The following is a 57,671-nucleotide window of genomic DNA, read 5'->3' on the forward strand; positions in this document are numbered from 1 at the left end:
GGCCAGAGGCAGACGTGCACTTTGTCTGTCACGATGGGGATGTGATTGACCGCATGTTGCAACAAACGCTTGAAACGGGTGAGCGAGTCAATCATGATGTGCGTATTACCGCGTTATGTCCCACTTTGCACGGGAGCGAGCCGATGGCGCAATTTGATCTGACACTCTCTATCAAAAAGTGTTCCTGATGAGTCAGTGGCGGAAAATTCTGAATTTCCGCCACGCCGTTGCTAAGAGTTTAACTTTTTCTCATTGATGATTTTTTGGATACGCGGGTTGAGATCCTTTCCATGGCGTGTTTCATATTCTTCTCTTTGTAAGTCGTTGAGGTTTTTCACCGAATGACTAGGAAGGGCATATTCAACCAGCTCTGTTTTAAGATCGCCTCGTTCTTCAAGGCGTTTTGCCTCAAGATAATACTTCTTAAATAAAGCATCGAGTTTGTTTTCAGCGACTCGGCTTAAGTCATAAAGTTTGTTTTGAATTAGCCATTTTTCTAATTTATTTTCTGGCTTTCTGGATAAAACACGTAGGCGGCTATCTAACAGCTCTTCACTGGTTAAGGCATCACGTAATACCCAAAGCTCTCCCATTTGAGGTGGCCAACTGTTACCCAGTTGGATGCGCTCGTGGCAATGTTTTAAGACTCGATTTAAGCCATTTGGGTCGATTGATTCTGCAAAGACAATGAATTTCCCAGTGGGCAAACTGCCATATTGGTATTCCCATTGCGTTTCATAAACACTTAGAAAAGAGCCAAATACATGCAGGCACCAGTCTGAAGGCTCGTTGTTACTCTCTTCGGTGATGGCATGGTCAAAACGTTGGCTTTTTTCCTCGCTGAATGAGCTGCTGCCTGAATCGCTCAGATGGGCTAAGCTTTGGTTTATACCCATTTGCCGAAGTTTGGTTTCTATCTCCTGAATGTTCTGAGGTTTTCGTTTGCTGTCTTTCATTGAGTTTCTCATTTATTAGCCAATATTGAAGTTTGTTTTCAAGCCGAGCAATGGTTAACAGTTCACTGGCTTTGGATTTATGCCAAAGTACAAACTTTTTCCATACTAAAACATGTTCGCTCACTAGGCCCGAAAACTTAAAAGCACGCTCTGCCCACATCGGGATCTCGGTCTCATCTAGATCGTGTGTGGAAATCGTATTTCCTAGAGGCGGCTGATTTAAAGTCTGATTCCTAGTTTGCAAAGCTTGCATTGGCAAGTTAGGGAATTGAGTCTGTGGTGCAGGTGCAGGTGCAGGTGCAGGTGCAGGTGCAGGTGCAGGTGCAGGTGCAGGTGCAGGTGCAGATTGGTCTGCTTGTACCGAACTTAGCAGAACTTTGAAGATATGTAACTCCGCACCTTGCCGATACTCAACTTTAAGTTTTTCAACAAGGTGTTGCTGCGACAAGGAGCGAAGGCATTCCGCAAGACCAAAGGTCGATAAACAGCACAGCGGGCCCATTTCTTCAAGATTGATGGTGACATAGCCAGTAGAATCCGAATTGTCAGCGAGCATAAGTAGGACAAGTTTTTCTGCTGGGCTCGCAGTGATGATTTGCCAAGCTAAATGTGTGTTTTTTGAGCTCACTTTGATAGTTCTCTACTTCAAACGAATTTGCCCGCTATTGTAAGCCAGCTGTGTGCTTTATTGTAGCGTAAGAATATTTTGTGGCGACAAAGTGCCAGAAAACGGCTGATCGGCTCTTGTATGTCATCAGAAGGACAAGCTTAGCACTGTTGGGAATGAAATGGGCAAGCAGAGTTCGATTTGTTACTCAATGGGTTCGATTTTCTCGATGGCAACGATTTTTGAGCGATTCATGATGATTTTCCAGCGGTAGTAAACGGGCTCTCCTTGTTGGCTACTTTCTTTGATGATCAAGTTGAACAGATGGCGTTTCTCTATCGATTCGCGACTGACTTGTCCTTCGTTAAGGCGATAAATACGATTGGTGCCTTTATCCATCAAGCGAGTAAATGGCCTTAAGCTGATGCTCAAGGTTTCCCGAGTCTGCTCATAGCCGCTGAGAAACTTCGATGTGCTCATCTCTGTTTGTGCATGATAATGCAAAATCTGCTCTTCGCGCTGCACAACGCGCTTCTTGCGAATGGCTTGAATTCTGTCAGGCAGTTTGGCAAAAACGGTGTAGTCAAACCACTCGAGCTTTTGTCCAACTTGCTTGCCCGTGGTCGGGTCGATGTATTGACGACGCCATTTCGGTTTGCCTTTACGGATCCAGCGCCACATCATATCGCGCAGATCGTCTTTGAAGATCTCCCTCAGAGCATAAATGACTGACATGGCGACAATAAAGGAAGCCGAAATTTCGCCAAGATAATCGCGCGCAGTAATAACCGTGGTGGTGACGAATACCATCACTAATCCGGTCGCGATACCTTTGATCATGCGTTTAATATTATTGCCTAGCGAGATGGTTTTCTCTGTCAATATAATCGGGTGTTCGATTAAGCGTCGCAGTAAACGCATCTTGTTGGTCATGCGGGTGGTGTCTTCCACCACATTGGGTGAGTTGTACTTGTTCAGTTTGCGGTGCGCTTGCTCTTTTTCGCATAAGGTGATCAAACGCTGTTTAATCGTGGAGTAATCCCCTTCACGTGGTAGATGTGCAACCAAAGATAAAAACTTCTGTTCGGTGTACCAAGAGAGATAATTATCGATATTCACGTAATAGCGTTTTAGCACTTCTTCATAGGGAATCGAACGACGCAGGCGCTTGAGAATATCAATCGACAGTTCGATGACTTGGTCAACTTGATCTTCAGTGACGCTGTCACCTGATCTGTCGTTGAGTTTAGACACCGCTTTATCGAGCGCCACAACGTACTGATAGGCAAACAGACTTAAGCTGACACGATATTGCGTGTTCGATAACCGCCCCCGTTTCGCAAGGCGGCTATGAACGAGAGGCAGCAGGATCTCATCACTGAAATAAGAACGCGTTTGCCCCATCGAGGTGTAGTAGAACTCTGATTCGGATAGTACTTCAGGCGTTAGGCCCAGTTCACCCGGAACGAAGAGATAGAGGTCAAGATCCAGCTTTTTACTCGCGCCCATGATGTGGCTGATTTTTAAGGTGATGGAATCTTGCTTATCTACAGAAATCAACGAAAAACCCTTTGTGGAAAATTAATTGTATCGAGACTTGCGCAAGAATAGCAGAGATAACGTATAATCTCTGCAAATTTGCCGTGAGATGTATTCAATGATTAAAGTTGGTCAAATTAACAACTTAGAAGTAATAAAACGCACCGAATTTGGTGTTTTCCTCGATGGGGATGAGTATGGCAGCGTGATGTTGCCAAATCGACATGCGCCGCAAGAGTGCCAAGTTGGCGACAAACTGGATGTGTTTCTCTATTTTGATTCTGATAATCACCTTGCTGCGACTACGGAGACGCCAATTGCTCAGGTGGGCGAGTGGGGCTTGATGAGAGTGGAAGGCGTGAATAGCACTGGCGCTTTTGTCAATTGGGGCATCAAAGAGAAGGATCTGCTGGTTCCTTACAGTGAACAGCGTGGCCGCCTAAGCGCGGGGCAAAGCATCTTGGTGTATGTCTATTCAGACAAAGCGTCTGGCCGCATTGTTGGTACGACGAAATTCAACAAGTTACTGGACAAAACACCTGCCAATTATTCACAAAACCAAGAAGTTGAGCTGATCATTGCAGAGCACAGCCAACTGGGGTACAAGGCGATTGTTAATGGTGCCCATTGGGGCATGATTTTCCCATCGGATGTGTTTGGAAAGCTGTTCATTGGCAAAAAGCTCAAAGGTTTTGTAAAAAGCATTCGTGAAGATGGCAAGATTGATCTCGCTTTGCAAAAAGTGGGCGTGGCCAAAATGGATGATTTGTCAGAGAAAGTGGTGCAACTGCTACAAAAGAAAGACGGTTTTTTGGCCTTGAACGACAAATCTTCCCCGGAAGAGATCTTCGCTGCGTTTCGTACCAGCAAGGGGACGTTTAAGAAAACCATTGGCGGCTTGTATAAGAGTGGCGTTATTACGATCGAGCCCGATGGCATTCGTTTAGTGAAATAAGTCACAAAAAAAGGCCCAAAAAGTTCCATTTTTGGGCCCAGGGGAAATGGCTCTCAGGGAGCCTGCGCTAAACACAGAGGTCCTTGGCTGGATACTGACATGAAGGGAATGTCATTTCACAAGAACACTGCATTAATTAAAAGTGTAGTACAGGGTGTGCATGCTGCTAGCCAAATTGACGACAAAAGGCTGATTCTGGAATCAGCCTAAAAACATCAATGATAAAAGTCAGAATAAGTTGCCATCGCGGACCAGTTCGCGCGGCAAGCCATTTTTAATTCGATTTGAAACCCATTTACCTAGGCCGATCACCGCATCGCTATATCGAACAATCACTTCTCCTTTCCCACTGTGATTTTCAGGGTAGATATCTCGCCCCATAAACCACTCTCGTGCCTGCTCTGTGTTGAGATCGAACACTGATTTTTCACTGCCTGTCGCTAATGAGGTAGCGACTTGATGTTGCCAGCGGAAGCCGTGTTTGTGGGTTTCGGCCAATTTTATCCCCATCCGAGAAAAGCGTAGTTCGCCCAGCATCGGTTCAAGCGCATCAGGAAACAACCAAACATCTCGCTCACGTAGCCAGATAGTGCTATCTGAGGGAAGAGCGATGCCGAGATCGTCGCTGAGCGCCTTTTCTATCGTCGCGTGTTCTTTTTTGCTCGCCTTGGTAAATGGAAACTTGCCTAGCTTTTTATGCACGGATGGCGCTTCGACACTATGATGTTTACGAATTCTGGCGACGAAAAAACCCTCACTGTCATAAACCTGTGGGAAGACATGCAGAAAGCCTTCTTCGGTCAGTGCTTTCTCGGCACCGTCGAAAAGAGAGCTCAGGCTTTCAAACTCGACTGCGGCGCCAAAGGTGTTTTTCAGATGATGACAAACTTGTTGATTTTCTTCTGTGCTGAGGGTGCAGGTTGAGTAAACCATCACGCCACCGGGTTTTAGTGCTTGAAAGGCACTCTCGATTAAATCGCGCTGTGTCGCTGCGATTTCTACCACCGAGGCTTGTGACCAGTTCTTCATTGCATCTTCATCTTTACGCACTGTACCTTCACCAGAGCAAGGCGCATCCAGCAGCACGGCATCAAAGCTTTCTGGTAGCCATCCGCCAAACACGCGACCATCAAAGTTGCTCAACGCGGCATTTCGCACTCCGCAGCGTTCAATGTTGGCGTGTAGCACTTTTACGCGACTGGCGGAATATTCATTGGCGACCAAAATACCTTGGTTGTTCATCAGTGCCGCCATTTGAGTGGTTTTAGAACCTGGCGCGGCGGCCGTGTCGAGGACACTGGCGTAGTTTTCCTGATGCATAAACAGTGCGCTGACTGGCAACATAGAGCTTGCTTCTTGTATGTAGAACAGGCCAGCCATGTGTTCCGCGCTGTTGCCAAGAGGAACATCACTCTCGTCGGCGATAATCCAGAATCCGCTTTCACACCAAGGTATAGGAGCGAGTTGCCAACCTTTTTCTTTGGCGCGCTGTAAAAAAGCGTCGACTGAAATTTTTAAAGTATTAACGCGAATGCTTTTACGCAATGGCTGCTGACAGTAAGCGATAAAGTCCGCCATGTTTAAGCCAGTAGGAAGGATGGATTTGATTTTTTCCAGAAACGTGTCTGGAAGGTAGACGTTAGAATGCACAGTGATGGTCCAAGGGCTAAATTTGCTTGGCATGATAAACGAATTAGTTCAGCGACAAAATAAGAAAAATGCAGCCATTTGGCTGCATTTGAAAGAGATTAAGACTCAAGTTATTCAGGTTTAGGTATCGGCGTTCGCCAATTGAGCCAATCCTCTTCCGGTTTGTCATTGAGGAAAAATGACTGACCACTTTTGGCTGGGGGCGCGAGCTGCTTTTGTTGTGGGGTGGCAAATGCGATACCACCACGCACGACGCTGTCTAAGGTTCCTGCCTTGATGCTGGCCCCTGACAAGCCAATAGACACATCGACTCCGGATGCATTCCAGAAGACGCTGTTTTGTCGCACCAAATACGCGTATTGCGCGTCAATTTTGATGGTGGAAATCACGCGATCCGCAAACTCTCCAAGTTCAACGGAGGCCACTTGGCCGATTTCCATCTGGCGGTAAAGGATTGGCGTGCCAACTTTTATAGAGCCGCGTTGTTCACTTTGTACGGTGAAAACGACTCCGCGAGAATTGGGGGCATCGCTTTCTAGGTTGAAACGGTGTTGGCCTTGACCATGGCCTGGCAGGACATGGATATATTTCGCCAGAAGCGCATCAAAATTATCTATGCCACTAATACCTAAAGAGGGTTGTGCTAGCCAGAAATGACTGCCTTGAACGGCAATATGACTGACATACTCAGGGTAGATGCGCGCTGAGGCGCTCACCGTGCCGCTTTTAAAATCGGGCACGACAAGAGTAATTTCACCCACTTTGACTCCTTGGTACTGAATGGGCATGCCTTTGCTGACGGTTTGTTGACCATTAGTGGTGAGCGAAATGATACGGCCGAATGTACGAGCTTCATTTTGATTTGGGTAGAGTTTCCACTTCTCGGCAATTTTGTTTTCTATGCCGGGAATGGAATCAAAAGCGATCCCGCCTTGGATTAAGGTTTTTAAGGGAGAGGCTTTGATTGCAACACCAGCAAGGCTGGCTTCGATTTCTACTCCAGAGCGATTCCAAAATACGGTTTGGTCGGTAATCAAATGTTTGTAGCGATTTTCAATGCTGACCTCGACCGTCACACCGCCTTCAGCAAGCTGAAAGTCAGAGACGCTTCCGACGGGAAGATTGCGATAGAGCAGGGGGCTACCTTTGGAAATCGGCGGCAATTCAGCGGAAAACAGCGTTAGAGTTTGAGAACCACTCTGATTGTACTTTGCCAGTTCGGCCAGCGAGCGGCTTTGATACAATTGATACGAAGGGCTAATTCTCTCCTTGCCCTCGCTCACAAAGCTTATCGATCCAGTTAAAAGCTGTTTTGCGGGTGGAACGGAAATATTCAAGCCTGACTCGGTCAGTTCTGCACTGGCACTTCCAGTGACAAAAAAGCGGTTTTGCGAGCGAATCAAATGGGCATATTGGTTGTCAATCAGTACGTCAAAGTAAACTTCATGCGGCTTACGCCCTAAGCCTTCGTCAAGAAGCCCAACTTTGATCACCGAGCCGACAACAATCCCTTTGTAGAGCAGATTCGCCCCGACATCTAAGCCAAACGAGTTGTCTGATAACAGCCGGATGGCAATCGACTTAGCTTGCTCTTGATTGTATTCGGTTTTACGAATGGCATTGAAACGGCGAGTTCGTTCTCCATCGCCGGGTATCAAAGTGAGAAAATTGCCGCGCACTAAGTTACCAATATTTTCAACACCTGAGAGCGAGACTTTTGCCTCTTCAAGGATAAACTTACTGCCACTGTTGAGCAGATCATTGAACGCGGGTTGAATCGCCGCGGATGCGACAATCACTTCGCGCCCTTCTGAAAGCGATAGGTCGGTGATTTGTCCGACTTCAATTCCGCGATACATAATTGGCGCACCGTTTGGACTCACATTATGGTCGTCCGGTAACGTAATGGTGACAGAAATGCCTCGCCCAGCGGTTTTCAGATCTCGGTAAAGACGAAATTCGCTATTCTCCTCCACGGGTTCACCATCGTCGGGGGAATCGACCGCAATCGCACCGCCGAGCAGAGCGGTCATATTTTCCAAGCGCACATCCACACCTTCAAAACCGATACTCGCTCCAATACCACTAACGTTCCAAAAACGGCTTTGGTCGTTAATGATATGTCGATACTCATCGTTAATGCTGGCGTGGATGGTAACCGACTTGCCATCTTCATCTAGTTGATAGCTGTACACTTCACCAATTGGTATCTTTTTATAGAAAATCTTTGAACCGATTGAGACGCCACCCAGATCTTTGGCTTTGAGTTTCAGAGTTAGCCCTTGATTGGCCAAAAGGTCGGTTGGCGCTTTCTCTAACGCGTGAAAAACAGTTTCTGCTTCGCTGGATTCACCTGGTTGGATCGCAATGTAGTTGCCGGAGACCAAAGCATCCAACCCAGAAATGCCGGAAAGGCTTGCGGTGGGTTTAACCAACCAAAAACGGGTGTTTTGATTGAGCAGTTTGGTCGCTTCTGGATAGATGTCCGCATCGACGTAGATATTCGAAAGATCTTCAGCAAGATTAATATCTCGCACCATGCCGACTTCGAGGCCTTGATAACGAATCGTGGTGCGACCTGCAATGAGTCCTTGTGCATCGGAGAAATAGATCTGCACACGTTGACCAGCATCATGAATCGCTTTGGTAACGAGCCAGCCAGCTAATAACATGGTCAGAATTGGTAGAATCCACAGGGGAGAAATCCCGCGGTTTTTACGCACGTCAGGGGTGTAAGAATTTTGTGAACTAGTAGGTGTGTTCATGCACAGACTCATCTTTTTTTGCTTGCGAGTAATCGTCCCAAATCAGACGAGGGTCGATACTCTCTGCGGCCAACATGGTAAAAACGACCACTAAACCAAACGCGACCGCACCATATCCGGGGGTAAAATCTAAAATCCGACCTCGATCCACTAAGGTCATCATAATTGAGATAACAAACAGGTCCAATACTGACCATTTTCCAATCCACTTCACCACAAAGTAAATGATCATTCGCTGTCGATGATACACAGATCGCTTAATGTGAATGCAAATCAGGATATAAGCCAAGCCGAGAATCTTGGCCACGGGCACAACAATACTGGCGATGAATATGATGGCAGCAATGCCATGCATGCCATTTTTAATCAGCGAGGCGACACCGGAGAAAATGGTGTCTTGCAATCTTTGCCCGTTGGTGATCAGAATCGAAATCGGGATCAAGTTTGCAGGAAAAATAGCAATCGTTGCGGCAATTAAAAATGCCCAAGTCTTTTGCAAAGAATAAGGTTTCCGATGATGCAGCGGACTGTCACAACGAATACAGCGCTCGGCTTCGGGTTGAGACATATGACAGCTGTGACAGTGGACGTGCTTTTCCTCTAATTGGTAATGGTGCTCAGCATGCCAAGTTTCCCAATAACGCCGCACACTGACGCGGGTGATGAGTAGCACGCTAAAAAGCTGTAGTAGTAACAGCCCAATAAGCCCCGGACCAACAAAAATATCCGAATAGTCTTGCAGCTTAAAGCAGGAGACGGCGATGCTGACGAGAAAAACATCCAGCATCATCCAATGCTTTAATGTTTGTACGGTAGTAAGCGAATATTTGAGCAGATGAAACCAGCCTCGTTTTAGGGCAAGATGCGCAAGTACCACAGCATTGCACACCAGAAATGGGGCAAGAGAACTACAAAAGAAAATTAAAAGTGACAGCGCAACGTATCCTTCACCCATCAGCGCCCACACTCCAGAGGGGAGCGTGGCAGGGATCATCACACCGAAAAGACGGATACTAATAAAGTCAAAAAAGTGTGAAGGAATAAACAGCATCAAGCAGGTGATGGCAATCGCCAAATTACCCGAGAGGCTCGGTCGACCACCGCGGTAAAGCTGCGTGCCACAGCGAGGGCAATAGGCGCTTTTGCCGGAAGCAACCGAAATCACATCGACAGGCAGCTCACACCCCTGACATAGGCGTACTTGCGTAATTTCCGTGCGATGCTGAGCTGCCGAGTCTGGAGATTGAGAGGTCATAGTGACCTCTCAGTGTGGGAAGATAAACGCGTCAATAAAAAAGTATCAGGCGTGAGATTGCACACTGCCGTAGAGTGTTTGATATAACCCGTCTTGTTCAACCAGCTCCAAATGGGTGCCTGATTGCGTAACCTGTCCATCTTCCAAAACATAGATGATATCCGCTTGTTTCACTGCTGATAGCCGGTGGGCAACAATCAGTGTGGTACGTCCTCTAAGAAATTCATTCAACGCTTTATGCAGCGCAGCTTCCGTTGCGGTATCGAGCGCAGAGGTCGCCTCATCCAGAATAACAAACTTAGGATTGCTCAGCACCATGCGAGCAATGGCTAGGCGCTGGCGCTGGCCGCCGGACAATCGAATACCGTTGCGTCCAACTTGCGTTTCAAGTCCATCAGTAAGCTGGGCGATGACATCTTGCAGCTGAGCAACTTCGAGCGCATGCCACAGTGCATTCTCTTCGTATGTACCACCTAAGGTGAGATTATGCCGTAAGCTGTCATTAAATAGTATAGGTTGTTGTAAAACAACAGCTATCTGATCGCGGATAATCTCAAATCCAATGTCGTCAGTGGTTTCTCCGTTGTACAGAATCCGACCACTACTGGCTTGATAGACCCCGATCAAAAGTTGGATCAAGGTTGATTTTCCACCACCACTTGCGCCGACTAAAGCCACTTTTTTTCCAGCGGGAATAGTTAAAGACAGATTGTTGAGCACCTGATTATCGCTATTGTAAGCAAAATTTACCTGCTCTACTTTTACTTCCACTTCGCCTTCGTTTAAGAAAGGATTTACTTTCGAAATCGGCCTATGTTCTTCTTCCAGTTCAAGGAGAGCGTTGATACGGGTAAGTGCAGCCTTGGCGCTATACCAAGAAAACTGAATGCTGAGCAATTCCTGAACAGGGGTCAACATAAACCACAGATAGCCAAACACGGCAAAAATCTGGCCAATGGTTAAATCACTAAACAGCACCATTAACATTGCGACGGCGCGAAAGAGTTCGAAACCGATCAAAAATAGCAGGAAGGAGACACGTCCAGCGGCTTCCGACTGCCAAGCATACTTGTCGGCATTGATGCGCACCTGATCGGCTTGCTGTTTCAACTCTTGCAAAAATTCACGTTCTTTGTTGGCCGCCCGTAACTGGTAAATGCCATCGAGAGTTTCCACCAAGCGGCTTTGGAACTGTTCGAACGCTTGGTTCTCATGCCGCTTAAGATGCTTGACCTTGCCTCCAAGCTTGCGGGAGAAATAGATAACAATCGGATTTACCAGCAAAATAAACAGCCCTAGTCGCCACTCCAGCCAGAGTAAGACGACCGCCGTGCCGATGACCGTTAGCAGGCTGATGACAAATTTTGCCAGCGTGCTGCCGATGAACTGATCAATGGTTTCGATGTCAGTGATCAAATGAGCATTGATTCCGCCGCTGCCCCTTGTCTCGTACTGTCGAATGCTGATCCGTCCAAGCTTGTCGATCATTTTGGCCCGCATCAGGTAGGTGATGGTTTTCGAAACCAGAGTAAATTGACGACTTTGGAGGATGTTGAACGCTTGGCTCAATGCCCGCATCAACACCACCAAAAACAGGGTAAAGAAGATATAGCCAATCGGAGTTTGCCAAGCTTGAGGTAACACCCCATTCATCAATTCCAAACCTTTACCAGGTTGGTTCATGAGTACTTCATCGACCATTAACGGCATCAAAAGAGGGATAGGAACGCTAAGCAAAGTGGCGATCACAGCAATGAAATTGGCAAACAGAAGCTTTGACTTATGTTTTTTTACTTGTGTTATCAACCAGGAACGGCTAATAGTGTCAGTTGAGGAAATCATTATAATGAGAATAAATCCTATTTATGTTTGAGCGCGCATTCTAGCCGTTCTCGATGGGAATCCCAAGTAAATTCAGAAACACCCGCATCGCGTAATCATGCTGTGCGTTTGCAGTAAAATCGGAAGTTGATATGACTATTGAACAATACCAAACCTTGACTAAGCAAGCTGTGGCCTTGATCGAATCAGAACACGATTTGATCGCCAACCTTTCAAATATCAGTGCGTTACTTTCTATGGAGCTTGAAGACCTTAACTGGGTTGGTTTTTATCTCTATAAAGAAGACCAACTGGTTCTAGGGCCGTTCCAAGGCAAACCAGCTTGTGTACGTATTCCTATGGGTAAAGGTGTTTGTGGCACAGCTGCGGCAACCAACACCGTGCAGCGTGTCCATGATGTGCACCAGTTTGAAGGGCACATTGCGTGTGATGCAGCGAGCAATTCGGAGATCGTACTGCCATTTTCTATTAATGGCACGGTGGCTGGCGTTCTTGATATTGATAGCCCAAGTGTGGGCCGATTCAGCGAAACAGATGAAGCTGGGCTCACATTTTTTATGGCGGAAGTAGAAAAGCTGCTTAATTCCCACGCGAACAAAGCATAAATTCGGTAACGAGAGTGGTTTTTCGTTCGCAGGTCACTATAATACGAGGATATTTTTATCTTAATGCTCGCGGACAGGCCGCTCTAACCAGGACAACTCATGACTGAAAAGTTAAAAAACAGCAAAGAAGTTATTGCATATATTGCTGAATGTTTCCCTAATTGCTTTACTCTAGAAGGTGAAGCAAAGCCACTTAAAATCGGTATTTTTCAAGATCTTGCAGATCGTCTGAGCGACGATGAGAAAGTGAGCAAAACTCAGCTTCGTGCAGCGTTAAGACAGTACACTTCATCTTGGCGCTATTTACATGGCGTTAAAGCGGGCGCAACACGTGTTGACCTTGATGGTAATGCATGTGGTGTGCTGGAAGAAGAACATGTAGAACACGCAAAAGCCACTCTGGCAGAAAGCAAAGCGAAAGTTCAAGCTCGTCGCAAAGAACAAGCGCAAAAAGCTCGTGAAGAAAGCAAGGCTGATAAGCCTAAGGCAAAAAAAGCACCACAACAACGTCGTGCCAACAAGCCACAAGCTCAGAAACCAGCAGAAAAGCCGGTAGAGACACGTGCGCTGAATGCAGATGAATATATTGTCGGTAAGTTAGTAAACGTCAATATGGGCAAGGGCAACATGGCTGCGACAATCGTAGAAATCAACAAGGATGATGTGCGTGTTCAACTAGCTAACGGCCTACAAATGGTTGTCAAAGCGGAGCACTTGCGCGCATAAAGGAGACACTCCTACGCATGAAATGCCGTTCAAAATTGACCCTGATCGCTGCTGGCCTCTGGCTGGCAGCATCAGCTCAGGCTCTTGAAGCCAAATTATCCATCAAAGATCTTCCTGTTCTTGCTCCTGAAATTCAGCATGAAACCGCGAGCAAGCGAGTGACTTCCCGATTCACGCGCTCTCACTATAAACATTTCAACCTGAACGATGACTTCTCTAAAGCGATTTTTACCCGCTATGTTGAGTTGCTCGATTACAACAAGAACATTTTCACTCAAGCCGATATTGATGCCTTCTCCACTTGGTCAACGCAGCTTGATGATCAGCTTAAAGCTGGCGAAAATCAGATAGCCTTTGACGTCTACAACTTGTCAATGAAAAAGCGTTTTGAGCGTTTTTCTTTTGCACTCAAGCTGTTAGACAAGGAAATCACATTTGATAACGATGACTTTATTGAACTGGATCGAGCGAAGTCTGCTTGGCCAAAAGATAAAGCGGAACTCGATGAACTTTGGCGAAAACGCGTTAAATACGATGCGCTTAACCTGAAATTAACCGGTAAAGAGTGGCCAGAGATCAAAGACGTTTTGGAAAAACGTTACAACAACGCGATGAAACGCATCACGCAGACGCGTAACGAAGACGTTTTCCAGTTGTACATGAATGCGTTTGCTCGTGAAGTCGATCCGCACACCAGTTATTTGTCACCGCGTAACGCAGAACAATTCCAATCGGAAATGAATCTGTCACTGGAAGGGATCGGTGCCGTGCTGCAAATGACCGACGATTATACGGTCATCCGTTCACTCGTCGCTGGTGGTCCCGCTTCAAAGAGTAAACAGCTTGGCGAAGGTGACCGAATCATAGGTGTTGGCCAAGATGGCGAAGAGATTGTCGATATCATTGGCTGGCGTCTCGATGACGTTGTGCAGTTGATCAAAGGTCCGAAAGGAACGAAAGTGAATCTGCACGTTTTGCCTGATGGTAACGATGCAAAGAGTTACGTGGTCACAATTGTTCGAGATAAGATTCGCCTGGAAGACAGAGCGGTAAAAGCGAAGACAATTGAAAAAGACGGCAAAAAAATCGGTGTTCTGGAAGTGCCGAGTTTTTATGTTGGTCTGTCTAAAGATACCGACAAGCTGTTAACTGACCTTAAGTCTCAAGGCGTCGACGGCATCATTGTTGATTTGCGAAATAACGGTGGTGGAGCGCTTACAGAGGCGACGGCATTGACGGGTCTTTTCATTGAGAAAGGCCCAGTAGTGCAAGTTCGTGACAGCTACGGCCGAGTGAAAGTTAATGCGGATACCGACGGAGAAATCAGCTACGCTGGCCCAATGACGGTGCTGGTCAATCGCTACAGTGCATCCGCATCGGAAATTTTTGCTGCTGCGCTGCAAGATTACGGTAGAGCCATTATTCTGGGTGAAAACTCGTTTGGCAAAGGGACGGTACAACAACATCGCTCTTTGAATCATATTTATGATTTGTTCGACAAAGAGCTCGGCTATGTTCAGTATACGATCCAAAAGTTCTATCGTATCGACGGCGGGAGTACGCAAAATAAAGGGGTTGTGCCAGATATCGCCTATCCAACCGCGGTTGACCCTGAAGAGACAGGAGAGAGCGTTGAAGATAATGCATTGCCTTGGGATAGCATTGAGAAAGCAGACTATGCCGTGTTACAGCGTAATGCTGAGTTGGTCAACGCATTAAAGTTAAAGCACGACGCGAGAGTTGCCAACCAGCTTGAGTTTAAATTCATCGCTGAAGATATTGCCACGTACAAAGCGGAAAAAAATGACAATAAGTTGTCCTTAAACGAAAAAGTACGTAAGCAAGAATCTGAAAGTGCTGAAAAAACTCGACTTGATCGCATTAATCAGCGTCAGCTTCTCGAAGGGAAAAAGCCTTTTGACAATCTTGATGATGTACCAAAAGACTACGAATATCCCGATGCCTACTTAGATGAATCGGTCTCGATTATGGTCGACATGCTTAAGATGGCGAAATCTTAAACCTTCAAGCGAGCCTAACTAGGCTCGCTTCTTCATGATTCCATGTGTAAAAACCTTCCTGAATTAGAGCTATTTCATCTTGATAAATGCACCATTAAGCGCGCGTTTTGTTATTTTTTATCGCGTAATAATGTGATTTGGATCTAAAAATTTCGCATTATTTTATCTCCAGATCTAAGCTGTAAGAAAAGGTCCGGAGATAAAACGATGAGACATTTCCTACTTTTCCTTGCTGTTATCATGTTTCCTGTCACACAGGCGAATGAAGCGGGCGAAGCCCCTTCTGATTTAACCTATTTTGATACACCACTCTTGCTGGGTGATTGGTATTTGGTCAATCCCGATCCTGAGTCTGGCCGAGAAGATTTCCGAGCGATCAAACTGTCGCTAGGTTCAGATTACCAGTTCCAAATTGACATCCAGAAACGGGACTACAGTGTCGATCATTGGCAAGGGATGTACGCGGCCAACGAAGACACGATTATTCTCGGGCTGAATTCAGGTCAACCTCAAGTGTACCAGTATGAAAGCAACCATCACATGCTCAATCTTAATGGGGTGAGATTTACTAAAGGATTGCCCAATGCACTGGCTGGTATTTGGTCGAGCGCTCATCTTTCCGGTGAAGGGATGATTGCCAATCAAATCAACCGAGTGGATCTGGTGTTGCAACCCGATTTTGTCTTTATGTTTCGCGTTACCTCTGAAGGAGGTAGTGAGTCCGTCACGCAAGGCGTCTATTATACCGAGGGCAATCACTTGGTTTTGTTGTATGAGAACGGTGAGCATAATACGACTTATACGCTGGAAAGAGATAAGCTGACTCTGGCAGAAGAAAGCGGTGAGATGTTAGCGGTGCTGGATCGGGTTCGTTGAATGTGAATTGAACCAAGAGTAAACAGTGCAAAGTGTGGATAAGAGAGGATTTTTATAAAGTTCTCTCTTTTTTTGTTGTGAGACTTGTTTTATTCGTTCGTCAACCGCATCTTACTTGGGTAATTTTTCGGTACCTGCCAGATAATTGAACTCACAGATGCATTAACACGTCGCTTATCGATACAAAGATGAGCATGTCGTACAAGGTAGCAGGTACGTTTTGATTCACTGTACAAGGATTTATAGATATGTCTCAGACCCCACAGGCTAAATATCGCGAAGATTATACGCCACCATCACATTCCATTACCGATATTGATCTGACTTTTGATCTTTACGATAACAACACTCTGGTAACGGCCGTTTCGCAAGTGAAGCAGTTGGGCGAGAGCAATGTCGTTGAATTGGACGGTGAAGCGCTGAAACTTTGTTCTGTCAGTGTTAACGGTGAAGCTTGGTCGGCCTATGAAGTGAAAGAGGCTTCACTGGTTCTATCGCAGCTTCCGACCGAGTTTGAGCTGACTATTGTGACAGAGATTGATCCTGAGGCGAACACCGCCTTGGAAGGTCTATACAAATCAGGCGGCGCATTCTGTACTCAATGTGAAGCCGAAGGTTTCCGTCGCATCACTTACTATCTGGACCGTCCAGATGTGCTGGCTCGTTACACCACCAAAGTCATCGCAGACAAAACAACTTATCCTTACCTGCTGAGTAACGGTAACCGTGTGGCTCAAGGTGAGCTCGAAGGTGGACGTCACTGGGTACAATGGCAAGACCCTCATCCAAAGCCAGCTTATCTATTCGCTCTGGTTGCAGGTGACTTCGATGTGTTGCGTGACATCTATACCACGAAATCAGGCCGCAAAGTTGATCTGGAAATTTTTGTTGACAAAGGCAATCTCGACCGAGCTCCACATGCGATGACGTCGCTCATCAACTCAATGAAGTGGGATGAAGAGCGATTTGACCTAGAGTACGATCTCGATATCTACATGATAGTCGCAGTGGATTTCTTCAACATGGGAGCGATGGAGAACAAAGGTCTCAACATCTTTAACTCGAAGTTTGTTCTGGCTAACTCTCAGACGGCGACAGATAGCGACTATCTTGGTATTGAAGCGGTCATTGGTCATGAGTATTTCCACAACTGGACGGGGAACCGTGTCACTTGCCGTGATTGGTTCCAGTTGAGTTTGAAAGAAGGTTTGACGGTTTTCCGTGATCAAGAATTCTCGTCAGATCTTGGTTCAAGAGCGGTTAATCGTATCCAGAATGTGCGCGTGATCCGCGGACCGCAGTTTGCTGAAGATGCCAGCCCCATGTCACATCCGATCCGTCCGGATAAAGTGATTGAAATGAATAACTTCTACACCCTGACCGTATACGAAAAGGGCAGTGAAGTGATTCGCATGTATCACACATTGCTTGGGGAAGAAGGCTTCCAAAAAGGGATGAAACTTTACTTTGAGCGTCACGATGGCACGGCCGCGACGTGTGAAGACTTCGTTTCAGCGATGGAAGATGCAACGGGTGTTGACCTGACTCAGTTCCGTCTTTGGTATAGCCAGTCTGGTACACCGACCGTGCGGGTGAGCAGCCAATATGATGCCGGAGCGCAGACTTATGCGCTGACGGTTGAGCAGTTCACTGAGCCAACGCAAGACCAAGCAGAAAAGCACGCTCTGCATATCCCATTTGATATTGAGCTGTATGCGGCTGATGGCAGTGTCATTCCGCTTATCGTAGAAGGCAAATCTGTCTCTAACGTGCTCGATGTTAAAGCGGAGAAACAAACCTTTGTGTTTGAAAATGTCTCCGAATGTCCAGTGCCTTCGCTGCTGAGAGAGTTCTCTGCACCAGTGAAACTGGAGTACAACTATTCTGACGAAGAACTGATGTTCCTGATGACACATGCGCGTAACGAGTTCGCTCGTTGGGATGCTAGCCAAATGTTGTTGGCGAAATACATTCGCGCCAACGTGCAACGTGTGCAGCAAGGTGATGAAGTGGAAGTGGCGGCAGAAGTCGTGGATGCATTCCGCGGCGTACTGATCAGTGCTGATCTTGAAGCTGCGTTTATCGCTGAAGTGTTATCGTTGCCGCAGCATAACGAAGTTTCTGGTTGGTATAAGCTCGTTGATGTTGATGCGATTGCAAAAACCTTAGAAGGTATGCGAGCGATCTTCGCTGATCAACTGCAAGAAGAGCTCAGTGCGGTGTATCACAGCTTGAAACAAGCGCAGTACAGTATCGATCATGCTGCGATTGGAAAACGCGCGCTACGTAATATCTGTCTTGGCTATCTAGCGCGAATCACTGGTGGTAATGAGCTGGTTGAAAAGCATTATTACCAAGCAAACAATATGACCGACACCATTGCAGCAATGACCGCAGCCAACAACGCTCAACTGCCTTGTCGTGAAGCTTTGATGCAAGACTACAGTGACAAGTGGAAACACGATGGTCTGGTGATGGATAAGTGGTTCATGATTCAAGGTTGCAACCCCGCTGACAATGCCCTTGAGGTGGTTAAGCAGACAATGCAGCATGAAGCATTTAGCCTGAAAAACCCCAACCGTACTCGCAGTTTGGTGGGCTCTTTCTTGAATCTCAACCCTGTTCATTTCCATGATAAATCGGGTAGCGGCTACCGTTTCGCGGGAGAAATTCTACGCGAGCTCAACAGCACCAACCCGCAGGTTGCGTCTCGACTGATCGACCCGTTGCTGAAATTGGCCAAGTACGATGATGAGCGTAAAGCACTGATGCGTGCTGAGTTAGAATCACTCAAAGTAATGGATAATCTAGCGAAAGATCTGTTTGAAAAAGTGAGCAAAGCGCTAGAAAGTTAAAGGTTAAATCATATGCAGCTGGCCTCGCGTCAGCTGCTTTTTGCAAACGATGAATCAATACTACTTCAGCTTAAATATCAGCTATCAGACCTTCCTCGCTCACTATTCGGGTGCGGCGAGCTCGGTGCAAGTTGTTACAGATAATGGGCTTCGGATACAGCTACCTGCCACGCGCTTTAGGCCGTTTCTTAGCCAATTGGGGCTTAGAGGGCGGTTCCGACTAACAACTGACCAAAATAACAAGTTTATAAAGTTAGAAACTCTGTAACTCCTCCGTTTAACAGCGAGTTAAACAGGAATCTCAATCACATTCTCAAACATTTCACCTGCCAAGTTCGTTAATTCTATTAACTAAATTTCAATAATGCTTTTACAATAAGCACATGCATTACCTATGCTTAGTTATTAGGTCTTTTAAGCCGATTTAATGCTAAGTGTCCCCTACAAAAAAACTATTCTAATGTGGAGTGTGAATATGACCGCGCGTGAAAATGTAGTGCCGGTTCTGCTTGAAAAAGTGTATCAACTGATTCAGGACAAACTCGAGCTATCTCACCAGCCTTTAGTCACTAAATTAGCTCAACACTTATTTAGTAATATGTCCAACGACGATTTGATTCAGCGTAACGAATCGGATCTTTATGGCGCTGTTGTTAGCCTCTGGCATCATATCAATGAGAAAAAACCGGAAGAGATCTCTGTCAGGGTGTTTAACCCAACAGTGAGTCGCCAAGGTTGGCAATCTACCCACACTATTGTTGAAGTCGTTATTCCAGACAGTCCTTTTTTGGTCGATTCCATCAAAATGACCTTGAGTCGTTTAGATCTTTCTTGTCATTTGATGCTCAACAACCCAACGCAAATCACACGTGATAGTAAAGGCGTGGTGACTGAGGTCAATGGTAAAGGCGGCGTGCTTCAGTCACTGTTCCATATCGAAGTGGATCGTCTGAGCAAGAAAGAAGAGATGCAGACGCTAAAGCAAGAACTGCTCGATGTGCTTTCGGACACTCGCTTGGTGGTGAACGCTTGGCAATCAATGGTTGAACGTCTCAAAGAAGTAACAACACAGCTAGAAAAACAGAAATCGGTTATTGCCGTGAACGATGAACGCTTCGATGAAAGCATTGCCTTTCTTCGTTGGTTAGGGGACCACAACTTCACGTTCATGGGTTATAAGGAATATGACCTGAGCAATGTCGATGGCGACAGCGAATTACTGCCAACGGCAGAAAAGGGCCTTGGCCTATTTGCAGACGAGAAACGAGTTCGCGGCGTGAAGCTGTCTGAGCTTTCCGATTCTGCTCGTCTAGAAGCGAAAAAACCTTACGCGCTGATTATTACCAAAGGCAACAAGCCTTCAAGAATTCACCGACCTGCTTACAACGATTATATCGGCATTAAGAAATTTGATGAAAACGGCAAAGTTATTGGTGAACATCGCTTTACTGGGCTTTACACTTCCGCCGTTTACAACCAAGCCGTTTCTTCTATCCCACTGATTCGTGAGAAAGTTGGTCGCATTCTTGAAGCGAGCCGTTACCGTCACGGTTCGTATTCCTACAAAGCACTGCACAATATTCTAGAAAACTACCCGCGTGATGAACTAATCCAAGCAACCGAAGAAGAGCTTCTTGAAGTTGGCATGGGCGTGGTGCAAATGCACGACCGAGATCTTCTGCGTCTTTTCGTGCGTAAAGACCCGTTTGGCCGTTTTTTTAGCGCCATGGTCTACGTGACCAAAGATCGTTACAACACCGAACTTCGTCGTCAGACCCAGCGCATCCTGAAGCAATATTTTGGCGGCGAGCAAGAAGTGGAGTTCACCACATTCTTCTCCGAAAGCCCTCTGGCGCGCACTCACTACATTGTTCGGGTAGACAACAACAACATCGACGTAGACGTAAAGAATATCGAGCAAAACCTAATGGAAGTATCCTCATCTTGGGATGATCGCCTCAAAGACTCCATCATTGCTAACTTTGGCGAAAGCAAAGGCTTACCACTATCAAAAGAGTATATGAAGGCGTTCCCGCGTTCTTATAAAGAAGCCATGATGCCAGGTAGCGCAGTGGACGATATTGAGCGTTTGGAATCACTCAGTGATGAACATAAATTAGGGATGCTGTTTTATCGCCCACAAGAGTTAGCGGCGGATTCTAAAGCGGTACGTCTGAAACTGTATCATCGTGACGAGCCGATCCATCTATCTGATGTGATGCCAATGCTCGAAAATTTAGGTCTACGGGTGATCGGCGAATCCCCGTATGAGATCCACAAAACCAATGGTCAGACATTCTGGATCCTTGATTTCTCCATGCTGCATAAGAGCGACAAAGTGGTGGATCTGCGTGAAGCACGCGATCGTTTCCAACAAGCATTCGCCGCGATTTGGGCAGGTGAGCTGGAGAGCGATGGCTTCAACCGTTTGGTGCTCGGTGCGTCCCTCACTGGCCGGGAAATTTCCATCCTTCGTGCTTATGCACGCTATATGCGTCAAGTGGGCTTCCCATTTAGTCAGCAATATATCGAAGATACCTTAAGCCATTACCCAGATTTGGCCAAAGCGCTGGTGGAGCTGTTTGTTAAGCGTTTTGATCCGAAATACAAAGGCTCGGAGAAAGGCCAAGAAGATCTCATCAAAACGATGACGGAACAATTGGATCATGTTGAGAGCTTGGATGATGATCGTATCATTCGTCGCTACATGGAAATGATCTTAGCCACGCTTCGCACCAACTATTACCAAGTAGACGACAAGAAACAGCCGAAACCTTGGTTATCTCTGAAGATGAAGCCAAGCGAGATCCCAGAGATCCCACAACCTGTCCCAGCGTTTGAGATCTTTGTTTACGCACCGGATATCGAAGGTGTTCACTTGCGTGGTGGCAAAGTCGCTCGTGGCGGTTTACGTTGGTCTGATCGTCAAGAAGATTTCCGTACTGAAATCTTGGGTCTGGTTAAAGCGCAGCAAGTTAAGAATACCGTGATTGTGCCCGTGGGCGCGAAAGGTGGCTTTGTTTGTAAACGTCAGCCTAGTATGACCACTCGTGATGAAATATTTGCCGAAGGTCAACGTTGCTACAAACAGTTTATCCGCGCGCTCTTGGATGTGTCCGATAACATTATCGAAGGGGAAGTGGTTCCACCGAAAAATGTGGTGCGACATGACGAAGACGACCCTTACTTGGTTGTCGCGGCGGATAAAGGGACGGCGACATTCTCTGATTTGGCGAACTCAGTATCAGCAGAGTACAACTTCTGGCTGGGTGATGCGTTTGCATCCGGTGGCTCAAACGGCTACGACCACAAGGCGATGGGGATCACCGCGAAAGGTGGTTGGGAGTCGGTGAAACGCCACTTCCGTGAAATGGGCATTGACTGTCAGACCACAGACTTTACCGCAGTCGGAATTGGCGATATGGCGGGTGACGTATTTGGTAATGGTATGCTGCTCTCCAAGCACATCCGCTTGCTGGCCGCGTTTAACCACCTGCACATTTTCATTGACCCAAATCCAGATTCAGCAACGAGTTGGGAAGAGCGTAACCGTTTATTCAACTTGCCTCGCTCGAGCTGGGAAGATTATAACGCTAAGCTGATTTCTAAAGGTGGCGGTGTTTTCTCTCGTCGCGCTAAGTCGATTGCACTGACGCCAGAAATTCAGAAGATGCTGTCTACGAAGAAAGCCTCTTTGGCACCGAACGAGTTGATCAAAATGATCCTGAAAATGGAAGTTGATCTGCTATGGAATGGTGGCATCGGTACGTATGTCAAAGCTTCGACAGAAACGCATACGGATGTCGGTGACCGTGCTAACGATGTGCTGCGTATTGATGGACGTGATCTACAAGCTCGTATCGTCGGTGAAGGTGGCAACTTGGGTATGACGCAGAAAGGTCGCATTGAGTATGCACTGAACGGCGGCCGGGTTAACACTGACTTTGTCGATAACGTCGGTGGTGTAGACTGTTCTGATAACGAAGTGAACATCAAGATCTTCCTTAACGGCTTGGTGTCCAATGGCGATATGACGATCAAACAGCGCAACGCCATCTTGGAATCCATGGAAGAGGAAGTTGGCGAGATCGTTCTTGATGATGCTTACCGTCAATCCGAGTCTATTTCTGTGACTGAGCAACAAGGCGTCAGTGTTGTCAAAGAGCAAATTCGCTTTATTCACACCATGGAGAAAGCGGGCTATCTTGATCGCGCGCTGGAAAGTATTCCAGATGACGAAACGCTACTGGAACGAGAAAAAACCGGACGTGGACTAACTCGCCCAGAGCTTGCCGTGCTGGTTGCTTACGGCAAAATGGTGCTGAAAGAACAATTGGCTAACGATGATATCGCCAACGACGAGTTCCATGCCAAGCAGCTTGTCGCGTATTTCCCAAGTGAGCTACGTAATAAGTATGCGCAGCAGATGTCGTCTCATCCGCTTCGTGCAGAGATCATTGCAACATCCCTTGCAAACCAAATGGTGAACGAAATGGGATGTAATTTCGTTACGCGATTGCAGGAAGAGACAGGAGCAACCGTTGTTGACATTGCTAATGCATACAGCGCTGCAAGAGAAATCTACGATCTTGGTGACATTTTGGAGAAAACCCGCGATCTCGATAACGTCGCTTCCGCGGATGCACAGTACGAAATTATGTTTAATGTGCGTCGCATGCTGCGTCGTGTTGCTCGCTGGTTGCTGCGTAATCGCAGTGGCAAGAACAATGTAAGCGAGTTGATTGAACGTTACCGCGCTGATGTGGATGTGATCACTCGCAGCTTAGATGAGATGTTGGTCTCAGCCGAAGTGGAAGAGCATGAAGAGCTGGCGCGTTCTTGGATTGAGCGTGGGGTAGACGCGAGCTTGGCCAACAGAGTGTCACGTCTTTCTAGTTTGCAATCGGCTTTGGATATTTCTGCGGTCGCTAGAGAGAAGAGCAAAACCGTCGAGCAAGCATCGAAGTTGTATTTTAATCTGGGTGATCGCCTTTCACTGCATTGGTTCCTCAAGCAGATCAACAGCCAGGCGGTTGACAACAACTGGCAAGCATTGGCACGAGCGGCGTTCCGTGAAGATTTAGATTGGCAGCAACGTTTGTTAACCGCGCAAGTGCTTAACTGCCGTAGTTCTGACGGCGACTTTGATGTGATCGAAGCGCTGGACGAATGGATGGAACGCAACGAAACTTCGCTTCACCGCTGGGAAAGCATTTTGAATGAGTTCAAGGTGGGTAGTGTTCATGAATTTGCTAAATTCTCAGTTGCTCTGCGTGAATTGGTATTACTCAACCTCAATTGCAGTGCAAATGATTAGGTTTTTGCCAGTTAGATAAGTTTAAAGCCCCGAAAGGGGCTTTTTTATTACTCTGAGATTATAAAGTGACCATTTGCACGTTACGGTGTCTCTTTTTGTATTCACTCAAACGATTGCTTTGTTATCTTTCCATATGTACCTACATTGTTCTTAACTATAAGATACTGATAATTAAAGGTATTAAGTAAAAGATGGCTGCATTTATCAATAATCGCTGTATTTTGTTTGAATTGCGCCAATTTTAAGTAAATAATACCACCCCGTTTACACGGGGCTTTTTTCTTTCGGAGGCACAATGCTTTACCGTCTAGCCAGAGCTGGCTTTTTTCAATTGGATGCCGAAAAGGCGCATGACCTTGCCATTCAAAATTTCAAACGTTTCACCGGTACACCTCTCGATCTATTCTACCGCCAACAACTTCCACATCGTCCTGTTGAGTGTATGGGATTAACGTTCCGTAATCCTGTCGGCTTGGCCGCGGGGCTCGATAAAAATGGGGAATGCATTGAAGCGTTTGACGCTATGGGGTTTGGATTTGTCGAAGTCGGTACCGTGACGCCACGACCTCAGCCTGGAAATGACAAGCCACGCTTGTTTCGTCTAGTTAATGCCGAGGGCATTATCAATCGTATGGGCTTCAATAATGAAGGCGTTGATTCCCTGATTGAGAATGTAAAAAAAGCCAAATACAGCTGTATCCTTGGGATCAATATTGGCAAAAATAAAGATACGCCGATTGAGAAAGGGGTGGAGGATTACCTCATCTGTATGGATAAAGTGTACGAATACGCTGGCTATATTGCGGTGAATATTTCATCACCTAATACGCCAGGATTGCGCTCTCTACAATATGGTGAAGCGTTGGATGAACTTTTGTCCGCATTGAAACGCAAACAAGAAGAGCTAACAGAAAAGTACAAAAAGTATGTTCCGCTTACACTGAAGATCGCGCCAGATCTTACTGATCAAGAAATTAAGCAAATTTGCCAATCGTTGATCAAAAATAAGATCGATGGCGTGATCGCCACCAACACCACTCTTGATCGCAGTATTGTGGAAGGAATGAAGTACGCCAATGAAGCGGGTGGGCTAAGTGGCCGTCCGCTACAATCACGCAGTACCGAAGTTGTCCGTCTACTTCATCAGGAGTTACAGGGTGACATTCCCATCATCGGTGTTGGTGGTATTGATTCATTTGTCGCCGCAAAAGAGAAAATGATGGCGGGGGCGAATCTGGTTCAGGTTTATTCTGGCTTTATTTATCATGGACCGGGTCTGGTACGCGATATTGTTAAAAATCTGTAACTTACAAGCGATAAGCTACTGACAAATCAAGCCTTATTACGAAAAAAAGAGGAACGTGTTTCCTCTTTTTTTTTGTCTGTTGGTTTGTAGAATCAAAAGTACTGGAAGGTAATTAAGCGTTTACCTCCTTAATTCTGAGCTAACGTGAGAATGGAATAATGCTTAAACCAAGTGATAAATGGAAATGGTATTTCGACAAGTCTTCGGCTTGTTTGATGCTTGATTTGGGGGATACCTACGTCTTCCAAACAAACCTGACCAAGAAACATCTTGTAGATTGTGCATTTTCGCAAAATGAATTCACGGTAGACGATGCCAGTTCATTTCAAACCTTCAAAGAAGGTCTCGCTTATCTAGAGCTCAATGAATACCGCAAGGATGAACTTACGCTGTATTGTGTGGCGGCAAAGCGGTTTCACAAACCCGTTCAACCTAAGAGCTGGTTCTTTGATGCAAGTGGCACAGAGCATCAACCAGCAGAAGGAGAGCTGGTGTTACTGTCAAATAGCTTTAATCGAGGGCTGTTTATTGTTCTAGAAGCGGGGGACCACGCAAGTTTGGTGTGCTCAGTACAACTGACGGGCTTCTTATTAACGGCTGAAAAGTCATTGGCCTACGGTGAAGCAATTAAAGTCATGCACGATCGAATGAGCGTTCCAAATCAAGCCGATTTATGCCTTCCCATGGCTCTTGTTGGATAAAAATTTCCTTTATTTTCGTTCCTATTGTTTGCATTTATCGACCTATAAGGTCGATTTTTTTTGCCCCTCAGTTACGTCGAAATGACAAATCTCTCTTGTTCCTAAATTCTACTGTGTGATTTCGAGCCAATTTTTTCTTCTCGTTTAACCTCCCTAAGTAGGCCTGCCTAGGTCGAATAATCATCAATTATTCCTTGTTTTGCTCTTTCGGTAAGTAAATTACACAACCAGAATTATTTTGGTGTATACCAGAATGGACGTAAATAAGTATTCACTTTGCTTGTGGGCCAATTAATCTGGATAAGAGATGATGTTGACAGTGACCTGAGCCATAACATTTGAAAGAGAATGACCGCTTAGAAGTTGAGCAGTTGTTTGCCACCTGAGTCAGTGGAGGAGAAAACCTTTGAAATACGAGGCATTGAAAAGAATATCAGGTATAATCAGCACCATTTTTAATTGCTAAAGAACGCTATGAACCAATATCTTGCTGTTACCTCAAATGGGTTAGAAAACCTTCTTGCTGAAGAACTGACGAATCTAGGGATCACAGACGCCAAACCCGTACAGGCAGGGGTGAAATTTTCTGCTTCAAATGAGCAGATTTATCGTTGCTGTTTGTGGAGCCGTCTAGCTTCTCGTTTCGTAAGAATCCTTTCTGAGTTTACCTGTCAGGATGATATGGATCTTTATCTGGCAACCGTCGCGATTAACTGGGTAAATCAGTTCCACAGCACGAAAAAGTTCATTGTTGATTTCAACGGAACCAACCGTGAAATAAGAAACAGCCAGTATGGTGCGATGAAAGTGAAAGATGGTGTGGTGGACTGTTTTGAGAAGAAAGGATTGCCTCGCCCGAGTATTAGCAAAGAAAGACCAGACGTGCGTTTGCACGTGAGGCTACACAAAGATAAAGCCATTCTGGGTATTGATATGGTCGGTAGCGGATTACATCAACGCGGCTACCGTCCAGCTTCGGGAAAAGCGCCACTGCGTGAAACACTGGCTGCTGCAATCATCCTTCGTTCTGGCTGGAACCCAACTCAACCACTCATCGATCCCATGTGTGGTTCAGGAACCTTGTTAATTGAAGCGGCAATGATGGCTGCGAACATGGCTCCAGGTGTAAAGCGTGAGAAATGGGTGTTTGAGTGCTTAGAAGATTTTGAACCTGAAGTGTGGGCACAGATAAAATCAGAGGCGAGTGTCACCGCTCGACGTGGTGTCAAAAAAGTTGACGCAAAGTTTTATGGCTTTGATAACGATGAAAAAGTCCTTGGCATTGCACGTGAAAACGCGCGACGTGCAGGTGTGGCTGAGCTGATTGAATTTAAATTGGGTGATGCGGCAACACTGTTACGTCCGCAAGGTTTCGACCATGGCGTGATTGTATCTAACCCTCCATATGGTGAGCGTTTGGGTACAGAGCCAGGCTTAATTGCACTTTACACCGCGTTTGGTGGACAGCTTAAGTCTGAGTTTGGCGGTTGTACTGCCTCCATCTTCTCGAGTTCAGATGAGCTATTAAGCTGCCTGCGTATGCGTGCTGATAAGCAGTTTAGATTGAACAACGGTGCATTACCTTGTCACCAAAAGAACTACACCATAGCGCAAAGAAGCGCCGAACAGATTGAAGGCGCCGATACACCACTTTCCATTGCCCCTGATTTTGCCAATCGATTGAAGAAGAATATCGGCAAAGTGGGCAAGTGGGCAAAGAAAGAACAACTGGATTGCTATCGTATCTATGACGCTGATCTTCCTGAATACAATGTGGCGATTGATATCTATCTCGATCATATTGTGATTCAGGAGTATGCGGCGCCTAAAGACATTCCAGAGGAAAAAGCGAAACGTCGTCTGACGGATATTATTCGTGCCACTATACAGGTGACGGGCATTGAAGCGAACAAAGTCGTGCTTAAGGTGCGTGAAAAACAAAAAGGACGCAATCAATACCAGAAAATGGCTCAAGTCGCACAGACGATGGAAGTCAACGAGTATGGCGTTAAGCTCATTGTGAATCTCTACGATTACCTAGATACGGGTTTGTTTCTTGATCACAAGATCACTCGCCGCCGTCTTGGTGAAATGGCTCAGGGCAAGGATTTCTTGAATCTGTTTGCTTATACAGGGAGTGCGACGGTACATGCAGCCAAAGGTGGTGCTCGTTCTACGACGACCGTCGATATGTCCAAAACCTATCTACAATGGGCAAAAGACAACATGGCGTTAAACGGCTGCGTAGGCAATCAACATAAGTTTGAGCAAGCCGACTGTCTACAGTGGTTAGAGAACGCACAGGGACAATACGACCTCATTTTTATTGACCCACCAACATTTTCCAATTCGAAACGGATGGAAGCTTCTTTCGATGTACAACGTGATCACATCAAACTGATGAAAAACCTAAATCGTCTGCTCAGACCGGGAGGAACGGTTGTTTTCTCCAATAATAAGCGTCACTTCAAAATGGACTTGGAATCGCTTCTAGAACTAGGTTTGAACGCTCAAAATATTTCTTCACAGACGTTACCACTCGATTTTGAACGGAACAAACAGATCCATAACTGCTGGTTGGTAACGCATCAGAACTAATGGTGAATGCATTGGTGATACTCTACAGCACACAAGGCTGCCATCTCTGTGAGATGGCCCTTGAACTCGCAAATCAAGCAGGAATAGGGGATAAACTCGAGATTATCGACATTGCTTTCGATGATGGGTTGTTTTCTCGTTACGGTGTCACTATCCCTGTATTGCATTACCAAGGGGCCGAAATAAACTGGCCTTTTGATCTCAAAGAATTAACTCAATGGTTGGAAGATAATGGCATTACTTACCATTCATAATGGTCAACTGGCATTTGGTGACCATCCTCTGCTCGATAAAGCGGATTTTGCCTTACAAGAAAATGAGAGAGTCTGTTTAGTTGGCCGTAATGGAGCAGGTAAATCGACCTTAATGAAGGTGCTTGCTGGTGAAATCCAAATGGACGACGGCAAGTTTCAGATCACGCAAGATGTGGTGGTATCGCGTCTAGAGCAAGATCCGCCAAGAAATGAATCGGGAACGGTTTATGATTATGTTGCTGGTGGGTTGGCAGAAATCGGTCAGCAGTTAAAGATCTACCATGATCTTTTGGATCTTGTTGCGGTTGACCCAAGTGAGAAAAATATAAACCAGCTTGCCAGAGTGCAAGAACAACTGGATCACGCGAATGCCTGGCGTTTTGACGATCGAGTGAGCCACGTTTTGGCGGCACTTCAGCTTAACGCAGAGACTAAGCTGACCGATTTGTCCGGTGGTTGGCAGCGTAAAGCGGCTCTGGCCAAAGCATTGGTTTGCGATCCAGATGTCTTGCTGCTGGATGAACCGACTAACCATTTAGATGTCACGACGATCGAATGGTTAGAAACGTTTTTAAAAGATTTCCGTGGTTCCATCATCTTTATCTCTCACGACCGTGCCTTTATCAAGGCGATGGCGACACGTATTGTCGATCTTGACCGTGGTAAGCTCGCCTCTTTCCCGGGTGACTACGAAAATTACTTGGTAGAAAAAGAAGAGATGCTTCGTGTTGAAGAGATGCAGAATGCAGAATTCGACAAGAAACTCGCCCAAGAAGAAGTTTGGATTCGTCAAGGAATTAAGGCACGCAGAACCCGTAACGAAGGACGTGTTCGCGCATTAAAAAAACTGCGTGAAGAGCGCCAAAGCCGTGTGGAAGTGCAAGGTAAAGCGAAGATCCAAATTGATGATGCGTCGCGATCGGGTAAGATCGTCTTTGAGGCGAAAAACCTCCATTTTGCCTTTGATGGCAAGACAATCGTTGATGATTTTAGCTTCAATATCATGCGTGGTGATCGCATCGCATTGATTGGTCCCAATGGGTGCGGCAAAAGTACAGTACTAAAATTGTTGCTTGGCCAATTGTTTCCAGAATCAGGGCTACTTCATTGTGGTACTAAGCTTGAAGTTGCTTACTTTGACCAGTACCGCGAGATTTTAGATCCAGAAAAAACCGTTATAGACAATCTGGCCGATGGTAAACAGGAAGTGACGGTTGGTGGGCGTGATAGACATGCATTGAGTTATTTGCAAGATTTTCTCTTTTCGCCCAAGCGTGCCAGAACCCCCGTCAAAGCACTCTCTGGCGGTGAGAAAAACCGGCTCTTGCTCGCGCGTATTTTCCTTAAACCCAACAACTTATTGATTCTTGATGAACCGACCAATGATTTAGATATTGAAACGTTGGAACTTTTGGAAGAATTACTTGCCAATTATCAGGGTACATTGCTTTTGGTTAGCCACGATCGACAATTTGTCGATAACACCGTAACCACAAGTTGGATCTTTGAGGGTGAAGGACGGATTGAAGAGTTTGTCGGCGGTTATCACGACGCGCAGCAACAGCGTTCTCAGGCGATCTTAGCAAGGGAAATTGAGACAAAACAATCTCCTAAAACGAAAGTGGTTGAGGATTCTCCCAAAACAGCGCCAGTAAAGAACACCTCGAAGAAGTTATCGTATAAGCTCCAGAGAGAGTTGGAAGCGCTACCTGCTCGATTGGAACAGCTCGAGACCGACATTGAAGCCTTGCAAGAGAAGGTCAACTCTGCCGATTTCTTCTCGCAGCCTGTAGAGAAAACGCAACCAGTACTCGATAAGTTAACCGCTTTGGAGCAGGAATTAGAAATCGCTTTCGAGAGATGGGAAGAGCTCGAAGCAATGCAACAGGATAGTTAAAAACCAATGAATTGCAGTATGAAATTCAAAATGACGACCGTGGCACTGCTGGTGGGTAGTGCAATGCAGGCCAACGCCGCGCTATACAAAGTTGTGGAAGTTGACCCAGCCCAAAATGGCAGCACTTCTGAGTACAACGAAGCCTATGGTGTTGCCATTCAAGCTGGAAACGTCTATCAGGATAGTGGAAAAACGCTACCGTTTGATAAAGGCTGCTTTGACAATGCTGCCGCTTGTGGTGATGAGCAGTTTAAACTGGCTTTGGAGACGAGAATATCTGTCGATGGGGTTAGTTATCGTGAAGAAGTGCCATTTGCCATGGATCCTGCGTTCAGTTATATCCAAGATTACGATGATTTCAGAACGTATTGTTTTCGCGAATTACGTTACTCAACTTGTGATACCTGGGCTTCTGTTCACTGGGCGCCATGGTCAAAAGAGCTGAGTAAAGACTATACATCGAACGCGCTAGCCTTTGTTGAAGGGGCTCCTAATGCTTACAATAATAAATACAATAACGTTATCAATAGCTTGACTGAAGCTGGCTTACCAGTAGGCAATCAGAGTGTGGTAAAAGCGGATCAAACGGCTCTAGAAACTCGCAATACCGTCGTTGCTCCTGTTGCACCAAATGGGGATTTCTATCAGTCTCGCGCTTGGAAAGCAGACGGCTCCTACACTGCCGGAAGTATTGCCACATCTGCGACGAATGACTATGGTTCTCACCACACTTCCAAAGCAGCAATTTGGGACAAAAATGGCCATGTTAGCCAAATTGCTTGGCCTCAAGGTGGGGATAGAGATGGAAACCGTCTCGCGCAAGGTAGCATGAGAGATTTTGCCCTTTCAGGTGACGGTAAAACCATCTACGGGGTGGGTTACAACACCTTTTCTGATGACAACTACCTCAATGCCAGTGTCTTTGTAGGAACTATCGATGATAGCGCTTTTGATAAAACGACTTGGGAAACGAAAGTGGTGAGTGGCGCACAGATGAAAATTGGTAGCGACATTATTCATAGCAATTCTGTTGTGACCAATGTCAATGGCAAATTTGTCGCTGTCGGTGATGCCAAGCGCTCTGGTTCAAAACCCTCAGAAGGAGCGGCGGCTAATCGATTGTTTTTAATCGAAGATGTCACAGCAGACTCTATTTCGGCGACCTTTTTAACTTCGTTGGATAACCTATTCTTCTCAGGTGCTGGTGGCAAAATGGGCGGGATCAATAATTACAACGAGATTGTTGGTCAAGTCGATGCTGAAGACACCCGTGAAATTGATGGTAAAGAGCGGAGAAAGCGCGGTTTTATCTTTCCATATGGTGGAGCAGGAGCGAATCAAGAGCGACGTGCTATCTTCAACGACAAAGCGTGGTTTTTGGATGATCTCACCAATGGCAGTAATGCGCCGACTAGCAATAATCAATATAGAATTGTGGATGCATCGGATATTAATGATGCGGGCGTGATTTCTGCTACTGCGATTAAGTGTGATGGAGGTTATGATTCTGCGTCACACAACGCTTACTGTGGTGGTGGCAGCAAAGATGAAACGATTGTGGCCGTAAAATTAGTTCCAATTGCTGGTGCGACATCAGCAGACATCGAAGCGAGACCTGTCGATAAAGCGGCGGCAGAGCGCAAAGGTGCTGGCCTTGGTTGGCTTTCTTTGACATTGTTGGCATTTTTTGGTTTCCGCAGAAAATAGACTGATTTTTAAACTAAGCACAGGCTCACATTTTTGACTCTGTGCTTTTTTTATACCTTGAGAAATGTTCGTAAGTGATCGATTCTTAATTGTGGAGTCATAAAAACTCCATCAAACTTTCATAGTAGTACGTTAGATATAATGGACCGTATGAGGTAAAAATTATGAAGAGACAAAAGCGTGATCGCCTAGATCGAGCACAATCCCAAGGCTACAAGGCTGGCTTAAACGGTAGGTCTCAGGAGGAGTGTCCTTATCAGCAGATGGATGCTCGCTCGTATTGGTTAGGTGGTTGGCGTGATGCCAGAAGTGACAAACACTCTGGTCTCTATAAATGATGTCCACATACAACTAGAAGGATTTGTAAGAGAGGCTCACTTGTTAGTGAGCCTTTTCTTTTGCTGATAATAAATATCAATTTGGCGCACTATAACTAAATGATTTGATACCAAAATAAGCAGCCCAAAATAGGGCCGCTACAAAATCAGTGAAACTAAAATGCAGAGGTATCTTGGAACAAACCGACTTTCAGATTTTTTGCGACATAAATTTCTTTGCCATCAACAAGAACACGGCCATCAGCTAAGCCCATGACCAATTTGCGGTTTACGACACGCTTCATATGAATTTCGTAAGTGACTTTTTTAGCTGTTGGCAGGATTTGCCCGGTAAACTTCACTTCACCCACACCCAATGCACGGCCTTTACCTTGGCCACCAACCCAACCAAGAAAGAAGCCAACAAGTTGCCACATTGCGTCCAAACCTAAGCAGCCTGGCATTACAGGGTCACCAGGAAAGTGGCAATCAAAGAACCATAAATCCGGTTTGATGTCCAACTCAGCTAAGATAAGACCTTTGCCAAAATCGCCCTCTGTCTCTGACATTTTGGTCACGCGGTCCATCATAAGCATATTTGGTGCAGGGAGCTGCGGATAACCAGGACCAAAAAGCTCGCCCTGGCTAGATGCCAACAGATCTTCTCGGGTATATGATTCACGTTTGTTTTGCATTGTCTGTATACTCCAATTTTTGACCAAGGCATCTTAGTGAACGCGTGTACGCTAAACAACTCCGATGAGTACTAGACAAACCAGTTTTTAATACGTTCAACAACGCCTTGAGGATGGTCATGTTTAGCAAAATTCTCAATGCGCTCAGCAATCATACTTAGCACACTGTCTTCTTCGCCACGAAATGGTTTTCCCATAATCAGCGGAATAACTTCATCAATAGAAGATACAGCCCAAATATGAAATTCTTCCGCTTTAATGCTCTCAACGACCTCTTTATGCAATGCAAGATGTTTTAAGTTCGTTTCTGGAAGAATAACGCCTTGTTCACCTGTAAAACCTTGATGTTTACAAACTTGGTAGAAGCCTTCAATTTTTTCATTCAGTCCGCCAACAGCTTGAACGCGACCAAACTGGTCTACCGCTCCTGTGACTGCGATTTGCTGGTCAATTGGCTGCTCGGAAAGTGCGCTTACCAAACAACAGAGTTCAGCTAGAGAGGCACTGTCACCATCGACTTCACTGTAGGACTGCTCAAATACAATCGAAGCGGAGTAGGGTAATGGTTCGTCAAGTCGCAGCGCACTACCTAAAAACGCTTGCATGATCATCATGCCTTTGGCGTGTAGATTGCCTCCAAGTTCCGCTTTACGTTCGACATCAGAAACATCACCATCGCCAAAATGTATAACGCATGAAATACGTGCCGGCTCGCCGTAAGAAACGGGGTGCCCTGTAACATCAATAACGGTTAGCCCATTAATCTGTCCGATCTGCTCGCCCGTGGTTTCAATAATCACCTGTCCATCAAGAATATCATCAATAGCACGATGAGGAAGATAGGATTCTCTAAACTGCTTCTCTTCAATCGCTCGATCCATATTTTCCCCAGTTATGAGGTAGTTATCCGATTCAATTGCCGCAAGAGAAAGTATGTTGCGTAGCCAAAGTGGAGACAGGGGCAGGTAATGTTGATCTTCCGTCTCTCTCACACCGGCTGTAAGCAAACGTAAAAGTGCATCTTGATCAAAAGAGGGTAACTCATATCTATTGCATAACCACTTTAAATAGCCGATGTAAGGAGTAAGGTTGTCATCATCAAGATGAAAATCTTCCTCCAACTCAGTGTACATTGAAAGCAAAGAAAGCAGATCTTCATCAAGATAGTCCAGCTCTGCTAGTTGGTTTCTGTCACCAGTGATCACCATTTTGCTTTGATAAACAACAGGTTCAACTTGTGGGGAAAACCATTCGGCTTTTAACGGTTTCGGTAAAACTGGCTCACCAAGCATCGCTGCTTTGATTTTTGGCCAAAGCAGCGGATTAGTTAGAATCAAATTGGCAGAAACAATCAGAATGCCGTTTTCTACTTGTGAGAGTTGGCCCGTTAACATCTCTATTTGTCCGTTTTTATCGAGCCTATAAGTATCAAACAATTGATCTATCGCCAAGGATTCGGTCGATAACACGTTATGATTAGATATCGTTTCTTGTAGCGCTTCTTTGATAAGACCTCTGAATACAGAATTGTCGCCACAGTTGATAAGTAAGAAGCGATGCATTCCAGAGGAAATCGTAAAGGCTTCAAGTGCCGAAGCGGCTCTGGGTTGCAGCTCTAAGTAGTCTGTCTGCTCAATGTTGTGGAGCTCGGAAAGGACATGGCGAAAATGGTCGAATTGAGGCGTTACGAGTTGCCAGTTAACTTGGTTCATCTACATTCTTTATCAACGGGAATTGCAGCGGAGTATATCAGAATCATGAAATTCTGCAGGTAAATTGCCACGAGCATGCCGACGATAAAGAAAAAGGTTGATCTGACTCTACTTGGCATCTTCTCTAGCTTGAGAACTGACGTGGCTTGAGTTACGCTGTCACTACAAACGTGCTGGGATGGAAGAGATGAAATATCAACAGTTAGAGAATTTAGAATGTGGCTGGAAGTGGCAATATCTAGTTAATAAATGGAAGGATGGAGAAGCGATTACCCGTCACATCGATTTGAGTGAAGCGGATGCCGCAGTGGCTGAGCTTCGAAGGTTTGAGCATCAACCTACGCAAGTAATAGAGTGGATTGAACGTCATATGGCTCTCGATCTAGATAAAAAGCTTAAGCAGGCCATTCGTGCCAAACGTAAACGTCATTTCAACGCAGAACAGATTCACACAAAGAAAAAGTCGATAGATCTCGATTATCGCGTGTGGGAGAAGCTTTCATTTCGTGCAAATGAATTGGGATGCACTTTATCTGATGCGATTGAATATTTGCTGAGTGAAGCTTCGCGCAGCGAGAAAGCCAGTGCTGCGGTTACCAGCTTAAAAGAAGACTTAAGTAAACTGCTATCAGACTAAACCAAGGAGGGCGTTATGCTTTATGTTATCGTGATTGCAGCGGTGTTAATCTTTTGGTTAGTCGCCATCGACAGGCCTGTCTTGAAAATTAGCTTTAGGCAAGGGCATATCAATGCTGTTAAAGGAAATATGCCTCCATCATTTCGCCATAATTTACAAGAGATTGGTGAGAAAACGCCCTTTGATGGTGAGCTAAAAGTCTACAGCCAACGTGCGGGAATGAAGTTGGTCTTTAGCGACCAAGTTCCGAAAAAAATTCAACAGCGCATTAGAAATGTCTTCCCACACCAGGGATTTAGAGCAAGCAAAGGGAAAAAGCACGCCTGACAAACATCTCAATTTCATCGTTATTTCGACTCACGCGAGAGGCGAAAACAATCATATTCAAATTAAAGGAGTGACACGCTATCGTTGGACTTTTCTTCAATAAGGAAAACTCATGCGATACAGTGTCACACTTTTGCTTGCGATTTGTTTAGCTTTTCCATCATCTGCTGACGATTCCGCAAGGAATCCTGTTGCGGCAAAAATTAAAAAACAATTGCAAACTAAAGTAAATAAACAGTTCCACTCCTACGAAGGGTACTGTGACTTAGTCATTTACCTAGAGCACACAGAAAAGCATGCCATCGTGAAGCGAGTCTCTGGTATAGGTGATCAAAAGGTATGCTCTGCAGGTAAAGCGCTTCTAAAAATAGGTTCTAGTTATCGTTACCGCAACGCGGAAAGCATGCTTGTGATTCACCTAAGTACATTACATTGAATGCGTTACTATTTTCTTTGTAACTTCCAGTCACAATATTCGGAACTAAAATCACATAAAAATCCCAAGTGATGCGGTTATGTAATAAAATTAGGTATATCAAATAAAGTTCAAGGGAGAGTGTTTTGCTTTTAGCGAATAGACGATATACCAAAGAAGCGGTAGACATTGCAGAGCTGGTCGCCAATGAAGTTGAAGTGAGGCATGCCAAATGGTTGGTGAGTATTAAATATTTGCTCGATCAGTCTAATGTTGACAGCTTGCTCAGTTTGCAAGGTCGCTACTGCGATGATGTCATCTTTTCCGAAAATGAGCGGATCACTCGTAATCAACGTATTTTACTTGAGTGTGAGCAAGCCAGAGTTAAGGAGAAGCGAGAAAGGGTACAAGATCGCCAAAATACCCTCAAAAGAGTCGTTGCGGATGTAAGCCGTCATACCGAGCATCTTCTAGTTAAAAAGCTGCTTAGTAATCCCATAGATAAGCTGTTTAACGGAATTCCGCACTTTGATCATCTGGCGTCTTTTGCTTACTCACCATCTTTGAGCTTCAGCAAATTGAGCACACTAACCACGTTGAGCCATCAACTAAGCTCAAGTGTGGTGGATTTAGTCTCTAACCCAAAATTCTGCGAACGCATAGGGAAGACTGCTAAAGGGGTTAGCGATGCAAAAGTCGCAATAGGTCAAATTGGCATCGAAAATTGCCGATTACTTTTACCGGTACTGATGGCAAGGCCGATGCTCAAATGGTCTGATGCGAACACTAAGTTAATCGCACCAAAAATGTGGCAGCATATGATAGTCACCGCGAATGTTACTCGAATGCGTTTGTCTGACGCTGGCTTCAAAGAACCTGATGTTGGGATACTTCTTGGAGTACTAAGAACCGTTGGACAGTTTTTAATTGCTAATCATTTTACGCATACGTTCGAAGATGCGTTAGTCGAAACGATGATTAAGTATCGTGAACAGGACAAACGCGAAGAGTACTATGCTTGTGCAGAAGTGATGGCGAATATATCTTTTCTACCAAAAGTAATTCACGAACTTGAAGCTCAGTTGTCGCAACGCGTTTTAGACTCATTAGATTGGTCACCCAATTCAATGTTTGTTAAAACTGCTGTGCAGGAAGACTTAGATAAGGTACCTGTCGAGCATAGAAGTATCGCCGGAGCGGCTTTAGCTCAAGCTCATGCGTATTCCGTTTATGACGGTCTGAACCAGAGCAATGTCTTTGTGGAGAAGCACAAACCATATTGGTTTGCTCGTGTACAGATGCCAGGATCTGCACTAAAAGAAATCCAAGCCCGTATCCCTGGACGTCTCATACTGTCTAAATAGTTCGCATCTTATCAAGTTAAGGAGTTTGAAACGCTGACAGAACTCCTATATAAAAAAGTTTAACGGGCTAGGTTTAACCGGTATTTCAATGACTTGCGGTGTATTGGCGTTGCTAATAAGTGACCCTGTAATGTCACTATCACAGTGCGCATTATTAGTGCTTATGTTAAGTGTTGAATATATCATCAATGCATATGAGACTTCCGGTTTTCGGAGTTTCATTGATGAAGTATTACGAAATGACAAAAAACTTTGTTTTTCGTGAATTTGAATGCGGCTTAACGGTAGAACAAACCGCTAAACTTTGTTTTAAAAGTGTGAGACAGGTCAAGGAGTGGGATAAGGGTAAAACCATCCCCAATGAATGCAAACGGCTTATGAGAATGGTTAAAGGGCGAGAGCTTTCCCAGTGCAAAACATGGGAGTCATTCAAAATGCATCATGACCGCTTAGAGCTGCCGACAGGTAGAAAAGTAACCGCACAGGAAGTGTTAGCAGGTATCGCACTACTCGAGATAGAGAGTCCAACCGATTTAAAAACTATGTCAAAACTACTGAAATATGCGAGATTAGTTGGAAAAATAATGTATATTCAAAAAAATAGGTCGTGATAAAGGCTCCGAAAGGAGCCTTTCCTCTAACGTAAATAGTCTTTATTCAAGATACTATTTTCAATTATGGATTTTATTTGTTCTAAAAGATTTAATACTTCGTCATGAAATGACATGAAAGTTCCATGCGATATATTTTTGTACTCACCGTGTGCAATATGATTACGCGCATCGACAAGACTATTTATTACCTCTCCTTTAGATTCAAATCCGTGATGATTTAAATCCACATTGAACATAATTTCTTTAAATACATCATATCGGAGATTTGACTTTGTGTTAATTATATTCTTCTTAGGGATATTTGAGCGCGCATTTACCTTTAGCATCATTAACTCTAGAAATTTAACTTTTTTACGAATATCACTTGAGTCGAACTCATTGATTGAGTTGGTAAGAGAAAGAGCAACAAATGGAATTGTCAATTTCTCATGACTCAATTGAAGTTCAGAAATATATCTCAAATAAAGAGACATACATGTCTTTACATAGCCTTCCCAATGAGCATAAATGAAGGGTATACCAGCACGCAACATCACACGTTGTATATCAGTTTGAGCATCAGGTATTTTACCCGTATAAAGAATAATTTCGCGCCTACGCCAACTAAACTCCTCATCAATTCTGTTAAAAAAATCATCTTCAGTTAGTCTTGCCACATTAATTACCTGCGAAATGAAGAGGAGCAGCTTTTAGAAATTTAGGAACACGAGTTTTTATATTGGAGCCAGAACCTGTATAAGATAGGAAATTTTCATTTGTGAATACACTACGCATCTTTTCAAGCAAGTTTTCATTATTGAGTGTGGACAAGTTCTTGCACACACCGATTGTAATGAATTCATAGGTAGACTCCTGGAAACCACCAGAATATTTACCTTCAGTGTATTTTCTAAATGAATTTTCGTTCGAAACACTGTCGATAAGATGAAATACCTCTAAGAACTCTTGCTCAATACGATCAAACTTAGGTTCTTCTGATGAACATAATTGTTTAGATACGTAATCTAAAAAATCAGAAACATGAACTCGAGAATCAAAATTAAAATAGTTTAAACCGATAAATCTAAGAGCAAGCTCCATATTGTAATTTTCTCTAATTAGTCGTTCACTAATATTAAGAGAACGAAGGAACTCAGCATTATTTGATAGTGTCTGGAATCGTTCGTAAATCGGTTTGTTCATCATAACCATTACAGAATTACGAACTTCTTGTGGAGTAGCGAAAGAACCTCCAGTATTCAGTCGTTCAAAAACATCGAATTTTGCGTCCGAATCAGAGTCGTTAAGTATGATAGATAAGTTTATTTTAGATCGCTTAAAATCTAATTTTTGTTTGGTTGATAAAACGAAGGGGTCATCCTCTTCGCCATCCCATTTAATCCCCCGTAGATGAGGTAAATAATTTGTTTCCGTTAACTGCATACATTCCTCTGACTTATGAATACCCATAAACTGAAGAATGGTACTTAGACGTTGTAAACCGTCGACGACTTCCCAAACACCATCATTATTTTGGTAAACAAAAATTGGAGGAACAGGAATTCCTAACAAAATTGACTCAATCAATTTTGATTTTTGCAAATCAGTCCAGCGGAAGTTCCGTTGAAAGTCAGGGTTTATCAAAACTTCGTTGTTAGTATACATATTTGCAAATTCGCCGATAGACATGGGATAAGAGTCTGTCTTAAAGACTTTTCTCTTATTCTCTACTTCGACTGCAAGTTTCTCACTGCTCATAATTTAGCCTTATTTTTAAGTTAAGTAGTTGCTTTATATAGTAAACAAAAAGTAGCATGTTAACCACAATATCTATTGTCAGGAAGTAGTTGGTTTAATGGAAAACTATCTTGGCTCATGACTAATACACTAGACTGATAGATCTCGTCTCTCTTAAGATTGCGGAAAACTACCTGTAAGGTCGGTTAATTCTAGCTAACAACATCCAACAATTCTGGCCAAATGAAGTAGGGACCAAACCGTTTACTGTATTTGAACTCGCCGCCTTGCTCTTTGCCAGTGTCAGTTAACGTGTGTTTACCATTCTCAAAAGATAAATAGCCTTTAACCACACATAGTTGCAAGAAGTCGTCAGTTTTAATTTTATGTTTTTTGGCTAGTGCTGAAGAAGTCACTTTAGCTTGGCCATCCGTTGAGGTTGGGGCTTTATCTTGCTCTGTATCTACCGAATCGGTAGGAACTTTTTCTAGAGATATCCTAACTTCATCACTAATGCGAATAATGCGCTGTGCTTCTTCATAAGAATCTTTGTAGAGCTCGCTGTCTGAATCACGGTCAATGTAGATACCCATTTCATTGTTGTTCACTTGACTGAACTCATAGAGATTTAGACTTGTGATGATGCAAGAGCTTTCATTAATGTAGCATTTCGCGTGCAGATTCTTGCAAAAACTCGTGCGAACAAAAGAGAGGCCTTTCAGCCAGTTGATCTCATCGGGTTGTAGTTCGCTTTTGCCATACACGATTCTGATATCGATTTTAAGACGGTCTTTGTCTTCGAGAAGCTCTCTTATTCTATCGTTTAGCTTTAAAAACGGGCTAATCAGAATCAGTCGCTCTGATGCATTCTTTATCAGCTCTTCGAGATAGTAGTTTGTTGCGCTTGTATTTAAAAACTTAGCCATTTCATACCCTTGAAATATAAAACCTAGCGCATACACGCTACGACCAATACGGATTCAAATCAAGCGTTCCGAATCAGAAAGCAGATGCAGGCTTAATAATTCGTGCTTATATACATTAGGGCTACTCGCTTCGCTCAAACACTGGCGCGCTTCGCTTGCAGGAAGAAGAACAAGAAGAAAGTAAGAAGATACGGGGTGAGACTTTCACCCCGTATTACTATACGGGGTTCCCCAAATGGCTTGCTCGACACTCGCAAAGCCATCAAAAGCCGTATAGAGACACTGGCAAATGCTGTGCGTTTATCGAGTGTGGCGACATTTTAGAGGTCTAGCAAGGCGAGGGCGGGCGCATGCCAAATGAGAACAGCCGCTAACCGCGCCAATCGGCCAAACGTGATCACATGAGTTCAGAGAGTGGCTTGGTGCTTCGCTTGCACTACGTGCATTGCTTATCCCTGCGGGGCTTGGTGCGGCGTGCGCTTTAAATACAAATAAGCGCTCAATGAGCGCGTTCACTTATTTTTGTTGCAAATGTTAAATATTGAATATAAAGCGATTTGAGAGGAAAGTGGCAAACCCTTTATATTAGCAAATGGTTTATTTAAAATTCAATGATGAGCCTTCAAGAGATTATTTTAATTTGTCAATATGTAATCCAATTGCAACTTAAAATATATTTTTGTGAGCTGTATTTTAATATTAAAATGTCAATTCTTGACATGTATTTTTGTTATAATATTTCGCTATTAGTGTTTTTCATTTAGATATAATGAAATAAGAATATAGAGTAACAGGGAAATTTAAAAAGGTTAAGGATTGGTTGCGCTTCTCCTCCTCCTCAGTCTTCGTCGTCGTCCGATGCTCACCAGGCTAAGTGATTGATTTAATTGGTCGGTTGAGGGGATTTTTGCTTACGCTGACGGCGCTTGTATTGCAGTAACCAAAAACGAAAGCAGCTACTTAATACATCATAGATAAGTAACCCCGCGATAACGGCGGTCACGTTGTAGAAGTATGCCGCCTCGATAATGGTGGCTAAGTCGTCAGGGGAAATCACTAATTGTGCCATGCTGTCACCTTTTTAAAATAAGGGGCCAAGTGTTACGTTGGCCGAGTCGGGTTTGCGTTCAATGGGGTCACGGTTGATGGGTTTGCAATACACATTCAAACTCACGGCCTCTTTCGTGAGCTTCAGTAAGCAGTCGTCATAGTGGACATAACTAATATCGTTAGCCTCCAAAAATCGGTCATTCAGGTAATAAGTACCTTCGGGCGTTTTGGCTTCCAGAGTGACATAAAAGTAAAAGCCCTTATCAGTGCTTTTCACGGTATGCCCCGTGTAATAGACGTTCTGAATGTCATACAGCCCGAGCATGCGCTTTATATCATCAAGCCGATTAGATGGACTATTGGCAGCAGAAGAAGCCGGATTGCCGTTCCTATCAGTAGGTACAAAAGAATGAGCCTGAGCGCCCGTTTGAGATACCCCGTTAGCCGAGCCAGTAGCGGAAGCGATAGGGAGCGACGAGGGCGAGTTTTCCACCGTCTCAGAAGAACCAAAAACCAAATTGGATAGTCCATAGATGAAACACCCCATACAGAGCAAACCTAAAACCATAGCGCCCATGATTTTGGGATTGCGAAATAACATGTTCATTGCACCAGAATCACGTGCAATACCCGTTGATGTGGATTTGTAGAGCAAGAACGCCTCAAGCGGGATTTTCTGCTTTGTCAGGTTTGGATCTTTTCCTTTGGGGATGGTCGGCGTTGAGACGTTCTTTTGATGTTTGTAGATGTAAGGTTTTCGTTTCGCCCAGAAATAAGCGTCACGACCTTTGTGGAAAAAGCATTCTTCCGAAGGTGCGCGAATTTCACTTTGAATCTGACCCCAGTCAGGTGAGAGCAAGTGAATATCCCAGTTGTATTTACGGTGACGCTGAAAACCTTCATTGAATGAGAGCGGGTAGATGATGCGGCCTTGTTCGTCGTATTCGGCGCGGCCTCGGTCGTCCACTTCACCTTCATCAAGATTGGTCATATCGGCAGGGGTATAACGAGAGTAAAAAAAGCTTTCGTAATCCGGCGGCAGTTTATCGAGAAACTCAGACAGGGGGCGGTAGCTGATTTTTTCCATCCGAAAGCCGATGTTTTTCGAGAAGATATCTTGGCACTCATCAATGACAATCAACGCCCCAAGCGGACACCAGCAAAAGAAGTGCTGCCAGAGTTCAATCCCTTCTTTGTCACGGCTAAAAATGCGAATGAGGCGGGTAGTTGAGGGAAAGGTGATGCCCATGCGTTTTTCTATCACATCGAGCGGTTGCATCCCTTCAATGTTGGTCACCACAACACGACCAGCCTTGAGCGCTTCATAGATAACAAAGTAGGCAGTGTAGGCGGATTTATAGGAGCCGTTCGCCCCTGTGCGGATAAAGATGGCCATCGTTAGAGCCTCGTCATTCTCAAGACAAACGCCGTCGCTAGGCAGTTAAAATAAATGGATATCGCTTGCGGGATGCGAAACAAGAACGCGTAATAGCGCAGCTCACTTGGGAGCGCGTTAAACGTCGAGGAAATCAGGTCATTAAAGCCAATATCATTAAGCAGATACACCGCCGTATCATAGGCAAATTGCAGCGACATAATGAAGAAGTAGAGCTTTATCTTGACGTACCAAGCATTGAGGTAAACAAAGAACTGATTGAAGTAATCGGGGATAGCCTTAAAGAACTCTATCACCGTGTCACCGATGCTGCTGAGAAACGCCAGAAAGTCGAGTATGTATTGCATTAGTCCTTAGCCCCCATCACCACACGCAGCCCTGCAATCACCGCTACAAAGAGAATCACCGCCGCAATCAGGCCCGAGTTGTCAATCAGGGCGGGAAAGACGGAGGAACCCGCGCGCAGCTTTGCGCCGTTGGCGAATTCAAAATCTAAGAAGTGCTCTCTGTATTCCCCGCTTGAGAGGGAGTCTAGATTCAGGGAAAAGAGTTTTTTGAAGTCATTCACCTTTTCTGTGTATTGCTCTTTGAGGTCTTCCACTTCCTGAGCGAGTTTTTCCACCTCGGATTCCTGATAGAGAGGGGTTTCACCGAAATTAATCAGCGAGTCGTGATTGCCTTTGGTGAGTCCTTTACCGTCGAGCTTATCGGATATACCACCGAGTTTATCGCCCATACCTTCTAAGCTGTCGCCTAGACCGTCGATTTTGGTGCCAACAGAGTCAATTGCACCGACTACCTCAGAATTATCACCGCCTGAGCCATCACCATCACCGCCCGAACCGCCCGACTGTAATTCACCTAGAATACTATCCAGTTTGCTATTGGTATTGCGGAGCTCATAAAGATTGTTTCGAATTTCATAACCAACATTGCGAACGTCATAGATAGAATTCCGAAGACTATACATAGTTTCTCTATTGGTAATAATCTCTCTCGATGTCTGCAACTGAGCATCATGGATAACACTAAGTATCGAATTAGTCATTTCAGAACCGGAACCGGAACCCTCGGCGAGTAACTTGCTCAAGTTTTTGAGCTCAGTATCAATGCTTTGATTAGAGGTATTGATACTCTTTGCGGTGCTCAGTATTTGTGAAACATCGGTATAAGTCAGCTGTGAATATTTGTCGATGTTAGCCGTATTATTGCGGGTAGATGCAGTGGCACTTTCTAGGCCAGACGTATTCTCTTGAAGCTGCTTAATATGAAAATCAATAGAGTTTAATTTGTCAGCCTGAGCAGCGGCGAGCTTTGCTTGCAGCTTAGCTGTTTTCGCATGCAGATAACCGCTTTCAATGTTGTTGGGCATCTCATTAATAACGGAATTAAGATATTGCGCATAAGCAGGATTGGGGGTGCCAGAGCCGCCTTGATTATCGCAAGAGGGGTCTAGTACGCCATCTTTGTAACAGGAGCTATCACCGGAACCATCACCGCTACCGTCACCATCACCAGAGCCGTCACCGGAGCCATCACCATTACCGCCAGCGTTAGGAACGGAGCCGCCAAAAATAAGACTGTCTCCTTGGTCGCAACTCACACCAGTGGAAATAAAAGCACCGACGCACGAGCCATCGCTCGGGAAACACACCGCAACATCATCAAGGCGAAACAAGCAGCCGGTAAGGCATGCTTTCGGGCTATCACCGTAAAGCGTGCCTAACCAAGTTTTAGACGAAAGTTTAAGCCCAATGGTACATGTTGCCGCGTAAGAGAATGAGGTAAACAACGCAGACAGCGACACTAAAAATATAATACTGATACGCATGCATTTACCTCGAAGAAAAACGCCCCCGCTAGGAGGCGTTAATACCTGTATAGAAGCCGTAAACAAAACATCCCGCCATCGATAGGCCAAAGAGAACAGACAAGACGTTTGTGATAAGCTCCGCCATCGTCTTAGCGCATTGCGCCCACAATCATGCGCAGACCAAAGCCCAGCGCCGCAAGACCAATCAGGCCGACCACAACTAAGCCATAGTTGCTTTGACCTGTTGATACTGCCGTAGTGATGGCGCTAGCAACATCACCTTCCGCAAAAGCACTAGAAGCAGTGACAGAAGCAGCAACAGCGATACCGACTTTTTTCATGGTGTTACGTAGTTTCATAGGAATATCTCCAACTGAGTTAAGTAAAAGGGCTAACCGCGCCCAAAGGTTTTGACAATTCGACCCAAGATGTGACCCGAGACCAGCGAGAGCAACAAATACCCGCTGACCGTGGTGTATATCTGTGGGTCAATGGTGACCGAGCCGAGAGACTGATTTTGGATAGCTTCCAGCTCGGAAGGAGTGAGAATTGTGTAAGTGCAATCAAAGCCTTGAGGCGCGAGCATCAAGTAACCGTTGTAAGCAATGACACAATTACTCATGATTTGGTGCCTTACTTAGTGACTATCTTGAAATCGACGACCCAGTTTTTCTGCAAATCGTTTGGATTCAGGCCCAGTTCCAATTCGAGCTCAATCGGGTATTTGCCCTCAAGCTTGCTGAACTCAGCGAACAGAGAGGGGTTGTTATTGCACATGGCAATGGTTTTTTGCATCAGGCCCACGCGGGTACAGGTGCCTTTTTGTGATTGTGTCCAACCGTCATTTTGACCAAGGTAGTTAACGACTGCGTAGTCGTAAGGACGGTCATTGGCCTTGCTCAAGCCTTTGGAATGTTCAAAGCCAAGGACGATAGCGCGAATGGTGTTAGCCATAGGTAATTTCTCCAGATTGTTGTTTGGTATGTATTCCTCGACCGACTGGATAGTTAATTCGGTCGGGTATGTCTGCGGTAGTGAGGCCCTTTGTAAGAACGGCCAATACTTCTTCAGGCTTGTCATAGATAAGCTGAAGGGCGTTGATGAGTTTTCCATACTGAGTCTTTGCGTGTTTAATCGCGTTCTCTAATGAAATGTTAAAGACGAGCTTCACCGTTGGAATACGGATTGGCTCAACCTCTGAAATAAGCTCGGAGAGAGCAGGGTAAGCGCCAGCAAAATAGGGGTCTGGGTCGGTCAATACGTCAAACGGAATGACACGGAAGCGGTTACCCAATTGCACCTCAAAGCGATTCCAATCGGGGTATTCGGTCGAGCGCATCTGTGCGCCTTTGTGGTAAGCACGAAAGACTTTGCCATTTTCACGCGCACCCACATAGAACGTGCGGCCACGGTCAGGCACTAAGCCACACTTGCGGCGGTCGTCCGATGTTGCGCCCGTTCCGCCCATGAATAAACCCCAACCCGGAGGCGTACCGCGTGTAATGAATGCGCCGTCTTGATAGCGGTCAATGATTTCATCGATAGTCACCGCGCCTTGCAAATCATCAAGGGCAATATCAACGCGAGTCAGTTTGGCCGCTGGCATCTGTTTTAAGGCTTTTTGCAGTTGCACCATGTTGACGGCCTCGCAACCCTTACCGGAGAACGAGACATAGAAGCCAAAGTTTTTCGCACCCCAAGCGACTTTACCTGCTTGAGTGCCGTTACACATGAGGTTAGCCGAGTGAGAATAACCGGAATAGCCGCCGCGTCGTTCCAGAGTCCAGAGATTGCCAGGATAGGAAATTTCGTCGTTAAGCAACTCTAGAAACGATTCAATTTCGCCATGACAAAGCGTATCGAGCATATCCACACCAAGGTTAACAATCAGCTCTTCATAACATTGTTGAAAGCTCTTATCGGTGGCAATTTCCAGTTCCGCATGGCACAGCTCGTTTGCCAGTGAATCAAAATACAAATCTCGATTCGCGTAGTTGGTTTCTTTAATGCAGCCAAGGACTTGCGCGAGGTTTTCCGCAAAGTAATTGATTTGAGTGCGTTCACGATGAGCCACGGCGGAGCTGGCTTGAGACTGGAATTCACCCACTTGCGACAGTGCAAAGCGATGCTTGGCCATTTCCTTGCAACGTTCGAGCAGTTGAGGCGTACCGGAGAAAGAGACGTAATCAATAAGTGTTCGAGACATGTTAAAACTCTCCATCCGAATCAAATGCACCGGAATCCCGCAGCGTTTGGTCGTTGTCGTCGGTCACTTCGATAACATCGCGGCCATCGGCGCAGGCAAACGCGTACATTTCGCCGCGAGTGCGGAAGTAATCGGGACGACCATCAATGCAGACGTAATAACCGTCTTCTTCGTGCCAGTAGTAAACAGGAGAGTTGATAAACATGATTACGCGCCCTTGATGCTGTACGAGAGTTGCGCCACAGGCCAACGTGATTTGATTTTGTTGAGCAGTTGTCGAGCCGTGTTTTCTGGCAAGGTCAGCGCGTGAACGTGATGTGTTGTTGTGACAACGTGACCTTTTAAAAAGGACTGCAAATACAAAGACTCAGTGCCAGATGAGAGCAAGATTCTTGCTTTAAGTGGTTCTGGATTGGTGGCATCCATTGCGTAAGCACAGTCAGCGCAACAAGCCGTTGAGAATGGAATAAGCGTGTTATAGCAAAGTGGACAATAACGATGAGGAACGCCGTTAATCAAATTGAGCGTTGAAGCTTGTCCGAGTTTTGCGATTCTAGAGCTGATAGCCATGCCAACCACCTTGAACAGTTGAGAGTGACCGCCAGAGCTCAAAGCGAACGCTTCAAGGGCAAACGCCCGAACTCAGGCGGTCAATACAGTAAATTCTGTGGTGATTTAATACAGAAAACTTTGTACCGTCAATAAAGCAATTTCTGTATTAAACGACTAGAATCAGGTCTAAGAGGAACAAAAAGGAAAGCTAGAAATGTATACAAACAAGCTCATTGATGCCTATAAAGAGCAGATGAACTATGTTCAATACAAGCAAATCGCTCACGACCTAGGCGTAAGCCCTCAAATGATTACAGAAGTGAGAAAAGGAAGAACGTACCTTAGTGAAAATCAGATACTTATGCTTGCTGATGCCGTTGGCGAAGATAAAGAAAAGGCTCTGGTAGGCTTGGCACTCGATAAAGCAAAAACATACGAGGCACAAGAACTTTGGACTAACATTGCAAAAAAGTTTAACGGGCTAGGTTTAACAGGTATTTCAATGGCTTGTGGAGCATTAGCACTAGGTATCAGTGACCCTGTCACTCTGTTATCACAGTGCGCATTATGTATATTATGTTAAATATCCCAGTTTACTTCCTAGGTTCATGAGCAACAATAAATCAATAAGTTACCTTCTCTCACTTTCACTTCACAAAAATCTGTTTTACGTTTACGCTGAGTTCATGAGCTTATGTTCTAGGTTTATTGTTAGGTTCATAAGTCTATTTAACAGTATTCGGATTTACCATAAAATCCATAATATAGAACAAAACAATCTGCGTTTGTTTTGTTCTATATTAAGTTCAAGCGTTTCTGCTAAAGTTCAACGTAGTGGAATGTTTGGATAACACTCTCTAGTTCATGCTTTCTGACAGGTTTTGCGATAAAACTATCCATTCCGGATTCCAAGCAATTCTGACGATCACTTTCTAGAGCGTGTGCTGTTAGTGCGACAATAGGTACTTGGAAGCCGTTGTTTCTAAGTGTTCTTGTAGCTGTTAGTCCGTCCATGACTGGCATCGAGACATCCATAAGTACCATATCTAGTGGCACTTCATCTCGTCCAATAAATTCAATGGCTTCACTACCATTGTTTGCCATGAATACCTTATGTCCTAACTTGGACAGAAGCAGCTTAATGACCATTTGATTAGATTTGGTGTCTTCAACTACGAGTATGTTCAAGCTCTTATTGAATAGATCAGTCTTAGTGACGCTATCACCCTTGGTCCGCCGTAGCTCTTTGACTGGTAAACAGACTAAAAACTCAGATCCTTTGCCAAATTCACTAGAAACTGAAATAGTTCCAGACATTAATTCTACAAGATGCTTGGTAATAGCGAGTCCTAGACCTGTGCCGCCAAACTCACGTGTGATTGAGCTATCTGCCTGTTTAAATGCAACAAATAGTGATGAAATTTTGTCTTCTTCTATACCAATACCGGTATCTCTGACGGCCAATATCAGTTTATTCCTCTCAACAGATAGACGAATATGTATTTCACCGGTTTGAGTAAACTTGACAGCATTGCCCACTAGATTGAATAGAATCTGTGAAATACGTATTGGGTCAAGCCAATAATCATTATGTGGATCAAAGAACAAATTGAAGTGAAAACGGAGCCCTTTGCTTTCTGCAAGTTGCTGTTGCTGTCGCAATACAGAAGTGGCAGTGTCACTTAAATTAATCCATTGTTCTAATAGAGAAAAGTTACCTGATTCGATCTTGGATATATCTAGGATATCACTGATGAGTGCCAACAAGAGCTCTGCGGAGCTTTCCATTTGTTGTACAACTTCGCTTTGGTATTTAGAGATACCGGAATCCTTGAGCAGGTCTAGCATGCCCAATACGGAGTTAAGTGGTGTTCGAAGCTCATGACTCATCATGGCAAGAAACTCGGATTTGGCCTTATTGGCTCGCTCTGATTCTTCTCGCGCCACAGCCAGTTCGTGAGTTCGCGCCTCTACAATACGTTGTAACTTTTCTTTGTGCTCAATATCGATAACAGCGCGTTCAACCAAAGGCAAAAAACGTTTCAGAGTCTCCTTTGACTCAATGCTAAACTGCCCTGGCCTGCTCCCAACGAGTAGAATGACCGACCGGGTCACTTCTGCGTCTATTCCTGTTAACAACACGGAGCCGATGTGAGTTTGAATGAAGCTGTTGATGTTTTTGAATTCATTGGCTTTATAAGGCTCAAACAGCAGGATGCATTCACCGCCTAAAGCGCGGTTGAATTTATCGCCTTCAGACCATGCAATATGAGCAAAAGCGCGATTGGTGGTCAGTAATGTTGAGAATGAGGGTTCTTCGCAGTGGCGAGAAAGTACAACAAAATCATCAAAATCTATGTATTTTTTCAATACGCCTTTTAAGCCAGAAAATATTTCATGGCGATTTTTAGCTTCACTCATGGCGGAAATGGCACTAAGAATGGCTTTGTTCTCTTCTGCCAATCTTTTCTCACGTTCCCTACTTTCTTTTAGTTCAGCCAGCGCTTCTTGTAGCTCTTCTTTGATGAAGGTATTTTTGATTTTATGCGTCATGTGGTGAATGGAAGATGGCCGAGGAGATCATTAAATTGCCATGACCATTTTCTCCGCTTATAAATCTTCCTTGCTCCCCAAAAGTAAAAGGACAAATAAAGGGTTTGCCATTCAGCTCATCGGCTAACTGTGCGAGTACGGTATCAATTTCTTGCCGTATTTGGATCATTGAACCCGCACAGAAGATATTAATTACGCCAATCTTATTGGAGTCTGCTAGCTTTTGCCAAAACGCCGCATTGACGACTCGCGCGGCTCGGCGAATCAGTTGTTCTTTGCAACCTCGCATCAAATAGAGTCTATCGCCTTCATCTATCCTAGAAAACAGCTCAATACCCCCTTGCACTGTCTCGCGAACGGGATGGGAAAGGATAAAATATGGGTGGTCATAAAGATGACCTGCGATGCGCCCTAACGGATACGCGGTTGCCACATCAAATATGACGTTATGTTTTTCATTTTTTTGGAAATGAAGCTCAGTCCACTCTTGATAAACGTTAGCCGCGGGACGATTGTCAATCTCAATCAGTTCTCGCCCTTTAACTTTGGTTGCTTTTCCTGAAATCTCTGTTGGGATATGACCCGCACTAAATCCGGTGTAGATGGATTGAGATGAAAAGAAAACCGTCAAGCTTATCCCATTTTTGCTCGTGCCCTGAGAGGTGAAAATAGACCATGCTCCTTTGATCTGATTATCCGCAGCACTACCACCAATAATGGGTACCAGAGTTCTAAAGTATTGATCTAAAGCTTGAATGATCTCTTCTTCATTACCTGGCGTTGAATGCAGAAGGATGAGACTAGGCACTTCACTCTGTCGATTGGCATGACACAGTGCCATTTCAAGCACGTGTTCGACATTGTACTTAACCGTCTGTGGAAGGTTTGCTTCCACAGAGATTCCCGTGCCATAAGCATTGTTGAAGCCACTGTCAAATATCGCAAAAACACCAACCACTGGACCTGGATGAAAACCATGTTCTGTCATTATAGCTTGACATGAGCTTGAACCATGAAATGGGATGCCAGGAAACTGAGTCTTAAATGCGTGTTGCAACTTATCGCAACAATACTCTTCTGTATAATAGCAAATGAGCATTGCAAGATGTTTGTTATTGATTTTCATGCGAAACTCGCTAATCGCTTTCGTTTCATCAAGCTCATGGCTAAACACAGTTTGGCAGCGCATTTTCTAATTTATGATTTTGTAAATTGACTTCCTTTATACCACCACTTCCTTTCATTGCTAAGAGTGATCCGCATTTTGGGATTAAAATTTCGCGTGTTATGTCAGATTTATCTATATATAACCTTTGCAACAGTGATGTCTTTATCCCGGATGTAGAAAGTGACAGGATAGGTTTGTACGCTTAGAAGAATACTTTCTTCATCACGAGTGATAGAATAGTGTTTTTGATTTAAATCAATTTTCAAAGTCCCGTTTTTGGGCAGTTGAATGCGTATGCCATCATTTTCTCGTCTTATTTCTAACTTTTCTTGAGAAATTGTTAATTCACATGGTTGGTTTTGTGAACAATCCAACATTTGTAGTGACTCATATTTCAATGTACGCCAGATAAATGCGATGACTAATACTGTCAGGATGAGCAATATTTGTGCGAGCCTTGCCTTTGTTAACTTTTGCGCCGCCATTTTTACCGTTTTCCTTGTTACAAACTTCAAAGTTTTTAAATAAAAGAGCAATTCCTGAGCGTCAGTAAGGTTACTACTCTGTCATTGATTTGTTAATTCAAGTATAGTTACAGGCTGAAAATGCCACTTTTCTTTAAAGTCGGCAAGGGAAATAACGTCATGAAATGACTTAGTTTCTTGAGCTGGTTTGGGTGGTGTTACGACGCAAGTCGTGTTGGAAGTAAAGTGTAGTTAATTAGAAATTGGAAGCATGCAAATGAGCCAAGAAAAGCAGCTTGAACAAAACTACAACTATACAGTCGTTCGCCAGTTTACCCTAGTGACCATTCTATGGGGTATTGTTGGTATGGCTGTTGGTGTTTTGATTGCCGCTCAGTTAGTATGGCCACAGCTTAACTTTGATACGCCGTGGTTGACGTACAGTCGTTTACGTCCATTGCATACTAACGCGGTAATTTTCGCGTTTGGTACTAGCGCCCTGTTCGCAACATCCTATTATGTTGTACAGCGCACCTGTCAAACTCGTCTCTTCGGTGGACCTTTGGTTGCCTTTACCTTCTGGGGTTGGCAGGCGATAATCCTTTCTGCAGCGATTACTCTGCCACTCGGTCTAACATCGGGTAAAGAGTATGCTGAGTTAGAATGGCCTATCGATATCGCGATCGCGGCGGTATGGGTTTCTTATGCTGTGGTGTTCTTTGGAACATTAATCAAACGTAAGACCTCTCATATTTACGTGGCAAACTGGTTCTTTGGAGCCTTTATTATCACTGTTGCCGTTCTGCACATTGTGAACAGTATGGCGATTCCTGTCTCTTTGACTAAATCATATTCGATTTATTCTGGCGCAGTGGATGCTATGGTGCAGTGGTGGTATGGCCACAACGCGGTAGGTTTCCTACTTACAGCTGGCTTCTTAGGTATGATGTACTACTTCGTTCCTAAACAAGCTGAACGTCCTGTTTATTCTTACCGTTTGTCTATCGTTCACTTTTGGGCGCTCGTTTCTCTTTACATCTGGGCTGGTCCTCACCACTTGCACTACACTGCTCTACCAGACTGGACTCAGTCTTTGGGCATGGTGATGTCGCTTGTGTTATTTGCTCCGTCTTGGGGTGGTATGATTAACGGTATCATGACACTTTCTGGTGCATGGCATAAGCTACGTTACGATCCTATCCTGCGTTTCTTGATTGTCTCTCTTTCCTTCTATGGTATGTCTACCTTTGAAGGTCCGATGATGTCGATTAAGACTGTCAACGCGCTATCACACTACACAGACTGGACCATCGGTCACGTTCACTCTGGTGCGTTGGGCTGGGTTGCCATGGTTTCTATCGGTTCTGTTTACCACTTGATCCCACGTTTGTTTGGTCAAGAACGTATGTACTCTGTTGGTCTGATCAACGTTCACTTCTGGTTAGCGACAATTGGTACTGTTCTGTACATCGTAGCGATGTGGATATCTGGCGTAATGCAAGGTCTGATGTGGCGTGCCGTGAACTCTGATGGTACGTTGACTTACAGTTTCGTCGAATCTGTATCTGCGTCTTACCCATTCTACTTTGTACGTTTCCTAGGTGGTTTCATCTTCCTAACTGGTATGTTCTTGATGGCCTACAATACGTACAAAACTGTCAGTGCACCAAAACATAGCTTGAAAGCTATTCCACAACCGGCATAAGGAGATTGCAGAATGAGTTCAAATTCTAATAATCGCCACGAAATCATTGAACGTAATGTCGGTTTGTTGGCTATTTTTATCGTTTTTGCAATTAGCTGGGGAGCACTTGTTGAAATCACCCCACTGATATTCCAAAAACAAACCACAGAGCCCGTAGAAAATCTACGCGCTTACTCTGCCCTAGAGATGGAAGGTCGTGATATTTACATCCGTGAAGGGTGTAACGTATGTCATAGCCAGATGGTTCGTCCTTTCCGCTCTGAAACAGAACGCTATGGTCACTACTCTGTCGCTGGCGAGAGTGTGTGGGAGCATCCATTCCTATGGGGCTCTAAGCGCACTGGTCCAGATTTGGCCCGCGTAGGTGGTCGTTATTCGGACGAATGGCACCGTGTCCACTTACTTGACCCTCGTGAACTGGTACCTGAATCAAATATGCCGGGTTTCCCTTGGCTAGCTGAGAATGTACTGGATGGCAAATTGACTCAGAAGAAGCTGGAGTTGTTCCGCAATCAATTCGGTGTGCCATACACTGATGAGCAAATCGCCAACGCTGGCAAAGATGTTGAAGGAAAAACGGAGATGGACGCTGTCATCGCTTACCTTCAGTCTTTGGGTCATGCAATGAAATAAGGGGGTTGTTATGGATTTCGGTACAATACACAGTATTTATACTGTCGTACTTTTTGTCAGTTTTATTGGTATCGTCGTCTGGGCTTACAGCAAAAAACGTAAGGCCAGTTTTGATGAGGCAGCCAATTTAGTATTTGCTGATGAAGAGAAATCTAGCCCTAATCAACAAGGAGTTACGAAGTAATGACTACATTCTGGAGTCTCTGGATTATCGTGATTACTGTCGGTACGCTTGTGGGCTGTGCTGTACTTCTTTTCTGGTGCGCCAAAGATAAAATGGGCGTCGAAGAAGGTGCAGATATGGGCCACGAGTACGATGGTATTCGGGAGCTGAACAATCCGCTACCAAAGTGGTGGACTTATCTTTTCATCAGTACGTTTGTTTTTGCTGCTGTGTACTTGACGCTGTTCCCTGGTTTGGGAAGTTTCAAAGGTGTACTTGGATGGCAGAGTTCAGACCAAACAGTTCGTACGGTTGCTGAGTACAAAGAAGCCATCGCGTCAGCACAACAAAACAAGCAGCTAAACCAGTATGCAAAAGAGCTTGACGACGCAAATACCTATTTTGGTGAAGCGTTCCGTAGTCTTGCGTACAACGGCAGCGCTTTGCGTTCTATCCCTGAAATTGCAGCAAATGATGAAGCAACCAAAGTTGGTCAACGTTTGTTCCTGCAAAACTGTTCGCAGTGTCATGGTTCAGATGCGCGTGGCCAAAAAGGTTTCCCTAACCTAACTGACAACGCGTGGTTGTACGGTGGTGAGCCTCAAGCCATCGTTACAACTATCATGCATGGCCGTGTTGGTCAGATGCCAGGTTGGAAAGACGCACTGGGTGAGCAAGGGGTTCAGGAAGTCGTTAGCTACGTTCTGAGCTTATCGGGTCGCACGGTAAATGCTCGCGAAGCCGAAGCAGGTAAATCTCGTTTTGTCGTTTGTGCAGCATGTCATGGTACCGATGGAAAAGGTAACCCTGCTGTTGGTGCACCAGATTTGACAGACAAAGACTGGCTATTTGGTGATTCGCGCGCAGATGTAACAGAAACAGTCATGAATGGCCGTTCTGGCGTAATGCCAGCCTGGAAAGATATTCTGGGTGAAGACAAAGTTCAACTGGTTGCTGCTTACGTTTGGAGCCTGAGCAACACCGAAAATAATAAGTAACATTTCAATAACAGCCCCTTCTTCAGGGGCTGTCTTTCCTTTAAATTAAAGCCCTTACGTTTCATTTTGTTGTTGAGAACTTTTTTATGGTAAAGCCTTGGTATAAACAATTCTGGCCGTGGTTCCTGATCATTTTACCACTTACGGTAGTGACGTGGACGATAGCGACTGTCATCGTCTTCTCTCAGAACTCTGTTTCGCTTGTCGCGGAGGATTACTATAAAAAAGGCAAAGGGATCAACGTTGATATCAGCAAGATTAAAGTAGCCAAAGAGCTCGGCCTCAATGCGATTGTCGCTTCAGATGATACTGCGGTCACTATTGTATTTGATAAAGGAAGCTTAGCCCATTTCCCCGCTCTCACTGCGACCTTCACTCATCGCACTTTACCGGATCGTGATTTCACTAAGCTATTAACCGCTGATGCGAAAGGTGTCTATCGTCTGGTTCTGGAGAACCACATTGAAGGACCATGGTTCGTTGAGCTTCAGCCTCATGACCAGAAATGGCTGATTCAAGGTCGTGTCACGTTCCCCTCTCCCTCTACAGTTTTAATGAATTAGCACTATGACAAAATCCTGTTATCACTGTGGTGAAGATGTACCAGCCAACACGGATTTCAAAGTGGAGATATTGGGCGATGTTCGTTCAATGTGCTGCCCAGGTTGTGAAACCGTTGCACAAACAATCGTCGATAATGGCTTAGTCTCTTACTACCAATATCGAACTGCACAGGCAGAAAAGGTCGAGTTAGTCCCTGAGCAGCTCAAAGCGTTAGTGCATTACGACAACGAGGAAGTCCAGTCGGAGTTTGTTCGTAATAGCAACAATTACTGCGAGGTGATGCTATCACTGGAAGGCGTATCTTGCGCTGCATGTGCTTGGTTAATTGAAAAGCAAGTTAATTCCCAGCAAGGGGTTTTGTCTATAAAAGTAAATACCACGACAAACCGAGCTTTACTTTCTTGGGATAAATCAAAGACTAAACTCAGTGAACTGCTATCTGGAATTCATCAATTAGGCTACAAAGCCGCTCCTTTTGAAGCGGACAAACAAGAAGCGGCCTATCACGCAACCATGAAGCAATACCTCTATCGTCTAGGTATTGCTGGCCTTGCGACTATGCAGGTGATGATGCTGGCGGTCGCGCTCTATCTTGAGGTTTTTGGTGATCTTGAACCTGAGTTCAAAAATTATTTCCGCTGGGTGAGCTTAATTTTTGCCACTCCGGTCCTTCTTTACTCTGCACTGCCATTTTATCTTAATGCTTGGCGAAGCATTAAAGGCCGAACACTCGGGATGGATGTGCCTGTGTCGATAGCGCTCATCTTTGCTTATTGTGCAAGCTTAGTCGCTACCGTCACAGAGCAAGGTGAAGTCTTTTTTGAATCTATCTCCATGTTTACCTTTTTTCTTTTGGTAGGACGTTTTCTCGAGATGAGAGCCCGGAGAAAGGCCGCCGCAGCCAGTGGGAATCTGCTCAAGCTGATCCCCGCAATTGCCACTACCCTAGAAGGCAAACAGATCCCGGTAAAAAGTTTGAAAATTGGCGATCAAATCCGTGTTTTGCCCGGCGAGCATATCCCTGCCGATGGTAAAGTGGTGGAAGGGCGTGTGCATGTTGACGAGTCTATGCTAACGGGAGAATCGATCCATGTTGTTAAACAGATGGGTGATCTTGTCTACGCTGGTACGCTCAATGGCGATGAATCTTTTGTGTTGGAGGTTGCCTGCTCTAAAGCGGACTCGGTAATTTCAAATATCGTTCGACTTCAAGATGAGGCACAGCATTCTAAACCGAAAATCGCCGAAATT

54 protein-coding genes (2 of these 54 cut by a window edge) are annotated in these 57,671 nt (G+C 44.9%); 29 read left to right on the plus strand and 25 right to left on the minus strand.

From position 1 onward, the window contains the following. Positions 1 to 188: the 3' portion of a PaaI family thioesterase gene (locus I3X05_RS07380; RefSeq protein WP_045570364.1), read on the plus strand. 289 nt of this gene lie to the left of the window's left edge; 188 of the gene's 477 nt are visible here — the last part of the coding sequence; the start codon falls outside the window, past its left edge; the stop codon is at positions 186 to 188. A 42-nt stretch (positions 189 to 230) separates the two neighbouring features. Here I3X05_RS07380 and I3X05_RS07385 read toward each other — a convergent pair whose 3' ends face one another. From I3X05_RS07385 to I3X05_RS07395, 3 genes are all read right to left on the minus strand, one after another. Then, positions 231 to 896: a hypothetical protein gene (locus I3X05_RS07385; RefSeq protein ID WP_045570378.1), complete on the minus strand. Its 666-nt coding sequence runs from the start codon at positions 894 to 896 to the stop codon at positions 231 to 233. Then, positions 817 to 1,584: a hypothetical protein gene (locus tag I3X05_RS07390; RefSeq protein WP_082069672.1), complete on the minus strand. Its 768-nt coding sequence runs from the start codon at positions 1,582 to 1,584 to the stop codon at positions 817 to 819. Before I3X05_RS07390 ends, I3X05_RS07385 begins: the two co-directional genes overlap by 80 nt. 183 nt (positions 1,585 to 1,767) lie before the next feature. Beyond that, positions 1,768 to 3,123, minus strand: coding sequence for a hypothetical protein (locus tag I3X05_RS07395; RefSeq protein ID WP_337971111.1), 1,356 nt, complete (start codon positions 3,121 to 3,123; stop codon positions 1,768 to 1,770). Between the two features lie 97 nt (positions 3,124 to 3,220). On the opposite strand from I3X05_RS07395, the gene I3X05_RS07400 reads away from it, so the two are divergent. Next, complete coding sequence (locus tag I3X05_RS07400; RefSeq protein WP_193157425.1) at positions 3,221 to 4,057, plus strand: CvfB family protein; 837 nt, start codon at positions 3,221 to 3,223, stop codon at positions 4,055 to 4,057. Between the two features lie 228 nt (positions 4,058 to 4,285). Here I3X05_RS07400 and rsmF read toward each other — a convergent pair whose 3' ends face one another. The 4 genes from rsmF to I3X05_RS07420 all read right to left on the minus strand — a co-directional run bounded on the left by rsmF (position 4,286) and on the right by I3X05_RS07420 (position 11,569). Then, positions 4,286 to 5,707 carry a 16S rRNA (cytosine(1407)-C(5))-methyltransferase RsmF gene (gene rsmF / locus I3X05_RS07405; RefSeq protein WP_193157446.1) on the minus strand — a complete coding sequence of 474 codons (1,422 nt, stop codon included), beginning with the start codon at positions 5,705 to 5,707 and terminating at the stop codon, positions 4,286 to 4,288. 110 nt (positions 5,708 to 5,817) lie between these two features. Beyond that, the gene (locus tag I3X05_RS07410) at positions 5,818 to 8,472 is read right to left on the minus strand and encodes an MlaD family protein (protein ID WP_193157426.1); all 2,655 of its coding nucleotides are present in this window, start codon (positions 8,470 to 8,472) and stop codon (positions 5,818 to 5,820) included. Next, positions 8,456 to 9,727, minus strand: coding sequence for a paraquat-inducible protein A (locus tag I3X05_RS07415; protein WP_045570359.1), 1,272 nt, complete (start codon positions 9,725 to 9,727; stop codon positions 8,456 to 8,458). Before I3X05_RS07415 ends, I3X05_RS07410 begins: the two co-directional genes overlap by 17 nt. 45 nt (positions 9,728 to 9,772) lie before the next feature. Further along, positions 9,773 to 11,569, minus strand: coding sequence for an ABC transporter ATP-binding protein (locus I3X05_RS07420; protein WP_193166667.1), 1,797 nt, complete (start codon positions 11,567 to 11,569; stop codon positions 9,773 to 9,775). Between the two features lie 131 nt (positions 11,570 to 11,700). Here I3X05_RS07420 and I3X05_RS07425 point away from each other — a divergent pair, with 131 nt between their 5' ends. From I3X05_RS07425 to rmf, 14 genes are all read left to right on the plus strand, one after another. Beyond that, on the plus strand, positions 11,701 to 12,174 hold the full coding sequence (locus I3X05_RS07425) for a GAF domain-containing protein (protein ID WP_193157430.1): 474 nt from the start codon (positions 11,701 to 11,703) through the stop codon (positions 12,172 to 12,174). Between the two features lie 99 nt (positions 12,175 to 12,273). Next, positions 12,274 to 12,900, plus strand: coding sequence for an RNA chaperone ProQ (gene proQ / locus I3X05_RS07430; protein WP_045570356.1), 627 nt, complete (start codon positions 12,274 to 12,276; stop codon positions 12,898 to 12,900). Between the two features lie 17 nt (positions 12,901 to 12,917). After that, positions 12,918 to 14,921: a carboxy terminal-processing peptidase gene (gene prc, locus I3X05_RS07435; RefSeq protein ID WP_045570355.1), complete on the plus strand. Its 2,004-nt coding sequence runs from the start codon at positions 12,918 to 12,920 to the stop codon at positions 14,919 to 14,921. Between the two features lie 240 nt (positions 14,922 to 15,161). Next, positions 15,162 to 15,797 carry a hypothetical protein gene (locus I3X05_RS07440; protein WP_082069671.1) on the plus strand — a complete coding sequence of 212 codons (636 nt, stop codon included), beginning with the start codon at positions 15,162 to 15,164 and terminating at the stop codon, positions 15,795 to 15,797. Positions 15,798 to 16,045: 248 nt separating this feature from the next. Further along, positions 16,046 to 18,652, plus strand: a complete 2,607-nt coding sequence (pepN, locus tag I3X05_RS07445) for an aminopeptidase N (protein ID WP_193166668.1) — start codon at positions 16,046 to 16,048, stop codon at positions 18,650 to 18,652. 49 nt (positions 18,653 to 18,701) lie between these two features. Beyond that, positions 18,702 to 18,920, plus strand: a complete 219-nt coding sequence (locus I3X05_RS07450; protein ID WP_081946422.1) for a DUF2835 domain-containing protein — start codon at positions 18,702 to 18,704, stop codon at positions 18,918 to 18,920. A 207-nt stretch (positions 18,921 to 19,127) separates the two neighbouring features. After that, positions 19,128 to 23,969, plus strand: a complete 4,842-nt coding sequence (locus I3X05_RS07455) for an NAD-glutamate dehydrogenase (RefSeq protein ID WP_337971112.1) — start codon at positions 19,128 to 19,130, stop codon at positions 23,967 to 23,969. A gap of 295 nt (positions 23,970 to 24,264) precedes the next feature. Beyond that, on the plus strand, positions 24,265 to 25,275 hold the full coding sequence (pyrD, locus tag I3X05_RS07460) for a quinone-dependent dihydroorotate dehydrogenase (protein ID WP_045570351.1): 1,011 nt from the start codon (positions 24,265 to 24,267) through the stop codon (positions 25,273 to 25,275). A gap of 158 nt (positions 25,276 to 25,433) precedes the next feature. Continuing rightward, a complete protein-coding gene (locus I3X05_RS07465) occupies positions 25,434 to 25,976 on the plus strand; it encodes a cell division protein ZapC (protein WP_193157434.1) in 543 nt (180 codons plus the stop codon). 474 nt (positions 25,977 to 26,450) lie between these two features. After that, positions 26,451 to 28,574, plus strand: coding sequence for a bifunctional 23S rRNA (guanine(2069)-N(7))-methyltransferase RlmK/23S rRNA (guanine(2445)-N(2))-methyltransferase RlmL (gene rlmKL, locus I3X05_RS07470; protein WP_193157436.1), 2,124 nt, complete (start codon positions 26,451 to 26,453; stop codon positions 28,572 to 28,574). 11 nt (positions 28,575 to 28,585) lie between these two features. Then, positions 28,586 to 28,828 carry a glutaredoxin family protein gene (locus I3X05_RS07475; protein WP_039445271.1) on the plus strand — a complete coding sequence of 81 codons (243 nt, stop codon included), beginning with the start codon at positions 28,586 to 28,588 and terminating at the stop codon, positions 28,826 to 28,828. Next, positions 28,806 to 30,725 carry an ABC transporter ATP-binding protein gene (locus I3X05_RS07480; protein WP_045570348.1) on the plus strand — a complete coding sequence of 640 codons (1,920 nt, stop codon included), beginning with the start codon at positions 28,806 to 28,808 and terminating at the stop codon, positions 30,723 to 30,725. The genes I3X05_RS07475 and I3X05_RS07480 overlap by 23 nt, the downstream gene beginning before the upstream one ends. A gap of 6 nt (positions 30,726 to 30,731) precedes the next feature. Further along, positions 30,732 to 32,432, plus strand: a complete 1,701-nt coding sequence (locus tag I3X05_RS07485; protein WP_337971113.1) for a DUF3466 family protein — start codon at positions 30,732 to 30,734, stop codon at positions 32,430 to 32,432. A 164-nt stretch (positions 32,433 to 32,596) separates the two neighbouring features. Then, on the plus strand, positions 32,597 to 32,770 hold the full coding sequence (gene rmf, locus I3X05_RS07490) for a ribosome modulation factor (RefSeq protein WP_082069670.1): 174 nt from the start codon (positions 32,597 to 32,599) through the stop codon (positions 32,768 to 32,770). 155 nt (positions 32,771 to 32,925) lie between these two features. On the opposite strand, the gene fabA is transcribed toward rmf, so the two are convergent. Continuing rightward, positions 32,926 to 33,444 carry a bifunctional 3-hydroxydecanoyl-ACP dehydratase/trans-2-decenoyl-ACP isomerase gene (gene fabA, locus I3X05_RS07495; RefSeq protein WP_193157439.1) on the minus strand — a complete coding sequence of 173 codons (519 nt, stop codon included), beginning with the start codon at positions 33,442 to 33,444 and terminating at the stop codon, positions 32,926 to 32,928. Positions 33,445 to 33,515: 71 nt separating this feature from the next. After that, positions 33,516 to 35,156: a S16 family serine protease gene (locus tag I3X05_RS07500; protein WP_193157440.1), complete on the minus strand. Its 1,641-nt coding sequence runs from the start codon at positions 35,154 to 35,156 to the stop codon at positions 33,516 to 33,518. Between the two features lie 187 nt (positions 35,157 to 35,343). Between I3X05_RS07500 and matP the strand changes: the two genes are divergently transcribed. From matP to I3X05_RS07530, 6 genes are all read left to right on the plus strand, one after another. Further along, positions 35,344 to 35,793 carry a macrodomain Ter protein MatP gene (matP, locus tag I3X05_RS07505; RefSeq protein ID WP_045570345.1) on the plus strand — a complete coding sequence of 150 codons (450 nt, stop codon included), beginning with the start codon at positions 35,344 to 35,346 and terminating at the stop codon, positions 35,791 to 35,793. A 15-nt stretch (positions 35,794 to 35,808) separates the two neighbouring features. Continuing rightward, complete coding sequence (locus I3X05_RS07510) at positions 35,809 to 36,120, plus strand: DUF3634 family protein (RefSeq protein WP_045570344.1); 312 nt, start codon at positions 35,809 to 35,811, stop codon at positions 36,118 to 36,120. A gap of 112 nt (positions 36,121 to 36,232) precedes the next feature. After that, positions 36,233 to 36,556: a hypothetical protein gene (locus I3X05_RS07515; protein ID WP_045570343.1), complete on the plus strand. Its 324-nt coding sequence runs from the start codon at positions 36,233 to 36,235 to the stop codon at positions 36,554 to 36,556. Between the two features lie 125 nt (positions 36,557 to 36,681). Then, a complete protein-coding gene (locus I3X05_RS07520) occupies positions 36,682 to 37,899 on the plus strand; it encodes an HDOD domain-containing protein (protein WP_193157441.1) in 1,218 nt (405 codons plus the stop codon). Between the two features lie 88 nt (positions 37,900 to 37,987). Beyond that, positions 37,988 to 38,164, plus strand: coding sequence for a hypothetical protein (locus I3X05_RS07525; protein WP_193157442.1), 177 nt, complete (start codon positions 37,988 to 37,990; stop codon positions 38,162 to 38,164). Further along, the gene (locus tag I3X05_RS07530; protein WP_193157443.1) at positions 38,124 to 38,510 is read left to right on the plus strand and encodes a phage protein; all 387 of its coding nucleotides are present in this window, start codon (positions 38,124 to 38,126) and stop codon (positions 38,508 to 38,510) included. Before I3X05_RS07525 ends, I3X05_RS07530 begins: the two co-directional genes overlap by 41 nt. 26 nt (positions 38,511 to 38,536) lie before the next feature. Here the strand turns inward: I3X05_RS07530 and I3X05_RS07535 are convergent, their stop codons facing one another. The 13 genes from I3X05_RS07535 to I3X05_RS07595 form a co-directional block, all read right to left on the minus strand. Next, positions 38,537 to 39,169 (minus strand): MAE_28990/MAE_18760 family HEPN-like nuclease, encoded by a 633-nt coding sequence (locus tag I3X05_RS07535; protein ID WP_337971114.1) that lies wholly within the window; start codon positions 39,167 to 39,169, stop codon positions 38,537 to 38,539. Position 39,170: 1 nt separating this feature from the next. Beyond that, the gene (locus tag I3X05_RS07540) at positions 39,171 to 40,250 is read right to left on the minus strand and encodes a DUF262 domain-containing protein (RefSeq protein WP_337971115.1); all 1,080 of its coding nucleotides are present in this window, start codon (positions 40,248 to 40,250) and stop codon (positions 39,171 to 39,173) included. A gap of 191 nt (positions 40,251 to 40,441) precedes the next feature. Next, a complete protein-coding gene (locus I3X05_RS07545; RefSeq protein ID WP_193157970.1) occupies positions 40,442 to 41,155 on the minus strand; it encodes a phospholipase D family protein in 714 nt (237 codons plus the stop codon). A gap of 883 nt (positions 41,156 to 42,038) precedes the next feature. Further along, positions 42,039 to 42,224, minus strand: a complete 186-nt coding sequence (locus tag I3X05_RS07550; RefSeq protein ID WP_337971116.1) for a hypothetical protein — start codon at positions 42,222 to 42,224, stop codon at positions 42,039 to 42,041. 12 nt (positions 42,225 to 42,236) lie between these two features. Continuing rightward, a complete protein-coding gene (locus I3X05_RS07555; RefSeq protein ID WP_337971117.1) occupies positions 42,237 to 43,601 on the minus strand; it encodes a zonular occludens toxin domain-containing protein in 1,365 nt (454 codons plus the stop codon). 2 nt (positions 43,602 to 43,603) lie between these two features. Further along, positions 43,604 to 43,948 carry a DUF2523 family protein gene (locus tag I3X05_RS07560; RefSeq protein WP_193157973.1) on the minus strand — a complete coding sequence of 115 codons (345 nt, stop codon included), beginning with the start codon at positions 43,946 to 43,948 and terminating at the stop codon, positions 43,604 to 43,606. Then, positions 43,948 to 45,432 carry a hypothetical protein gene (locus I3X05_RS07565; protein ID WP_337971118.1) on the minus strand — a complete coding sequence of 495 codons (1,485 nt, stop codon included), beginning with the start codon at positions 45,430 to 45,432 and terminating at the stop codon, positions 43,948 to 43,950. The genes I3X05_RS07560 and I3X05_RS07565 overlap by 1 nt, the downstream gene beginning before the upstream one ends. 131 nt (positions 45,433 to 45,563) lie before the next feature. Next, positions 45,564 to 45,773, minus strand: coding sequence for a hypothetical protein (locus tag I3X05_RS07570; RefSeq protein WP_193157975.1), 210 nt, complete (start codon positions 45,771 to 45,773; stop codon positions 45,564 to 45,566). 32 nt (positions 45,774 to 45,805) lie between these two features. Beyond that, on the minus strand, positions 45,806 to 46,036 hold the full coding sequence (locus tag I3X05_RS07575) for a hypothetical protein (RefSeq protein ID WP_337971119.1): 231 nt from the start codon (positions 46,034 to 46,036) through the stop codon (positions 45,806 to 45,808). An 11-nt stretch (positions 46,037 to 46,047) separates the two neighbouring features. Then, positions 46,048 to 46,368: a hypothetical protein gene (locus tag I3X05_RS07580; protein ID WP_193157977.1), complete on the minus strand. Its 321-nt coding sequence runs from the start codon at positions 46,366 to 46,368 to the stop codon at positions 46,048 to 46,050. Then, positions 46,361 to 47,620 (minus strand): replication initiation factor domain-containing protein, encoded by a 1,260-nt coding sequence (locus I3X05_RS07585; protein ID WP_337971120.1) that lies wholly within the window; start codon positions 47,618 to 47,620, stop codon positions 46,361 to 46,363. Before I3X05_RS07585 ends, I3X05_RS07580 begins: the two co-directional genes overlap by 8 nt. A 1-nt stretch (position 47,621) precedes the next feature. Next, a complete protein-coding gene (locus I3X05_RS07590; RefSeq protein WP_193157979.1) occupies positions 47,622 to 47,825 on the minus strand; it encodes a hypothetical protein in 204 nt (67 codons plus the stop codon). Between the two features lie 2 nt (positions 47,826 to 47,827). After that, a complete protein-coding gene (locus tag I3X05_RS07595; protein WP_337971121.1) occupies positions 47,828 to 48,190 on the minus strand; it encodes a hypothetical protein in 363 nt (120 codons plus the stop codon). Between the two features lie 196 nt (positions 48,191 to 48,386). On the opposite strand from I3X05_RS07595, the gene I3X05_RS07600 reads away from it, so the two are divergent. After that, entirely contained in the window at positions 48,387 to 48,755 is a 369-nt protein-coding gene (locus tag I3X05_RS07600) for a DUF3693 domain-containing protein (protein WP_337971122.1), read from the plus strand. A 236-nt stretch (positions 48,756 to 48,991) separates the two neighbouring features. Here I3X05_RS07600 and I3X05_RS07605 read toward each other — a convergent pair whose 3' ends face one another. The 3 genes from I3X05_RS07605 to I3X05_RS07615 all read right to left on the minus strand — a co-directional run bounded on the left by I3X05_RS07605 (position 48,992) and on the right by I3X05_RS07615 (position 52,378). Beyond that, positions 48,992 to 50,725: an ATP-binding protein gene (locus I3X05_RS07605; protein WP_045570341.1), complete on the minus strand. Its 1,734-nt coding sequence runs from the start codon at positions 50,723 to 50,725 to the stop codon at positions 48,992 to 48,994. After that, on the minus strand, positions 50,715 to 51,914 hold the full coding sequence (locus I3X05_RS07610) for an FIST signal transduction protein (protein ID WP_045570340.1): 1,200 nt from the start codon (positions 51,912 to 51,914) through the stop codon (positions 50,715 to 50,717). Before I3X05_RS07610 ends, I3X05_RS07605 begins: the two co-directional genes overlap by 11 nt. Positions 51,915 to 52,021: 107 nt before the next feature. After that, complete coding sequence (locus tag I3X05_RS07615; protein ID WP_045570339.1) at positions 52,022 to 52,378, minus strand: hypothetical protein; 357 nt, start codon at positions 52,376 to 52,378, stop codon at positions 52,022 to 52,024. A 256-nt stretch (positions 52,379 to 52,634) separates the two neighbouring features. Here I3X05_RS07615 and ccoN point away from each other — a divergent pair, with 256 nt between their 5' ends. The 6 genes from ccoN to I3X05_RS07645 all read left to right on the plus strand — a co-directional run. Next, positions 52,635 to 54,062 carry a cytochrome-c oxidase, cbb3-type subunit I gene (ccoN, locus tag I3X05_RS07620; protein ID WP_039443257.1) on the plus strand — a complete coding sequence of 476 codons (1,428 nt, stop codon included), beginning with the start codon at positions 52,635 to 52,637 and terminating at the stop codon, positions 54,060 to 54,062. A gap of 12 nt (positions 54,063 to 54,074) precedes the next feature. Continuing rightward, a complete protein-coding gene (gene ccoO / locus I3X05_RS07625; RefSeq protein WP_039426409.1) occupies positions 54,075 to 54,695 on the plus strand; it encodes a cytochrome-c oxidase, cbb3-type subunit II in 621 nt (206 codons plus the stop codon). Positions 54,696 to 54,705: 10 nt separating this feature from the next. Beyond that, positions 54,706 to 54,879: a CcoQ/FixQ family Cbb3-type cytochrome c oxidase assembly chaperone gene (locus I3X05_RS07630; RefSeq protein ID WP_039426412.1), complete on the plus strand. Its 174-nt coding sequence runs from the start codon at positions 54,706 to 54,708 to the stop codon at positions 54,877 to 54,879. After that, positions 54,879 to 55,856 carry a cytochrome-c oxidase, cbb3-type subunit III gene (gene ccoP, locus I3X05_RS07635; protein ID WP_045570338.1) on the plus strand — a complete coding sequence of 326 codons (978 nt, stop codon included), beginning with the start codon at positions 54,879 to 54,881 and terminating at the stop codon, positions 55,854 to 55,856. Before I3X05_RS07630 ends, ccoP begins: the two co-directional genes overlap by 1 nt. A gap of 86 nt (positions 55,857 to 55,942) precedes the next feature. Beyond that, positions 55,943 to 56,419 (plus strand): FixH family protein, encoded by a 477-nt coding sequence (locus I3X05_RS07640; RefSeq protein WP_045570337.1) that lies wholly within the window; start codon positions 55,943 to 55,945, stop codon positions 56,417 to 56,419. A 4-nt stretch (positions 56,420 to 56,423) separates the two neighbouring features. Then, positions 56,424 to 57,671, plus strand: the 5' portion of a protein-coding gene (locus tag I3X05_RS07645; RefSeq protein WP_045570336.1) for a heavy metal translocating P-type ATPase. The gene runs 1,122 nt beyond the window's last position; only the first 1,248 of its 2,370 coding nucleotides appear in the window; the start codon lies at positions 56,424 to 56,426; the stop codon falls past the right edge of the window.

Origin of the sequence: Vibrio navarrensis (assembly GCF_015767675.1) — a bacterium.
In the GTDB taxonomy this organism is placed as follows: Bacteria; Pseudomonadota; Gammaproteobacteria; order Enterobacterales; family Vibrionaceae; genus Vibrio.

Coding starts and splice junctions, on each gene's coding strand:
- I3X05_RS07385 (WP_045570378.1), bottom strand. CDS start 896: ATGGGTATAAACCAAAGCTTAGCCCATCTGAGCGATTCAGGCAGCAGC.
- I3X05_RS07400 (WP_193157425.1), top strand. CDS start 3,221: ATGATTAAAGTTGGTCAAATTAACAACTTAGAAGTAATAAAACGCACC.
- I3X05_RS07410 (WP_193157426.1), bottom strand. CDS start 8,472: ATGAACACACCTACTAGTTCACAAAATTCTTACACCCCTGACGTGCGT.
- I3X05_RS07415 (WP_045570359.1), bottom strand. CDS start 9,727: ATGACCTCTCAATCTCCAGACTCGGCAGCTCAGCATCGCACGGAAATT.
- I3X05_RS07420 (WP_193166667.1), bottom strand. CDS start 11,569: ATGATTTCCTCAACTGACACTATTAGCCGTTCCTGGTTGATAACACAA.
- I3X05_RS07425 (WP_193157430.1), top strand. CDS start 11,701: ATGACTATTGAACAATACCAAACCTTGACTAAGCAAGCTGTGGCCTTG.
- proQ (WP_045570356.1), top strand. CDS start 12,274: ATGACTGAAAAGTTAAAAAACAGCAAAGAAGTTATTGCATATATTGCT.
- prc (WP_045570355.1), top strand. CDS start 12,918: ATGAAATGCCGTTCAAAATTGACCCTGATCGCTGCTGGCCTCTGGCTG.
- I3X05_RS07440 (WP_082069671.1), top strand. CDS start 15,162: ATGTTTCCTGTCACACAGGCGAATGAAGCGGGCGAAGCCCCTTCTGAT.
- pepN (WP_193166668.1), top strand. CDS start 16,046: ATGTCTCAGACCCCACAGGCTAAATATCGCGAAGATTATACGCCACCA.
- I3X05_RS07450 (WP_081946422.1), top strand. CDS start 18,702: ATGAATCAATACTACTTCAGCTTAAATATCAGCTATCAGACCTTCCTC.
- I3X05_RS07455 (WP_337971112.1), top strand. CDS start 19,128: ATGACCGCGCGTGAAAATGTAGTGCCGGTTCTGCTTGAAAAAGTGTAT.
- pyrD (WP_045570351.1), top strand. CDS start 24,265: ATGCTTTACCGTCTAGCCAGAGCTGGCTTTTTTCAATTGGATGCCGAA.
- I3X05_RS07465 (WP_193157434.1), top strand. CDS start 25,434: ATGCTTAAACCAAGTGATAAATGGAAATGGTATTTCGACAAGTCTTCG.
- rlmKL (WP_193157436.1), top strand. CDS start 26,451: ATGAACCAATATCTTGCTGTTACCTCAAATGGGTTAGAAAACCTTCTT.
- I3X05_RS07480 (WP_045570348.1), top strand. CDS start 28,806: ATGGCATTACTTACCATTCATAATGGTCAACTGGCATTTGGTGACCAT.
- I3X05_RS07485 (WP_337971113.1), top strand. CDS start 30,732: ATGAATTGCAGTATGAAATTCAAAATGACGACCGTGGCACTGCTGGTG.
- rmf (WP_082069670.1), top strand. CDS start 32,597: ATGAAGAGACAAAAGCGTGATCGCCTAGATCGAGCACAATCCCAAGGC.
- fabA (WP_193157439.1), bottom strand. CDS start 33,444: ATGCAAAACAAACGTGAATCATATACCCGAGAAGATCTGTTGGCATCT.
- I3X05_RS07500 (WP_193157440.1), bottom strand. CDS start 35,156: ATGAACCAAGTTAACTGGCAACTCGTAACGCCTCAATTCGACCATTTT.
- matP (WP_045570345.1), top strand. CDS start 35,344: ATGAAATATCAACAGTTAGAGAATTTAGAATGTGGCTGGAAGTGGCAA.
- I3X05_RS07510 (WP_045570344.1), top strand. CDS start 35,809: ATGCTTTATGTTATCGTGATTGCAGCGGTGTTAATCTTTTGGTTAGTC.
- I3X05_RS07515 (WP_045570343.1), top strand. CDS start 36,233: ATGCGATACAGTGTCACACTTTTGCTTGCGATTTGTTTAGCTTTTCCA.
- I3X05_RS07525 (WP_193157442.1), top strand. CDS start 37,988: ATGACTTGCGGTGTATTGGCGTTGCTAATAAGTGACCCTGTAATGTCA.
- I3X05_RS07530 (WP_193157443.1), top strand. CDS start 38,124: ATGAAGTATTACGAAATGACAAAAAACTTTGTTTTTCGTGAATTTGAA.
- I3X05_RS07540 (WP_337971115.1), bottom strand. CDS start 40,250: ATGAGCAGTGAGAAACTTGCAGTCGAAGTAGAGAATAAGAGAAAAGTC.
- I3X05_RS07545 (WP_193157970.1), bottom strand. CDS start 41,155: ATGGCTAAGTTTTTAAATACAAGCGCAACAAACTACTATCTCGAAGAG.
- I3X05_RS07550 (WP_337971116.1), bottom strand. CDS start 42,224: ATGGCACAATTAGTGATTTCCCCTGACGACTTAGCCACCATTATCGAG.
- I3X05_RS07555 (WP_337971117.1), bottom strand. CDS start 43,601: ATGGCCATCTTTATCCGCACAGGGGCGAACGGCTCCTATAAATCCGCC.
- I3X05_RS07560 (WP_193157973.1), bottom strand. CDS start 43,948: ATGCAATACATACTCGACTTTCTGGCGTTTCTCAGCAGCATCGGTGAC.
- I3X05_RS07565 (WP_337971118.1), bottom strand. CDS start 45,432: ATGCGTATCAGTATTATATTTTTAGTGTCGCTGTCTGCGTTGTTTACC.
- I3X05_RS07570 (WP_193157975.1), bottom strand. CDS start 45,773: ATGAAACTACGTAACACCATGAAAAAAGTCGGTATCGCTGTTGCTGCT.
- I3X05_RS07575 (WP_337971119.1), bottom strand. CDS start 46,036: ATGAGTAATTGTGTCATTGCTTACAACGGTTACTTGATGCTCGCGCCT.
- I3X05_RS07580 (WP_193157977.1), bottom strand. CDS start 46,368: ATGGCTAACACCATTCGCGCTATCGTCCTTGGCTTTGAACATTCCAAA.
- I3X05_RS07585 (WP_337971120.1), bottom strand. CDS start 47,620: ATGTCTCGAACACTTATTGATTACGTCTCTTTCTCCGGTACGCCTCAA.
- I3X05_RS07590 (WP_193157979.1), bottom strand. CDS start 47,825: ATGTTTATCAACTCTCCTGTTTACTACTGGCACGAAGAAGACGGTTAT.
- I3X05_RS07595 (WP_337971121.1), bottom strand. CDS start 48,190: ATGGCTATCAGCTCTAGAATCGCAAAACTCGGACAAGCTTCAACGCTC.
- I3X05_RS07600 (WP_337971122.1), top strand. CDS start 48,387: ATGTATACAAACAAGCTCATTGATGCCTATAAAGAGCAGATGAACTAT.
- I3X05_RS07605 (WP_045570341.1), bottom strand. CDS start 50,725: ATGACGCATAAAATCAAAAATACCTTCATCAAAGAAGAGCTACAAGAA.
- I3X05_RS07610 (WP_045570340.1), bottom strand. CDS start 51,914: ATGCGCTGCCAAACTGTGTTTAGCCATGAGCTTGATGAAACGAAAGCG.
- I3X05_RS07615 (WP_045570339.1), bottom strand. CDS start 52,378: ATGGCGGCGCAAAAGTTAACAAAGGCAAGGCTCGCACAAATATTGCTC.
- ccoN (WP_039443257.1), top strand. CDS start 52,635: ATGAGCCAAGAAAAGCAGCTTGAACAAAACTACAACTATACAGTCGTT.
- ccoO (WP_039426409.1), top strand. CDS start 54,075: ATGAGTTCAAATTCTAATAATCGCCACGAAATCATTGAACGTAATGTC.
- I3X05_RS07630 (WP_039426412.1), top strand. CDS start 54,706: ATGGATTTCGGTACAATACACAGTATTTATACTGTCGTACTTTTTGTC.
- ccoP (WP_045570338.1), top strand. CDS start 54,879: ATGACTACATTCTGGAGTCTCTGGATTATCGTGATTACTGTCGGTACG.
- I3X05_RS07640 (WP_045570337.1), top strand. CDS start 55,943: ATGGTAAAGCCTTGGTATAAACAATTCTGGCCGTGGTTCCTGATCATT.